Genomic DNA, 54248 nt, shown 5'->3' with positions numbered 1-54248 from the left:
GAAGATGGCCGGTCACATGGGTGCTGCCCGTGTCACCACCCAGAACCTGGAGGTTGTCAAAACCGACGCCGACCGTGGTCTGGTCTTCATCAAAGGCGCCGTTCCCGGACCGAAATCGGGTTGGGTCACCGTCAAGGACGCCGTAAAGAAGAAAGCACCGGAAGGCCTGCCTTTCCCGGCTGCTGTGAAATCGGCTGCAACCGAAGCACCTGCGGAAGAAGCGCCCGCGGAAGGTGGTGAAGCATGAAACTTGATGTAATCAAACTGGACGGCGGCAAAGCCGGCGACATCGAGCTGAACGCCGATCTGTTCGGTCTCGAGCCGCGCGCGGACATCCTGCACCGTGTGGTCCGTTGGCAGCGCAACAACGCGCAGGCCGGCACCCACAAGGTAAAGACCCGCTCGGAAACCAGCTACTCGACCAAGAAGATCTATCGCCAGAAGGGCACCGGTGGCGCACGCCATGGTGACCGCAACGCGCCGATCTTCCGCAAGGGTGGTATCTACAAGGGCCCGACCCCGCGTTCGCACGGCCACGACCTGCCGAAGAAGTTCCGCAAGCTTGGCCTGCGCCACGCTCTGTCGGCCAAAGCCAAGGCAGGTGAACTGGTTGTGATCGAGAACGCCGAAGCCGAAGGCAAGACCGCCGCTCTGGCCAAACAGGTTGCAAACCTGGGCTGGAAACGCGCTCTGGTCATCGACGGCGCGACCGTGAACGAAGGGTTCCTGAAGGCGTCGCGCAACATCGAAGGTCTGGATATCCTGCCGTCGATGGGTGCAAACGTTTATGACATCCTCAAGCGTGACACTCTGGTGCTCACCAAAGCGGCTGTCGAAGCACTGGAGGCTCGTCTGAAATGAGCGCGAAGGCAGAACACTACGACGTGATCCGCAAGCCGATCATCACCGAAAAGTCGACCATGGCGTCCGAGAACGGCGCGGTTGTCTTTGAAGTGGCGATCGACAGCAACAAGCCGCAGATCAAAGAGGCCGTTGAGGCGCTGTTTGGTGTGAAGGTCAAGGCGGTGAATACCACCGTGACCAAAGGCAAGGTCAAGCGGTTCCGCGGCCAGCTGGGTCGTCGGAAAGACGTCAAAAAAGCATATGTGACCCTGGAAGAGGGTAACACCATCGACGTGTCCACCGGTCTCTGATCGGGACGTCTTTGGAGAGAGATAAAGGCCCCCGCGAAAGCGGGGGTTTTTTCGTATGGCGGTGACACTGGAAATTGATCTCGCGACGTCGGGGCATTTCCATAAACCGCTTGCGATGCCGGATTGTTCCTCTATCCGGTTGCAAACGAAAAAAATGGCAGGCGTATGACTCGACCCATAGATTCGACCCCGGGAAAACCGGAAATGGCCGCAGCGCGGGATTGGGTGACGACGCTGGCCAAATACCGTGAGCCGAACCAGATGCGCAGCGCATTCGAGCTTGGCGTCAGCATAGTTCCATTTTTTGCGCTATGGGCTTTGTCTTGGGCGCTTCTGTCGGTCAGCTATTGGCTGGCTTTTGCAATCTCGGTCCTCAATGCGGCCTTTTTGCTGCGCCTGTTTGCGATCCAGCATGATTGCGGGCACGGGGCGTTCTTCAGCAACCGGACGGTCAGTGACTGGGTCGGGCGGATTATCGGAGTGCTGACCCTGACCCCTTATGACGTCTGGCGCCGCACGCATTCCACGCATCACAACAGCTCGGGCAATCTGGACAAGCGCGGGATGGGCGATATCCACACCCTGACCGTGGCCGAGTATCAGGCGCTGAGCCCCTTAAACCGGCTTTGGTATCGTGTGTATCGTCACCCGATCACCTTGTTTGGCTTTGGGCCGGGCTATCTGTTTCTGCTCCAGAATCGCCTGCCGCTTGGTTTGACGGGGCACATGAAATTCTGGATCAGCGCGATGGCCACCAATCTGGCCATCCTGCTGGCATTGCTGGCCATCTACCACTTTGGCGGGCTGATGCCGTTGTTGCTGATTTTCCTGCCCTCGACCTTGCTGGCCGCAACAGCGGGTGTCTGGCCGTTTTACGTTCAGCATCAGTTCGAAGAGACGCAGTGGGATCCCGATAAGGACTGGCGACTGCACGAGGCCGCCCTGCACGGCAGTTCGCATTATATCCTGCCATCCGTTCTGCAATGGTTTAGTGCCAATATTGGCATCCATCACGTCCATCATCTGTACAGCCGCATTCCGTTCTACCGCCTGACCGAAGTGCTGCGGGACCATGACGAATTGGCAAACAGCAACCGAATGACCATCCGCGAGAGCTTTGCCAACGCCCGGTTGCACCTGTGGGACGAAAAAAGCCGCCGTCTTTTGTCTTTCGCCGAAGCCTGTGCGCTTTATGGATAATGGGTGGAGCGCAAGCGGAACGGCGTAATAAAGCACATGTGGCCCTGGGAACGCCGCGGTGAAACGTCTGGGAGTGGACATGAAAGTCGACCCAAAGAATGTACCCTTTGCTGTTAACTTGTTGCGCAACTGGCCCGCAAAACTGTGGGCGGTCAGGCTGCTGGATGCCCTGTCGAAACACCCGATAGCACCGCTTCCGGAGACGTATCAATGCCGCGAGATTCAGATTCTGCGCAGCGACGGCTCGGGCTCGGTCCGGACCCTTGTGATCTCGCCTAAAGCGCAGAAGGAACCCCTGCCTGTTGTCGTGCATCTACATGGCGGCGGATACCTGATCGGGACGCCGGAAAGCTCGTCGTTCAAACCGATCGCCAATCTGCTGAAAGCGACGGACGCCGTATTTGTGGTTCCCGATTATCGGCTGGCAAAGGATATGCCCTACCCGGCGGCGCATGACGATTGTTATGACGCGCTGGTGTGGGCGGCCCGCAATGCCCACGATATCGGCGGGCGGTCTGACCAGATCATTCTCGGCGGCGAAAGCGCCGGAGGCGGGCTGGTCCTGTCCACCGCCCTGCGCGCGCGCGACCGCGGTGAGGTCAATGTCGCGTTCCAGTTCCCGATCTGCCCGATGATCGACGATACCGAGGCCAACTGGACACCGGTCGCTCCGGCCGATCAAAGCTGGCCGCCATCGTTGAACCGATTTGGATGGGACCGGCTTTTGGGGGCAGGGCGACGGGGCGGCGCCGATGTGACCCCTTACGAGGCCCCGATCCGCACGAAAGATTGGTCCGGCCTGCCGCCAACCTTCACCTTTGTTGGCGAATGCGATCTGTTCCATGCCCAGACCTCAGCAATGGTCGAGGCGCTGCGCAACGCGGGCGTGGACGTGGTTTTCGACACGAGGCCGGGCGTTTACCACAGTATGAAGTTTTTTTCCGAGAACCAGCCCGTTTCGCAGGATATTCTGCGGTTTTATCGTGAGACTTTTATAGAGTTCACAGAGAAGTACTTTGCGCCACAGCCTGAAAGACCCGAGTGACAACAATGAAAACAAAACGCGCAGAATGACCAGAGATTCTCAGACGGTAAAGCAGGCCGACAACGCAGCGCCTATCCCGGCCCAGAAGTATCGGGTCGTTGGTACGCGAAAGTCGAAAACAGCTGTGTCTTCGCGCCATGTTCTTCGGCTGGCAGACGAAGGACCCGTGACACTCAGCCCTGAGGCTTTCGCGAACCTGCATATCCACCATATCGACGCGGAGAACTCCGAGGTGTTTTGGTGTCGAATAAAGGATGAAACTTCGCTGTTCGGGTACAGTTTTTATTATCAGGGTATTCGGCAAAATGCGACTGACGGGTACGCGGTTAAGTTTGGCAATCTCGGATCGTGGCAGCGGCCCTTAACGGCACGACCGGTTTTCATATTTTCGATTGGTCGCTGCGGATCGACGCTGTTTGCAAAGATATGTGATGCGGCTGGTCTTTTGACCTGGTCTGAGCCGGACGCTCTAACCAATCTCGCGGGCAACCCGAAATTGCACCATCGGCCTGCGGATTTCAGAATGCTGACGCGGGTTGCCCTTGCTGACATTGCGGATAAAACCCGCTCGGCAGGGCAGAAAAGCATGGGCATAAAGCTACGGTCCAACGTGACGCCATTCTGTGAGGATCTGTGCAGTCACCATCCAGAATCGGTATGCTTTTTTCTTGTACGAGACCCTGTTACCTGGGCCAGATCCAGGCACAGGCTGTGGGGCGGGCGACCTGTTGGTTTGGCCCGGCGGTTAAGTGACATGGTTGAGTCCATGCGCCTGGCAAAAGCGCGTGGTCTGAAGGTCAACGTAATTAGCTATGAGGCTCTGGTCGCTGATCCGCTTCGACAAGCCGAGAGGATCGCGCAGGAAGTCGGGGAACTGGAAGTAGATCCTAGTCGGCTTGACGAGGTCATGAGCAGGGACTCGCAGCAAGGCACAACGATTGGGCGAGATGCCGGAAAAGAAATCGCCGACGATTTTAATGCGCGGTTTGTTCGGGCGCTCCGAAACACGGCGCCTTGGTTGCTTGAACGAAAACCTGAGCATTGGTTGGACTAGCGCCTTGTTTCCGGCAATCGGCACTGCTGCTTAGAAAAGTGCGTCTTTGCTGTGGACGGTGTGCAATTGATCTGTTACACGCTCCCAATCTTGCGGCCTCGGATTCGTTCCGGGGCCTCTGATATTTGTAACCGGGGACCTTCGGGGCCCTATACCCTTGGCACCTACGGGGGCCTATCACATAGCGGGGAAACCCCTCGCACTTGCTAAACGGAAGACAGAAAGCATGGCACTCAAGTCGTACAAGCCGACGACGCCGGGCCAGCGCGGGCTGGTGCTGATCGACCGTTCGGAGCTTTGGAAAGGACGTCCGGTCAAGTCTCTCACTGAGGGTTTGACCAAATCGGGCGGCCGGAACAACACCGGACGGATCACTTCACGCCGCCGCGGCGGTGGCGCAAAGCGTCTCTACCGGATCGTTGACTTCAAACGGAACAAATTTGATGTCGCGGCAACCGTCGAGCGGATCGAATATGACCCGAACCGGACCGCATTCATCGCACTGGTAAAATACGAAGACGGCGAGCAGGCATATATCCTGGCTCCGCAGCGTCTGGCTGTTGGTGACAAAGTCGTGGCATCCGCCAAGGCCGACATCAAGCCCGGCAACGCAATGCCGTTCTCGGGTATGCCCATCGGTACCATCGTCCACAACATCGAGATGAAGCCCGGCAAAGGCGGTCAGATCGCACGTGCGGCCGGTACTTACGCTCAGTTCGTTGGTCGCGATGGCGGCTACGCTCAGATCCGTCTGAGCTCGGGCGAGCTGCGCATGGTCCGTCAGGAATGCATGGCCACCGTTGGTGCCGTGTCCAACCCCGACAACTCCAACCAGAACCTCGGTAAAGCCGGTCGTATGCGCCACAAGGGCGTTCGTCCGTCGGTTCGTGGTGTTGCAATGAACCCGATCGATCACCCGCACGGTGGTGGTGAAGGTCGGACCTCGGGTGGCCGTACACCGGTTACACCGTGGGGTAAGGACACCAAGGGTAAGCGTACCCGCAACAAGAACAAAGCGTCCCAGAAGCTGATCATCCGCTCGCGGCACGCCAAGAAGAAGGGACGTTAATCCATGTCTCGCTCTGTTTGGAAGGGTCCTTTCGTCGATGCTTACGTGCTGAAAAAAGCCGAAGCAGCGCGCGAGTCGGGCCGCAACGAAGTCATCAAAATCTGGTCGCGTCGTTCCACCATTTTGCCCCAGTTCGTGGGTCTGACCTTTGGTGTGTACAACGGCCAGAAGCACATTCCCGTCAACGTCTCGGAAGACATGATCGGTCAGAAGTTCGGTGAATACTCGCCGACCCGGACCTATTATGGCCACGCCGCAGACAAAAAAGCGAAGCGGAAGTAAGTCATGGGCAAGGAAAAGAACCCCCGCCGCGTGGCTGAAAACGAAGCAATGGCGAAAACCCGCATGCTTCGCACCAGCCCGCAGAAACTGAACCTGGTTGCGCAAATGATCCGCGGCAAGAAAGTCGAAAAGGCTCTGACCGACCTGACTTTCTCGAACAAGCGTGTCGCGCAGGACGTCAAGAAGTGCCTGCAGTCCGCAATCGCGAATGCCGAAAACAACCACAACCTGGACGTTGACGAGCTGATCGTCGCCGAAGCATGGGTTGGCAAGAACCTGGTCATGAAGCGTGGTCGTCCGCGTGCCCGTGGCCGTTTCGGCAAGATCATGAAGCCGTTCTCGGAGATCACCATCAAGGTGCGTCAAGTTGAGGAGCAAGCCTAATGGGTCATAAAGTAAATCCGATCGGCATGCGCCTGCAGGTCAACCGCACCTGGGACAGCCGCTGGTACGCAGACACCAAGGACTACGGTGATCTTCTGCTGGAAGACCTCAAGATCCGTGAGTTCATCAACAAAGAGTGCAAGCAGGCCGGTGTTGCCCGTGTGATCATCGAACGTCCGCACAAGAAGTGCCGCGTCACGATCCACACAGCACGTCCCGGTGTCATCATCGGCAAGAAAGGTGCAGACATCGAAGTTCTGCGCAAAAAGCTTGCTCGTATGACCGACAGCGAACTGCACCTGAACATCGTCGAAGTGCGCAAGCCCGAGCTTGACGCGCAGCTGGTTGCCGAGTCCATCGCTCAGCAGCTGGAACGTCGTGTTTCGTTCCGTCGCGCAATGAAGCGGTCGGTTCAGAACGCCATGCGCATGGGCGCCCTGGGTATCCGGGTGAACGTCGCTGGCCGTCTGGGCGGCGCCGAAATCGCACGGACCGAGTGGTACCGCGAAGGCCGTGTGCCTCTGCACACCCTGCGTGCCGACATCGATTACGCACATGCCGAAGCGATGACCCCCTACGGGATCATCGGGATCAAGGTCTGGATCTTCAAAGGTGAGATCATGGAGCACGATCCGCAGGCACGTGACCGTAAAGCACAGGAACTCCAGGACGGCCCTGCACCTCGTGGTGCTGGTGGCGGTCGTCGCTAAGGAGGGAAAGATATGCTTCAACCAAAGCGTACTAAATTCCGCAAGATGCACAAAGGCCGGATCAAGGGTCTCGCCAAGGGCGGCTCTGATCTGAACTTTGGCACCTACGGCCTGAAAGCTCTTGAGCCTGAGCGTGTAACCGCACGCCAGATCGAAGCTGCACGTCGTGCCATGACGCGTCACATGAAGCGTCAGGGTCGTGTCTGGATCCGCATCTTCCCCGACACTCCGGTCACTGCAAAGCCGATCGAAGTTCGTATGGGTAAAGGTAAAGGTTCGGTCGACCGCTGGGCATGCAAAGTCAAGCCTGGCCGCGTGATGTTCGAGATCGACGGCGTCAATGACGACATCGCCCGCGAGGCCCTGCGCCTGGCCGCGATGAAGCTGCCGATCAAGACCCGCGTTGTGGTCCGCGAAGACTGGTAAGCGACCCGGGGGGTAGCCCCGTTCGTGACAAGATTGACCCCCGTCGGGATACCGGCGGGGGTTTTTCATTTCTGTGTCATGGCGTTGGATTTGGATTGCGTATTTGGCTGAGGCACCACAAGGTCGCCCCTGATTTGCTGTCGGAAAAACAGGAGGCCTCGATGGTTCAGCTGCGCAAGAAACTCCTTTTCAAAGAGGTGATTACGTCTGACCAGATGGGCCAGCCCTGCGCGCCGGTCACCCGTGTCGCGGCTGTGGCGGTGTTCAAAAACCCTTTGGCGGGCGTGTTTTCCGAGGATCTGAGTGCGTTGTTCGACATTGGCGGCACATTGGGCGCGGAATTGGTGGCTGACGCCGTTGCCGAGTTGAAGGCTGCGCCGATCTCATACGGAAAGGCCGCGATTGTGGGCCTGAACGGAGATGCCGAGCATGGCGGAGCACTCATCCACCCCAAGCTTGGCGCCCCGATGCGCGCGGCGATTGGCGGCGGTGAGGCTGTCATCCCGTCGAACGCCAAACTGGGTGCGCCGGGTTGCGCCCTGGACTTGCCGCTGGGGCACAAGGACGATCCATGGTCGATCAACCACTACGATACGATGACCCTGACCATATCTGACGCGCCATTGCCCGATGAGGTGGTGTTGTGTGTGGCCTATGCCGATGGCGGTCGCCCGACGCCACGCTGCGGCAAGGGGCGCATCATAGATTAAGGCCTGAACCAAAGCGGGTGTCGGCCAGAAGGGGGCGGTCTGAAAACCCGGCCTTGAAACAACCAACCCGGTCGGGCAGTCGGCGGGGCGTCCTGTTGCGCTATGGTCATGCGCACCCACAGTTGAATGGCATTGTGGCGTCAGACGTGGCAGGGTTCACGGTAGCTTTGCCGGGAAGGACCGCCATGACGACCATTGTCCGAACCATCCACGACGTCGTGGTGTCTGTGTTCCTGACTTTTGCGGTTTTGTTTGGCGCGACACCTCTCGGGGCGGCCTCACCCGAAGTGAACCTGGGCCATTTCAACGGTCTGGCCATGAACGGCTACGACGTCATGAGCTATTGGCGCGGCGGCAATCCGCAAAAAGGCGATCCCGAGATCACTGCAGATTACAAAGGGGCCACCTGGGTATTTCTGAACGACGAAAACCGGCAAGAATTTCTGTCTGACCCGGACAGGTTTGCCCCTCAGTTCGGCGGCTATTGTGCCTATGCCGCAAGTCAGAATGCCGTGGCGGACGTGGACCCGATTGCGTGGCGTATCTGGGACGACAAACTTTACCTGAATTACAGCATCGAGGTCCGGCGCATCTGGGCCAACAGGATCGATGAGAATATCGCTAAGGCGAACGGGTACTGGCCCGACCTGTTACAGCAATAGCGTTTGGGCGTTTCCGTCCGCCAAAACGTGTGTCGGGCGCGATATTCACCCGACGTCCTTAAAAAAAATCGATTTGAAGTCTGGCCAATCCCACCGGTTAGTGAAATGACGCCCGCATCAACGACATTCTCTCGCGGGCTCGGTGTTTGGCAAGTGTGCAAGTGTGCTTTCGCCAACCAGCAAAAACAGCTGAGCGCCGCGATACAGTTCGAAAGCCGAGGAAAACGATGGGCCTTACCTGCCGGGACGTGATGGTCTCGCCTGAAACGCAGAAAACGATACATCCGGATGACACTGTCGCAAAAGCGTTCGATATCATTCGGGACAGCCGGGTGCGCTTTCTTCCGGTTGTCGACGAGAACGGAAAGTTTCTGGGTGTGTTTACCGCACCGACCCTGATCAAGATGATCCTGCCCAAGGCCGCACTGATCGGCATGAGCTCGGAAACAAGCCGGGTGCCGATCAGCAACCTGAGCTTCATGGATCTGACCAAGGAAGATTTCCGCGAACAGGTCACGCGACTGAATGAGGAACGGGTCGGGGACCACACGTCCAACCCGGCCAATATCCCCGTGACCGCCCCGGATACGCCGGTGATGGAGGGCATCTTCCTGATCCACAAATTCAAGCGCCATGTGTTCCTGGTTGAGCCCGACACCAAACGGTTTGTCGGCACTGTCAGCCCGAACTCGCTGATAGATCACGCGCTGAGTTAACCCCTAAAATACCGGACCAAAATTGTGACCGATCATTCTGTTTCGCATGGAGAACACGCGTTCTCCGTTCCTCAACTGTTGGGGGTTGATCCTCTGTGGATTGCCACTGGCATTCTTGTCGCCGTTTATGCGGTGCTGATCACCGAAAAGGTGAACCGCGCCATACTTGCCATGCTGGGCGCATCGCTGATGGTGCTGTTTGGCATCCTCAATCAGGAACAGGCCGTCGCCGGGGTGGATGCAAACACGCTTGCTCTGCTGATCGGCATGATGGTGATTGTGGGGATCACCAGCAAATGCGGGCTGTTTCAATATGTGGCGATCAAAGCGTCGAAGCTTGTGAAGGCCAACCCGACCGGCATCCTGATCATGCTGACGCTGATCACTGCAGTATTTTCCGCACTTCTGGATAACGTAACCACGGTGCTGCTGATCGCGCCGATTACCCTGCTGATCACAGATGCGCTGGAAACACCGGTCTTTCCGTTCTTCTTTGCTGAAATTCTGGCCTCGAACGTTGGTGGTACGGCCACGCTGATCGGTGACCCGCCCAACATCATCATCGGCTCGGCCGCAGGGCTGAGCTTCAACGAATTTGTGGTCAATTTGGCCCCGATCTCGGCGATCTGTCTGGTTGTTCTGACCGGCATCATCTATCTGATGAACCGCCGCACGCTGGCTGCCATTCCGAAATCGGCCAGTGAAAAGATCATGCGCTTTAACGAAGACGAAGCGATCACCGATGTCCGGCTGATGATCAAATCCCTGTTCGTTCTGGCGTTGGTTTTGCTGGGCTTCACTCTGGGCCACAGCTATGGCGTCCAGCCCGGTACCTCGGCGCTGGCGGGTGCGGCGCTGCTGATGCTGCTGGCCTATGGTCACCAGCACGGCGAAGAGCAATCCGAATCCGTGCACCACATCTTTGGCGAGGTCGAGTGGATCACGATCTTCTTCTTCGGCGGCCTGTTTGTGATTGTCGCGGGTGTGGAGCACGTGGGGCTGCTGGACTTCTTCGGCCAGAAGGTTCTGGAACTGACCGAGGGTGACATGATGTGGACCGCGTTCTTCATCTTCTGGGCGTCGGGTATTCTGTCGGCCATTCTGGATAACATCCCCTTCGTGGCGACGATGATCCCGCTGATCGAATCCACCGCCGACACGTTTGGCGGCCCCGAGGCGATCGAGCCCTTGTGGTGGTCGCTGGCCCTTGGCGCCTGTCTGGGGGGCAACGGCACGCTGCTGGGCGCAAGCGCCAACCTGACCGTCGCGGCCTTTGCCGAGAAGGCCAAGCAGCCCATCGGCTTTGTCAAGTTTGCGATCATGGCTTTCCCGATCATGATCCTGACCCTGATGATCGCCAACGTTTATATCTGGCTGCGCTACTTCTATTAAAGCGTTTGGCTTTTAGACGAGTGCAAGCATCGGAAGGCGCGTTCGACCGAAGGTCGAGGCAGCGCATTTCGATACACAATAAACGTCAAACGATTGGTCGCACCCGACCAGCCGCTTTTCTAAGGCGGCTGGTCTCGCCCTTGCGCCCCGGCTGGGCTATAGCCGGGGCATGGCACAGATTGAATCACTCTTCGTAACCCGTCTCTACCGCGCCGCCTTGTCCGAGTTCGATCCCAAGATCGACGCGGATGAGCTGGAAAGCTCTTGCCTTGTCATCGCCGAGGATGATGAGGCCGGGCAGGAATGGTGCGAAGAGAACGGCTATCCCGGCTATACCAGCTATGCCTCGCTGACCGATCTGCCCTGGCGCTTCCCGATCTTCGCCGATCTGGTCAAGGCGCTGGACCAGCACGTCGCGGCCTTTGCCAAGGATCTGGAGTTCGATCTGGGCGAGGGCACGCTGAAGCTGGAGGATCTGTGGATCAACATCCTGCCCGAAGGTGGGATGCACTCCAGCCACCTGCATCCGCATAGCGTCATTTCAGGCACGACCTACGTGGCAATGCCCGAAGGGGCGAGCGCGCTGAAACTGGAAGACCCCCGCTCGGGCCGCATGATGGCCGCGCCGACACGTCTTAAAGGCGGGCGGCGGGACTTGCAGCCGTTCATCTATATGAAGCCGAAGGTGGGGGACGTTCTGCTATGGGAAAGCTGGCTGCGCCACGAGGTGCCGATGAACATGGCCGAGGACGAGCGGATTTCGGTGAGTTTCAATTATAAGTGGGAGTGAGCCCCGGTCCGCGCAGCGGCAATCGCTCCGGTGGAGCGATTGAGGGGCGAACGGGCGGAGCCCTGATTGTAGCTTGCTAGAATTATTAGTGTTCTTAACTGGAAGTAGAAGTTTACCGGATCATACGAGTCGCCTGCATATTGTTCCCTTAAAATCAAATGCCGACTTAGTTCCACAACCAAGAAGTAACGAGAGAAATGAAGAAGATCTGTTTTGCATTGATCGGCAGTCTTAGTGTTGTCACACCCTCTTTTGCACAGCTAGGGCAGGCCAGAGAGGTTTCATGCCTTATTATTGAATATGGGGAAACCAAGGTTGATGGGCCATGCGAATTTGACCCGACCGATGGTTTCGGCTCCTTTGATTTCAAAACCTACAACGGTAAGTATTGGGGCGGTTTCTATGTCGAGGATGATGGGACCGGCGTAGTTGCGTGGAACGGCGAACCCTATGCCGCTCACGCTCACGGAATCCAGCGTGACCTACAGCGTGAAGAAGCCTGTTGGGTGAACGACTACGCAACGTTTTGTTTTTGGGATGATCGCTAAACTCCCATACACGGAAAGCCTTAAACTTCCTCTTGCCACCCACCCCCCAAACCCTTATACGGCGGCATCCTGCGATCTCCCGGCGTTGTCGGGCGATTCGTATGTCTATCATTCATCCACCAGGTCAAAGGTGACCCGTGTACGGGGCCTTCTGGTGTTTTGAGCAAAGGAAAAAGGCGATGAACGCCCAAGAACTGCGTGACAAGACCCCGGACCAGCTCCGCGAGGAACTGGCCAACCTGAAGAAAGAAAGCTTTAACCTGCGCTTTCAACAGGCAACCGGTCAGCTGGAAAACACAGCCGGTATCAAAGCGGCCCGCCGCAATGCTGCCCGTGTCAAAACCATTCTGAACGAAAAGGCCGCTGCCGCGGCATCCGAGGAGTAATCAGATGCCCAAGCGTATCCTGCAAGGCACCGTGACCAGCGACGCCAACGAACAGACCGTAACCGTATCCGTCGAGCGCCGCTTTACGCATCCGGTTCTGAAGAAAACCATCCGTAAGTCCAAGAAATACCGGGCTCACGATGAAAAGAACGCCTTCAAGGTCGGTGACACAGTCCGCATCATCGAATGCGCGCCGAAATCGAAGACGAAACGTTGGGAAGTTCTGGAAGCGTAAGCCTCCGGTATTTTCCCATTTGTCGAAACCCTGGGGGATCTAACAAGACCAGCCCCCACAGGTCGGGAGAAACCACATGATCCAGATGCAGACCAATCTGGATGTCGCTGACAACTCCGGCGCACGCCGAGTTCAGTGCATCAAGGTCCTGGGTGGTTCCAAGCGTAAATACGCCTCCGTCGGCGACATCATTGTCGTCTCGGTGAAGGAAGCCATCCCGCGCGGCCGCGTAAAGAAAGGTGACGTCCGCAAGGCCGTCGTCGTACGCACCGCCAAGGAAGTCCGTCGCGAAGACGGCACCGCGATCCGCTTCGATCGCAACGCCGCCGTCATCCTGAACAACAACAATGAGCCCGTAGGTACCCGTATCTTTGGCCCCGTTGTTCGCGAACTGCGCGGCAAGAACTTCATGAAAATCATCTCGCTGGCTCCGGAGGTGCTGTAATCATGGCTGCTAAACTCCGCAAAGGCGACAAGGTCGTCGTGCTGGCTGGCAAGGACAAGGGCAAAGAGGGAACCATTTCCTCGGTTGACCCCAAAGCCGGTAAAGCTGTTGTCGATGGCATCAACATCGCCATCCGCCACACCCGTCAGTCGCAGAACTCGCAAGGTGGTCGCCTGCCTCAGGCAAACCCGATCGAGCTGTCGAACCTGGCGCTGCTGGACAAGAACGGCAAAGCAACCCGCGTTGGCTTCCGCATGGAAGGTGACAAGAAGGTCCGCTTCGCCAAGACCACAGGGGACGTGATCGATGCTTGATTCCGCAACCTATACCCCGCGTCTGAAAGCTCAGTACGTTGAAACCATCCGTGCCGCTCTGAAAGAAGAGTTCGGCTACAAGAACGACATGCAGCTGCCCAAGCTGGACAAAATCGTTCTGAACATCGGTTGTGGTGCTGAGGCGGTCAAAGACTCGAAGAAAGCGAAAGCTGCTGTCGAGGATCTGACTGCAATCGCTGGTCAACAGGCCGTTTCAACCAAGGCGAAGAAGTCGATCGCGGGTTTCCGCGTCCGGGAAGACATGCCGCTGGGCGCGAAAGTGACCCTGCGCGGTGACCGGATGTACGAATTCCTGGATCGTCTGATAACCATCGCGCTGCCGCGCGTTCGTGACTTCCGCGGTGTTAAGCCGTCTTTCGATGGTCAGGGCAACTTTGCCATGGGCATGAAAGAGCACATCGTGTTCCCGGAAATCGACTTCGACAAGGTCGACGAGGTCTGGGGCCTGGATATCGTAATTGCCACCACAGCGAAAACCGACGCTGAAGCTAAGGCACTGTTGAAAGCTTTCAACATGCCGTTCAACGCGTAAGCGCCGGGAGGATTGAGACATGGCTAAAAAAGCAATGATCGAACGCGAGAAGAAGCGCGAACGCCTGGTGGCCAAATATGCCGCAAAGCGTGCCGAGCTGAAAGAAATCGCGAATGACGAGAGCCGCCCGATGGAAGAGCGTTTCAAAGCGCGTCTGAAACTGGCGAAACTGCCGCGCAACAGCTCGGCTACCCGTCTGCACAACCGTTGTCAGCTGACCGGTCGTCCCCACGCTTACTACCGTAAGCTGAAGGTCAGCCGTATCGCGCTGCGCGAGCTGGGTTCTGCTGGTCAGATCCCCGGCATGGTGAAATCGAGCTGGTAAGGGAGACATAGATATGAATGATCCTATCGGCGATATGCTCACCCGTATCCGCAACGCGCAAATGCGCGGCAAGTCCACCGTTTCCACCCCGGCTTCCAAGCTGCGCGGTTGGGTTCTGGATGTGCTGGCGGACGAAGGCTACATCCGTGGCTATGAAAAGACGACCGGTGAAAACGGTCATCCGGCCATCGAAATCAGCCTGAAATACTACGAAGGCACCCCTGTCATTCGCGAACTCAAGCGGGTCTCGAAGCCCGGCCGTCGCGTCTATATGGGCGTCAATGACATCCCGCAGGTCCGTCAGGGTCTGGGCGTGTCGATTGTCAGCACTCCGAAAGGTGTGATGTCGGACGCAAACGCTCGCTCCAACAATGTTGGCGGCGAAGTGCTCTGCACCGTCTTCTAAGGAGGTCTGCAATGTCTCGTATTGGTAAAAAACCGGTCGAGCTGCCCAGCGGCGTAACCGCCTCTGTGTCTGGCCAGACCATTGAAGTGAAAGGTCCGAAAGGCACCCGCAGCTTCACCGCCACCGACGACGTTACGCTGTCGGTTGAAGACAACGTGGTCAAGATCGACCCCCGTGGCATGTCCAAGCGTGCCCGCCAGCAGTGGGGCATGAGCCGCACCATGGTTGCCAATCTGGTAACCGGTGTGACGACAGGCTTCAAAAAAGAGCTGGAGATCCAGGGTGTTGGTTACCGGGCGCAGATGCAGGGCAACACCCTGAAGCTGAACCTGGGCTACAGCCACGATGTTGATTTCACTGCTCCGGAAGGTGTCACCATCACCGCGCCGAAGCAGACCGAGATCGTTGTGGAAGGTATCGACCAGCAGCAGGTGGGCGAAGTCGCGGCCAAAATCCGCGAATGGCGCCGTCCCGAGCCGTATAAAGGTAAGGGCATCCGCTATAAGGGCGAGTTCATCTTCCGCAAGGAAGGCAAGAAGAAGTAAGGACGCAGACAATGGCAAACAGCAAAAGAACCCTGTTTCTGAAGCGCCGCCTGCGCGTTCGGAACAAACTTCGCAAAGTCAACGCCGGCCGTGTACGCCTGTCGGTTCACCGTTCGAACAAGAATATCAGCGTCCAGCTGATCGACGACGTTCGTGGCGTGACCCTGGCTTCGGCCTCGACCCTGGAAAAAGATCTGGGTGTAGTTGGCAAGAACAACGTCGAAGCGGCCACCAAAGTGGGCGCGGCCATCGCCGAGCGTGCCAAGAAGGCAGGCGTCGAAGAGGCCTATTTCGATCGTGGTGGCTTCCTGTTCCACGGCAAGGTGAAGGCAGTTGCCGACGCCGCGCGTGAAGGTGGTCTGAAGATCTGATGTGGCGATGGGTGCAAGCACCCATCCTACACGACAAAGAACCGTAGGATGGGTGCTTGCACCCATCTTGCTTTGTAGGCGGGTCCGCCCGCCTCGATGATCGGGGGGCCTGGATTTCTTTCGTGGCTCACTTCGATTGAGAAAACTGGCGCGACAAGCGCCACATGAGAAAAGGGATGCCAAATGGCAGAACGTGAAAACCGTCGGGGCCGTGGCCGCGACCGTGAAGAAGCACCGGAATTTGCCGATCGTCTGGTCGCAATCAACCGCGTGTCGAAAACCGTAAAAGGTGGTAAGCGCTTTGGCTTCGCCGCTCTGGTGGTTGTTGGCGATCAGAAAGGCCGCGTCGGCTTTGGCAAGGGTAAAGCGAAAGAAGTACCTGAAGCCATCCGCAAGGCGACCGAACAAGCCAAGCGTCAGATGATCCGCGTGCAACTGCGCGAAGGTCGGACTCTGCACCACGACATCGAAGGCCGTCACGGCGCCGGTAAAGTGGTTATGCGCACCGCGCCTGAAGGTACCGGTATCATCGCCGGTGGTCCGATGCGTGCCGTGTTCGAAATGCTGGGCGTCAAGGACGTTGTGTCCAAGTCGCTGGGCTCGCAGAACCCGTACAACATGATCCGCGCCACCATCAACGGCCTGCAGAAAGAGCAGAGCCCGCGTTCGGTTGCCGCACGTCGTGGTAAAAAAGTTGCCGACATCCTGCCCAAGCGGGACGAAGCACCGGCTGAAGCCGAAGCGTAAGGAGTAGCGAGCAATGGCAAAAACCATCGTCGTCAAGCAGATCGGTTCCCCGATCCGCCGCCCCGCCGAACAGCGCGCAACCCTGATCGGTCTGGGCCTGAACAAGATGCACCGCACACGCGAGCTAGAGGATACGCCTTCGGTCCGCGGCATGGTCAACAAGATCCCGCATCTGGTTGAGATCATCGAAGAGCGCGACTAAGCGCGATTGAACTTCAAGTGAAAACACCCCCGGAACTTTCGGGGGTGTTTTTCGTTTGAGGGTTTCGATTTGACGAGCCTAAAGTCTCGTTTCCTTCCTCGAAATCACGTCAGCGTTCACTTCCGAACCCATACGACGCAGGTGTCGCATATCTGTCCCACAGCACCCGCCGAATACATGCACAGACGGGTTTTCTTTCACGATTTGGGCAATTTCCCGTCCCAGTCGCCACGGGTTGCCTTCGTCAAGATACTCGGCCTCGTCGAGTTCGGCGTGCGAGCAGCTTGAGGCATTGGCAACGACCCCTTTCAACCGGGGGTGATTGTCCATGGCACTCGCGAGATGGGACGGATGAGCGCAGTTGACCATATGGAACAGCGCTGACGCATCTGTCGCTTCATCTATTTGGTCTATCGCTTCGGCAAGACTCAGGCCGCTGGCCAGCCGACCGTCGGTTTCCACAACCAATGACATCACGATAGGCAGATTCAGACGCCGCGCTGCAAGAATGCACCCAATCGCCTCGGAGGGACGGTTGAACGTGTAGGCGGTGACGAGGTCAACGCTGGTTTCTTTCAGTGTGGCCAGCTGAGCAGTGTGATACGCGCAGGCTTCATCTTCTGGCATGGCGGGAATATCAGCATATGGATCGTAACGAGGTCCGATGCAGGCGGATACCAGAATGTCGTCACGACCGGCTGACCGACGGATTTCATCCATCAAGGACACTGCATCCCGATTGACCGCATCCAGTCGATCTTTGTCATATCCCAAGGGGGCTGCGCGATCGGCGTTTGCCATCCAGGTGGGCGCGTCCAGAATGCATCCCAGGCCCAGTTCCCCCGCAAGTTGCGCCAGTTCGACCATCTGGTCAGCCAGAATTGCGCGTGTGTCCGGATGCTCGAGCAGGGGAAATGACGCAAAGCCCGGCAGCTCGACGCCTCGGTTGAATATCAGATCGGTGCCGGTTCCCGTGTATAGAAGAAAGTACTTTTCCCCCTTGGTTAGAAGATCCAATGACATGATTTCGCACCCTGCATCCTGCGCTGACATCTGCGCAAGACTACCAATTTTTTCGAAACGTGAGAAGCAATCGGGCCAATTCTGGTTTGCCGGGCCAGAAGGTTTCGATCAATTGGCGCTTGGTCGTGCCATTCCCGAAACGCATACCGGCTAGACCGAAACTTCCGTTGTTAGCGTTACCAGCCACGCCTATCTGAGCCTTGTCCAAGTAAGGAACAAACAAGCGAACATTGGGGAATACGCCCCAATACAGAAAGGAAATGAGATATGGCAAACACAGCTACTTTTTCGAACACCGGATTCAACTTCAGCGCCCGCGTTGCAACCTTGGTTGAGCGCTTCAAGGCAGCCCGTGCCCGTGCGGCGGAATACCAGCGCACCTATTCCGAGCTGCAGCGTCTGAGCAACCGCGAACTGGACGACATCGGCGTCCGTCGCTGCGATATCGCGGATATCGCGCGTGAGCATGCATATTGCTCGTAAAAATACCCCACCACTCACAGTGAAAGAGGCGCCGTTCGGGCGCCACTTTTGCTTTTTGGCGGCAATCGACAACAAACCTTGCAACTGAAGGCACAACGCTGTAGAGCGCTCCGGTGGATTTCCGTCCACGAGAATCAAAACCAAGAAACGCCGTGGTTGGCCCATCACGCTTCGGGGGTCACATCCGGCTAAGGAGAAGCGAAATGAAACTGAACGAATTGCGCGACAATCCTGGCGCCGCACCGAAACGCACCCGCGTTGGCCGCGGTCCGGGTTCCGGCAAAGGTAAAATGGGTGGCCGTGGTATCAAAGGCCAGAAATCCCGTTCGGGTGTGGCCATCAACGGCTACGAAGGCGGCCAGATGCCGCTGTACCAGCGCCTGCCCAAGCGTGGCTTCAACAAGCCGAACCGCAAGGAGTTCGCCGTTATCAACCTGGGCCTGATCCAGAAATTCGTCGATGCCGGCAAGCTGGACGCCAAAGCTGCGATCACCGAAGACGCGCTGGTTGCTTCCGGTCTGGTTCGTCGCAAGCTGGACGGCATCCGCGTTCTGGCCAAGGGCGAAATCAGCGCCAAGGTGAACCTGGAAGTCACCGGTGCCTCGAAAGCCGCTGTCGAAGCGGTCGAGAAAGCGGGCGGCTCACTTAAGGTCACAAAAGCTGCTGCGGCAGAGTAAGCGCTTGTGAGCGGGCCCAGACCCGCTTACATAGACCTCACAGTTTTCCTAGACGCCGTCCGAGCCGGAAAACGGTTCCGGGCGGCGTTTGCATAAGAGAGACCGATTTATGGTATCAGCAGCAGAACAAATGGCAGCCAATACAAGCTGGGCTGCCCTTGGCAAAGCCACCGATCTGCGCAACCGCATCCTGTTCACGCTGGGTTTGCTGATCGTCTATCGTCTGGGCACCTTCATTCCGGTGCCGGGGATTGACGGACAGGCGCTGCGCGAGTTCATGGAACAGGCGGGGCAGGGCATCGGCGGCATGGTTTCGATGTTCACCGGCGGGGCGCTGGGTCGGATGGGTATCTTTGCCCTCGGCATCATGCCTTATATCTCGGCCTCGATCATCGTGCAGCTGCTGACATCTATGGTTCCCGCGCTCGAACAGCTCAAGAAAGAGGGCGAGCAGGGGCGCAAAAAGATCAACCAGTACACCCGTTTCGGTACCGTGGCGCTGGCCACCGTTCAGGCCTATGGTCTGGCCGTGTCGCTGGAATCGGGCGATCTGGCGACCGATCCGGGGCTGTATTTCCGCTTTTCGACCATGATCACTCTGGTTGGCGGCACCATGTTCCTGATGTGGCTGGGTGAGCAGATCACCGCGCGCGGCATCGGCAACGGGATTTCCCTGATCATCTTCGTCGGCATCATTGCCGAGGTTCCGGCCGCGCTGGCGCAGTTCTTTGCCTCGGGCCGCAGCGGCGCGATCAGCCCTGCAGTGATCGTTGGTGTGATCGTCATGGTCATCGCCGTGATCACCTTTGTGGTCTTCATGGAACGCGCGTTGCGCAAGATCCACATTCAGTACCCGCGCCGTCAGGCCGGTATGAAAGTGTACGAAGGTGGATCCAGCCACCTGCCAGTCAAGGTCAACCCAGCGGGCGTGATCCCTGCGATCTTTGCCAGCTCGCTGCTGCTGCTGCCGGTGACGATCTCGACCTTCTCGTCGGGGGCGGCCAACGGTCCGATCATGTCGTGGATGCTGGCCAACTTTGGCCCCGGACAGCCGCTGTATCTGCTGTTCTTTGCTTCGATGATCGTGTTCTTCGCCTATTTCTACACATTCAACGTATCGTTCAAACCGGATGATGTGGCGGACAATCTGAAAAAGCAGAACGGCTTTGTTCCCGGTATCCGTCCGGGCAAGAAAACCGCCGAATATCTGGAATACGTGGTCAACCGCGTGCTGGTTCTGGGCTCGGCCTATCTGGCGGCGGTCTGTCTGTTGCCTGAAATCCTTCGGGGCCAGTTTGCCATCCCGTTCTACTTCGGCGGCACCTCGGTTCTGATTATCGTCTCTGTAACCATGGACACGATCCAGCAGGTTCAGAGCCATTTGCTGGCGCATCAATACGAAGGGCTGATCGAAAAGTCCCAACTGCGCGGCAAAAGCAAGAAACGCGGCAGGAAGGGACCCGCTCGTCGATGAACATCATTCTTCTTGGCCCCCCGGGGGCAGGTAAAGGGACGCAGGCGCGTCACCTGGTCGAAACACGCGGCATGGTCCAGCTGAGCACCGGTGACATGCTGCGCGAGGCCAAGGACAGCGGCACCGAGATGGGCAACCGCGTGGCCGAGGTCATGGCCAAGGGCGAACTGGTCACCGATGAGATCGTCATCGGCCTGATCCGCGAAAAGCTGGAGCAGGGCGCCGAGGGTGGTTTCATCTTTGACGGTTTCCCGCGCACGCTGGCGCAGGCGGACGCGCTGGGTGAATTGCTGGACAGCACCGGCAACAGCCTGGACGCGGTGATCGAGATGGAGGTCGACGATACCGCGCTGGTCCAGCGCATCACGGCCCGGTCGACCTGTGGCGGTTGCGGTGAAGTCTATAACGACATCACCAAGCCGATTCCTGCAGATGGCAAATGCACCAACTGCGGCAAGGAAAACGACTTCAAGCGCCGCGCCGACGACAATGAGGAAAGCCTCAAGACCCGTCTGATGGAATACTACAAAAAGACCTCGCCGCTGATCGGCTATTACTACGCCAAAGGTGCGTTGACCAAGGTCAACGGGCTGGGCGAGATCGCCGAGGTTCAGGGCTCGATCGCGCAGGTTCTGGACGCCTGAAAAGCTTGAACCGTTTATGGGCTTGACCTGAACCGGAAAAGCCCATATCGACCCCCATCCCCATTGGGAATCAAGACCGCAAGCGGGATTCGTTCCGTTTGCCCCTACTACCTCGAAATAATGCTGGATCCTCTGGCGTCACTGCCAAGATCAAGTGTTGTGAAAAAAGGTTCCGGAGTTACGGAACCGCAACAAAAAGGAAAGTGACACGTGGCACGTATTGCCGGCGTAAACATCCCGACTGCCAAGCGGGTACCTATCGCCCTCACATATATCACCGGTATCGGCAACACCTCGGCCAAAGCGATCTGCGAAGCCGTGGGCATTGAAGCGACCCGTCGCGTCAACGAACTGTCCGACGCCGAAGTTCTGAAAATCCGCGAATACATCGACGAAAACTACACCGTTGAAGGTGATCTGCGTCGTGAAGTTCAGATGAACGTCAAGCGCCTGATGGACCTGGGCTGCTATCGCGGTCTGCGTCACCGCCGCAACCTGCCGGTTCGCGGTCAGCGCACCCACACCAACGCTCGTACCCGCAAAGGCCCCGCAAAGGCCATCGCTGGTAAGAAGAAATAAGGGAGGGTCTGACTGATGGCACGTGATAAGACTCGCGTTAAGCGCAAAGAGCGCAAGAACATCGCATCGGGCGTCGCCCATGTGAACTCGACCTTCAACAACACCAAGATCCTGATCTCGGACGTACAGGGCAACGCCATTTCGTGGTCGTCTGCCGGTACCATGGGCTTCAAGGGATCGCGGAAATCGACCCCCTACGCCGCTCAGATGGCTGCTGAAGATGCAGGCAAGAAGGCGCAGGAACATGGCGTCAAGACGCTGGAAGTCGAAGTTCAGGGCCCCGGTTCGGGTCGTGAATCGGCTCTGCGCGCGCTGGCTGCCGTGGGCTTCAACATCACGTCGATCCGCGACGTGACACCGATTGCTCACAACGGCTGCCGCCCGCCGAAGCGTCGCCGCGTCTAAGCGATTTTGAATTGAGCTGGGGCCAGTGTTTTTGCACGGCCCCAGCACGTCATTTTGAACCTCGGGCGTCTGCACCTTGTTGGTCATGGGGCGCGGACAGGAATGGAGGGATTACATGATCCACAAGAATTGGGCAGAATTGATCAAGCCGACCCAGCTGGACGGCAAGCCGGGCAACGACCCTGCACGTCAGGCAACCCTGGTTGCTGAACCGCTGGAGCGTGGCTTTGGTCTGACCTTGGGCAACGCCCTGCGCCGCGTTCTGATGAGCTCGCTGCAAGGCGCGGCCATCACCAGCGTTCAGATCGACAACGTCCTGCACGAGTTCTCGAGCGTGGCGGGCGTGCGTGAAGACGTCACCGACATTATCCTGAACCTCAAAGGCGTGTCGCTGCGCATGGAAGTCGAAGGCCCCAAGCGCCTGTCGATCAATGCCAAAGGCCCCGCCGTTGTCACCGCTGGCGACATCAGCGAAAGCGCCGGTATCGAGGTTCTGAACCGCGACCACGTCATCTGCCACCTGGACGATGGCGCCGATCTGTTCATGGAACTGACCGTCAACACCGGCAAGGGTTACGTTTCGGCTGAGAAGAACAAGCCCGAAGATGCACCCATCGGCCTGATCCCGATCGACGCGATCTATTCGCCGGTCAAGAAGGTCGCCTATGACGTTCAGCCGACCCGTGAAGGTCAGGTTCTGGACTATGACAAGCTGACCCTGAAGATCGAAACCGACGGGTCGATCACGCCCGAGGACGCGCTGGCCTATGCTGCGCGCATCCTGCAGGACCAGCTGTCGATCTTCGTCAACTTCGACGAGCCGGAATCGGCCGGCCGCCAGGACGAGGATGACGGTCTGGAGTTCAACCCGCTGCTGCTGAAGAAAGTCGACGAGCTGGAACTGTCGGTCCGTTCGGCAAACTGCCTGAAGAACGACAACATCGTTTACATTGGCGATCTGATCCAGAAGACCGAAGCCGAGATGCTGCGCACCCCGAACTTCGGCCGCAAGTCGCTGAACGAGATCAAGGAAGTGCTGTCCGGCATGGGGCTGCACCTTGGCATGGATGTCGAGGACTGGCCGCCCGACAACATCGAAGACCTGGCGAAGAAATTCGAAGACGCGTTCTGAGGTGAGATGGGTGCAAGCACCCATCCTACATGACGAACCCCAGTAGGATGGGTGATTTCACCCATCCACGAAAATGCCCGGACTGCCGGGGACAACTAGGGCAATGATGCCCCAAGGAGAGCGCCTGACACGCATCGGGTGCCAGACAAAGCAAAACGCGAAAGAAGGAACTGAAAAATGCGTCACGCACGTGGTTACCGCCGCCTGAACCGTACTCATGAGCACCGCAAGGCGCTGTTTGCGAACATGGCTGGCTCGCTCATCGAGCATGAGCAAATCAAAACAACTCTGCCCAAGGCAAAAGAACTGCGCCCGATCATCGAAAAGCTGGTCACTCTGGGCAAGCGCGGCGACCTGCACGCCCGCCGTCAGGCCGCAGCACAGCTGAAAGAAGACAAAGACGTCGCAAAGCTGTTCGAAGTTCTGGGCCCCCGCTACGCCGAGCGTCAGGGCGGTTATGTCCGCATCCTGAAAGCTGGCTTCCGCTATGGTGACATGGCGCCGATGGCGATCATCGAATTCGTTGATCGTGACGTCGATGCCAAAGGCGCGGCCGACAAGGCCCGCGTTGCTGCCGAAGAGGCCGCAGAAGAATAAGTCGATCCGACGATCTGACTGTCAGACCCCTGCGTCCCGGACGTGGGGGTTTTCTTTTTCCCGAACGCGGTCACGGATGCCGCGCTTGCATTACCGGCCCGGTGGCCGCATATCCTACGGGTCTCTGAAGATTGAGGTCGGAATGCTGCGCGCGACAGTTTTAGCTTTCTCCATTTTGTCGGCATCACTTGCCACGGCGGAAACACGGGTTCCGCAGTCCCAGGCTGACATCAGTCTGGGTTTTGCCCCGGTCGTCAAACAAGCCGCCCCGGCGGTTGTGAACATCTATGCCAAGATCGTCCGGCAGGGGCGCACCAACCCGTTGTTCTCGGACCCGTTCTTTCAGGATTTCTTTGGTGGCGGCTTTGGCACCCCGCAGCCGCGAGTGCAAAACTCGCTGGGTTCGGGCGTGATCCTGTCCGATAACGGCTATGTGGTGTCGAATTACCATGTTGTGGGCTCGGCGACCGAAATCCGCGTGGTGACAACCGACCGGCGTGAGTTTTCGGCGACGGTTGTTCTGGGGCATGAGGAAAGCGACATCGCCATTCTGCGGCTAGAGGATGCGTCTGACCTGCCTTACCTGAACCTGCGGGACTCGGATCAGGTTGAGGTGGGAGAGCTTGCGCTGGCCATCGGTAACCCGTTCGGGGTCGGGCAGACGGTGTCGTCGGGCATCATCTCGGGTCTGGCGCGGACCGGGACCGCCACGGGCAATGCGCGGGGGTATTTCATTCAGACCGACGCGGCGATCAATCCGGGCAATTCGGGCGGTGCGCTGATTGATGTGAATGGCGATCTGATCGGGATCAATACCTCGATCCTGACCCGCTCGGGCGGGTCAAACGGGATCGGCTTTGCCATTCCGGCCAATCTGGTGGCCGAGTTTCTGCGGCAAGCGCAGGCCGGCAATGACAGTTTCGTCAGCCCCTGGGCGGGGATCACTGGCCAGCATATGAGCGCTGATATCGCCGAGTCGCTGGGTCTGGCCATCCCATTGGGCGTGGTGATTTCAGATCTGCATGACCTTAGCCCACTGGCCGAGGCCGGTCTGAGGGTCGGCGATGTGGTGACGCACGTGGACGGGGATGAGGTGAACTCTCCCGCCGAGATGAAATTCCGCATGTCCGTTACCGGGGTTGGTGGAACCTCGGTTCTGACCCGGTTGCGCGGCGAGGATCGCGATGACGTGGAAGTGGCCCTGATCAAAGCGCCTGAAACACCTGCCGCTGAAGAAACCACTCTGGACGACCGTACGGTGCTGCCCGAATTGAAGGTATCAGGGGTCAACCCGGCGGTTATCACAAGGCTGGGGCTGCGCCTGACGCAGACCGGGGTCGTGGTCATTGATCCCGGGCCATATGGTGCCCGCGCCGGACTGCGCACCGGGGACGTTCTGGACGCGATCAACGGTGCCGCCATTGAACGACCGCGCGACGTTGTGCAAGCACTGACCGATCCCAGCCGTCGGGTGCAGATGACGATCCAGCGCGGCGGTCGCACCCTGTCACTGCGGTTCCGGCTGTAACGTCATGAGCGACCTGTTCGACACTGGCGCGACCGAGCCTGCACCGGCCCCTCATCGCCCTTTGGCGGATCGGCTGCGCCCGCAAACGCTGGCCGAGGTGATCGGGCAGCAGCAGGTGTTGGGACCGGATGCGCCCTTGGGCGTCATGCTGGCCTCGGGCAGCCTGTCCAGCCTGATTTTCTGGGGGCCGCCGGGTGTTGGCAAGACAACGATCGCTCGACTTCTGGCGCAGGAAACCGATCTGCATTTCGTTCAGATCAGCGCGATTTTCACCGGCGTTCCGGACCTGAAGAAGGTGTTCGAGGCGGCAAAGATCCGACGTCAGAACGGGCAGGGTACTTTGCTTTTCGTGGATGAGATCCATCGCTTCAACAAAGCCCAGCAGGACGGGTTCCTGCCGCATATGGAGGATGGCACCATCCTGTTGGTCGGGGCAACGACCGAGAACCCGTCCTTCGAGTTGAACGCCGCTGTGCTCAGCCGGTCGCAGGTGTTGGTGCTGGAGCGTCTGGGCCTTTTCGATCTGGAGCGTCTTGCCCAACGGGCCGAGAAGGAACTGGGCAAAACCTTACCTCTGACACCGGCGGCACGCGATGCGTTGCAGGAAATGGCCGACGGCGACGGACGTGCCTTGTTGAACCTGATTGAACAGGTGGCTGCCTGGAAGGTCGATGCACCGCTGGACCCGGATGCGCTGTCGACGCGTTTGATGCGCCGCGCGGCCAAGTACGACAAGTCGGGGGACGAACATTACAACCTGATTTCGGCCCTGCATAAATCGGTGCGCGGCTCAGACCCTGATGCTGCCTTATATTGGTTTGCCCGGATGCTGACCGGCGGCGAGGACCCGCGCTATCTGGCGCGGCGCATCACCCGTATGGCGGTCGAGGATATCGGGCTGGCCGACCCGCAAGCGCAGGCGATTTGTTTGCAGTCGTGGGAAACCTACGAACGGCTCGGCTCGCCCGAGGGAGAGTTGGCGCTGGCGCAGGCGCTGGTCTATCTGGCGCTGGCCCCGAAATCGAACGGGGCCTATGTGGGCTACAAGGCGGCGATGCGGCTGGCCAAGCAATCGGGCAGCGAGCCGCCGCCCAAACACATCCTGAATGCGCCGACGTCGTTGATGAAGGATCAGGGTTACGGCGCAGGTTACGCTTATGATCATGATGCCGAAGATGGTTTTTCAGGCCAGAACTACTTTCCCGAGACGATGAAACGGCCCGTTCTGTATCAACCGGTCGAGCGCGGGTTCGAGCGTGAGTTGAAGAAACGACTGGATTACTTTGCCAAGCTGCGGTCGCAGCGAAACAGCGGGTAACGCAGGGTCAGGTCCGCTGCTGCCGTGGCGTCACAGGAGACAGGTGGCGCAACTCGGGTTTCCCTTGGGTCAGTGACTGCAAGGGAGGACGCGTCATGCCCGTATCAATCGAAAAATCCGAGGATGTCTGGACCGTCATTCATGACCGGCCCGAGGCCCGCAATGCAGTGGATGCCGATCACGCGAAGGCCTTGGCCGATGCCTTTCTGGAGTTTGAGCATAGCGACGCCAAGGTGGCGGTGTTCTGGGGCAAAGGCGGCAATTTCTGCGCAGGGTGGGACCTGAAGATGGCCGCAACCCTGGCCGATCCGGAACTGGGTGAAGCGTATTACGAGAGACACGGCTTTCCCATAGGATCAGCCCCGTCGACATTGGGGCCAATGGGGCCATCGCGTCTGGAATTGTCGAAACCGGTGATCGGTGCGATAGAGGGGGCCGCCGTGGCGGGCGGGATGGAGCTTGCCTTGTGGTGCGATATCAGGGTGATGGCCGAAACCGCTTATCAAGGTGTCTTTTGCCGCCGCTGGGGCGTGACCCTGATGGATGGCGGGACAGTCCGCCTGCCGCGTCTGGTCGGGCAGGGCAAGGCGCTGGAAATCGCGCTGACCGGGCGCAAGGTCGAGGCCGAGGAATGCTATCGCATCGGGCTGGCCGAGAAGGTTGTGCCCCATGGCGAGGCGCGGGCCGCTGCCGAGGCCATGGCCCATGACATCGCGCGTTTCCCGCAAGAGGCGGTGCGGGCTGACCGACGCTCGATCATCGAAACGCGCGGGATGTCTGTGCGCGATGGGCTGAAGCTCGAATGGGCCAACGGGTTGGAAGCGATCCGCCGCGAAGGCACCGCAGGCGCGGGGCGGTTCCGGGACGGGGCCGGGCGGCACGGAGATTTCCGGAACATCTGACGGGCCGCTGATTGCTTGACTCTTGCGCCGTTGCGGGCGACAGACGCGCATGTTTTCTAGGACACTGGCAATAGCGCAATCCGGGCGGGTCAGCCGCGCGGCGCAAGGGGCAATGGCATGAGTGGCGTACAGATGATTACGGTCGCAGACGGCGACGGAGATCAACGGGTAGACCGCTGGCTGCGCCGCCTGTTCCCGCATGTCAGCCAGGGGCGCATCGAAAAGATGTGCCGCAAGGGCGAGTTGCGCGTGGATGGCAGCCGGGCCAAAGCCTCGACCCGGTTAGAGGTGGGGCAGGTCGTGCGCGTGCCACCCTTACCCGACGCGGATCACAAACCAGCCGAGGTCAAGCGGAGCGTGTCCGACGCGGATGCGAAGATGATCCAGTCCTGCGTGATTTACCGCGACGATCATGTTCTGGCACTGAACAAGCCGCATGGCCTGCCGGTGCAGGGCGGCAGCGGCCAGACACGTCATGTGGACAGCCTGTCCGAAGCGTTGCGCTTTGGCTATGACGAAAACCCGCGTCTGGTGCATCGTCTGGACAAGGACACATCCGGTGTTCTGCTGCTGGCGCGGACGCGCGAGGCCGCCAAAGGGCTGACCGCCGCCTTCCGGCACCGCGACACGCGCAAGATCTATTGGGCCTTGGTCGCAGGTGTGCCCACGCCTTATCTGGGAGAGATCAAGACCGGTCTGGTCAAGGCCGCAGGCCATGGCAAGCAGGGCGAGGGCGAGAAGATGATCCCGGTGCATATGGGCGACATCGACAGCACGCCGGGTGCAAAACGCGCCCATACGCATTACGCAACGCTCTACCGTGTGGCGGGGCGCGCCGCCTGGGTGGCAATGGAGCCGATCACTGGCCGGACCCACCAACTGCGCGCCCATATGGCCGCGATTGGGCATCCGATCATCGGGGATGGGAAATACGGCGGATCGGGTCAGGAAAACCTCGGCGATGGCTGGGGCGCGCAATTGGGTGGGATCATCAGCAAGAAGCTGCACCTGCACGCGCGGCGTGCGTCTTTTCAGCACCCGATGACGCGCAAACCGATCACCATCGAAGCGCCCCTGCCTGAGCATATGAAGCACAGTTGGGACACGTTCGGCTGGACCGAAGACCTTGCCGCCGACGACCCGTTTGAGGAGCTGCAATGAGCGCACCCCTGCGGCTGGTTCTGTTCGATGTCGATGGCACTCTGGTCGACAGTCAGGGCAGCATCGTCCATTGCATGACCGCCAGTTTTCAGGCGGCTTCGGTTGTTGTCCCGCCCCGAGAGGCGATTCTGTCGATCGTCGGCCTGTCCCTGCCACAGGCCATTGCGCGGCTGGCGCCGGATCAGTCCGACGCGGTGCAGGCGCAATTGGTCGAGGGCTACAAGCAAGCCTTCCACGCCCACCGGCTGGACCTGGGTGCCGCCAGTTCGCCGCTGTATCCTGGTGCGCGCGCGGCGATTGAAGCCCTGTATGCGGTGCCCGAAATCCTTTTGGGTGTCGCAACCGGCAAATCTCAGCGCGGTCTGGACGCGTTGATCGAGGCGCATGGGCTGGAGCGTTACTTTGTGACCCGGCAGGTGGCCGATCATCACCCGTCAAAACCGCATCCTTCGATGGTGCAGACCGCGTTGGCGGAAACCGGGGTCGAGGCGGCGAACGCGGTGATGATCGGGGATACCAGCTATGACATGGACATGGCCGCCGCTGCCGGAGTTGCCGGGATCGGTGTGTCCTGGGGTTATCACGATTCATCAGCGCTGACCTCTGCCACCTGTATGATCGAAACCTTCGACCAGTTGCCCCGCGCGCTGGACACGATTTGGACCTGAGACATGAGCGATTGGAAACCGAAACGCTTCTGGACAAACAGCACCGTGGTCGAGGCCGAGGGTGGCCACACGGTCGAATTGGATGGTCGCCGGGTCAAGACCCCGGCCAAAGCGGCGTTGATCCTGCCGACACATGCGATGGCTCAGGCCGTGGCTGCCGAATGGGAGGCACAGGAAAAAGAGGTGGACCCTGCCACCATGCCCTTCACCCGCTCGGCCAATGCCGCCATCGACAAGGTGCGCATTCAGCACGGCGAAGTGGCGGATATGCTGGCGGATTACGGCGACTCTGATCTGCTGTGCTACCGCGCCACGCACCCGCAAGAGCTGCAGATGCGTCAGGCCACGGAATGGGACCCGGCGCTGGACTGGGCCGCTGAACATTTGTCAGCCCGGTTGATCCCCGTCGCGGGTGTCCTGCACAAGCCGCAATCGCCAGAGGCGTTGCAGCATCTGCGCGCCCGCGTGCATGACATGGATGCGTTCCAGCTGGCGGCGTTCCACGATCTGGTCAGCCTGTCCGGGTCCTTGGTCCTGGGCTTTGCTGCGGCCATGAACTGGCGCAATCCGGACGAGATATGGCGCATTTCGCGTCTGGATGAGGACTGGCAAATCGAGCAATGGGGCCACGACGACGAGGCCCATGCAGCCAGTGAGGTAAAGAAAGCCGCCTTTCTGCACGCCAAGAGGTTCTTCGACCTGTCAGTTTGATCCGTCACAACCTGATTTTTGGGCGTAAGTGCATGAACCAGCGGGCCAGATCCATCGTTTTCACTGATCCGGCCCTTGACGTTTGTTTATGATTGCGCCCAAACTCATGCCCACTAAAGGGGAGACACCTTTGGGGTAACCTTACCGGCATCCACTTGCCGGACAGAGCCGCCTTTCAAAGGGCGGAAAATCAGGAAGAGGTAAAAATGAAAAAATCCGTAATCTTGGGCGCGGCAACAGTTGCCGGTCTGGCCGCAAGCGCAGCAGTGGCGGGTACCATTGACGACGTCAAGGCGCGTGGGACTCTGAACTGTGGTGTGACCACCGGTCTGGTTGGCTTTGCGGCACCCGACGCGAATGGTGAATGGCAGGGCTTTGACGTTTCGCTATGCCGTGCTGTAGCTGCTGCTGTTCTAGGCGATGCGAACGCTGTTGAATTCGTTCCGACCACCGGCAAGACTCGCTTTACCGCGCTGGCGTCTGGCGAAATCGACATGCTGGCCCGGAACACCACCTGGACCTTCAGCCGTGACGTTGACCTGAAGTTCGAATTCACCGGTGTGAACTACTATGACGGTCAGGGCTTTATGGTTCCAAAGGCACTGGGCGTCAGCTCGGCCAAGGAACTGGACGGCGCAACCGTCTGCATCCAAACTGGCACCACCACCGAGCTGAACCTGGCCGATTTCTTCCGTGCCAACAACATCAGCTACGAGCCGGTTCCGATCGAAACCAACGCAGAAGCGCAGCAGCAGTATCTCGCTGGCGCATGTGACGTTTACACCACCGACGCTTCGGGCCTGGCCGCGACACGTGCTACGTTCGAAAATCCCGGTGATCACGTCCTGCTGCCCGAAATCATCTCGAAAGAGCCGCTGGGCCCGTTGGTCCGTCACGGCGATCACGAGTGGGGCGATGTTGTCCGCTGGACCCTGAACGCGCTAATCTCGGCTGAAGAACTGGGCGTGACCTCGGCCAATATCGACGAACTGTCGAGCGGCACTGACAACCCGGAAGTGAACCGACTGCTGGGCACCGAAGGTACCCTGGGCGAAATGCTGGGTCTGGACGCTGACTGGGCTGCTAAGGCGATCAAAGCCGGTGGTAACTACGGCGAAGTGTTTGCCAAAAACATCGGTGAAGAAACTCCGATCGGTCTGGCACGCGGCCTTAACGCTCAGTGGACCGAAGGCGGCCTGCTGTACTCGCCGCCGTTCCGCTAAGTCATCAACGGGAGAGGGCGCAGGGCAACCTGCGCCCTCTTCTACTATAACTGCTGTGGACAGAAACGGAGCGGGGACAACCTCGCCGGGGTAAAAACAGTCCACAAGCTACGGGGATCCCAAAACATGTCGACTATGACTGACCCACCGAAAGCTGATTTTCGGTTGTCTATGCTCATAAACGATACCCGCTACAGATCGCTGACCTTTCAGGTGATTGCGGCCATCGTTATTGCGCTATCCATCTGGTATCTTGGCAATAACCTGATCCAGAATCTTCGAGCCGCAGGGCTCAATATTTCTTATACCTTTCTTGGCGACTCAGCCGGGTATGACATCAACCAGCGACTGATAGAATATGACAGCCAATCCTCGCACGGACGCGCGGCGATTGTTGGTATTCTCAATACGCTTCTGGTTGCTGTTCTGGCCTGTATCACGGCCACCATATTTGGAGTGATCGCGGGGGTTCTGCGACTGTCCAACAACTGGCTCGTGTCGAAACTGATGGCGGTTTATGTCGAGATCTTCCGGAACATCCCGGTTCTGATCTGGATCATCATCATCTTTACGATCATGACGGCCGTGCTGCCGGGGCCAAGGGCGTTCCGGGGCGAAGACCCGTCTTCGACCATGCTGTTCGATGCGTTCGCATTCACCAACCGGGGTGTCTATATCCCGCGGCCCGAATTCACCAACGGGCTGTTTGGCGCGACAATTTTGAACTGGCTACTCGTGATTGCCGGTCTGGTGGGATCGTGGTTCGCTGCGCACGAAGTCGAAAAACGCGCCACGCTGAAACAAGAACAGACTGGCGAGCGCCCCCAGACGTTCATGATCAAACTGGCCATCTGGCTGGGTCCGCTTGTCGTTCTGATGGTTCTGATGGGCCTGACCTGGGACATCCCCGAATTGAAGGGTTTCAACTTCAGCGGTGGTATCAAGGTCGGTGGCCCGCTGATCGCCCTGTGGTTCGCGCTGTCGATCTACACTGGTGCCTTTATCGCTGAAAACGTGCGGGCGGGTATTCAGGCGATCTCGAAAGGTCAGACCGAGGCTGCTGCGGCCCTTGGCCTGCGTCCGGGTCGGATCATGAACCTGGTGGTTCTGCCTCAGGCGTTGCGGGTGATCATCCCACCGCTGATTTCGCAGTACCTCAACATCACCAAGAACTCGTCGCTGGCCATTGCCGTGGGATATGCAGATATCACCGCGACCTTGGGTGGTATCACGCTGAACCAGACCGGTCGCGCGATTGAGTGTGTTCTGCTGCTGATGCTGTTCTACCTGACGGCGTCGCTGACGATCTCGATGGTGATGAACATCTACAACGCATCCGTCAAGTTGAAGGAGCGCTGAGCCATGGCCGATCAATCAACAAATCCGATCGCCTTTGTGGCTGACGGGACAATCCCGCCCTCGCCACCGCCTGCAAACCAGACGGGTGCCATCAAATGGCTGCGCGAGAACCTGTTTTCGGGCGTCACCAACACCATCCTGACACTGCTGTCGCTGGTCCTGATCTATCTGTTGCTGAAGAACATCCTGCCATGGATGCTCAACGGGGTCTGGAATGCAAACTCGCTGGCGGAATGCCGCGAGATCCTGGCGGGCAAGACCGGGGCCTGTTTCGCGGTTCTGACGGAACGCTGGCCGCAGCTGATCTATGGGTTCAAATACCCGGCTGAAGCTTACTGGCGCCCGAATCTGGCCTTTGTGCTGATGCTGGTGGCGTTTGCTCCGGTGCTGTTCTTCGATCTGCCGCGTAAGTTGCTGATCTTTACCGGCCTGTACCCGTTCATCGCTTTCTGGCTGATCTGGGGGGGCACGATCCTTGCGCCACTGGTTGCGCTGGTGGGCTGTGTGGCAGCAGGTGCCGTTTTCCAGAAACTGGGCAAGAACAGCTTTGCCGCCGGGTTCTTCGGCGCGATTGTCGTAGCGCTGATCATATGGAATGTCGGCGGGGCGCTGATCCCGGAAGGTGCGTCAGAAAACGCCTGGCTTTCGGCTGTTCCCAGCCGTGACCTGGGTGGCTTCATGCTGAACATGATGCTGGGCGTGACCTGTGTGTCGCTGTCGGTGCCGCTGGGCATTGCCCTGGCGCTGGGCCGTCAGTCCAACATGCCGCTGATCAAGTGGGTCTGCGTTATCTTCATCGAATTCATCCGTGGCGTGCCTTTGATCACGCTGCTGTTCGTGGCTTCGGTGATGCTGGCCTATTTCTTCCCGCCTGACAGCACGGTCGACCTGTTCCTGCGCGTTGTGATCATGATCACCATGTTCTCGGCCGCCTATATCGCCGAGGTGATCCGCGGCGGTCTGGCAGCGCTTCCACGTGGGCAGTACGAGGCAGCAGACAGTCTGGGCCTTGATTACCCGCAGGCGATGCGGCTGATCATCCTGCCGCAGGCTCTGAAGATCTCGATCCCCGGTATCGTGAACGTGGCCGTGGGCCTGTTCAAGGACACCACACTGGTTTCGGTCATTTCGATGTTCGATCTGGTGGGCATGATCCGGGGTCCCATCCTGGCGTCAACCGAATGGAACGGCGTCTATTGGGAGCTTCTGGGCTTTGCCGCGCTTCTGTTCTTCGTCGTCTGTTACGGCATCTCTCAATATTCCCAGTGGCTCGAGCGTCGCCTTGCCACGGATCATCGTTAAGGAGTTCAACACATGTCTGAACTTGCAGTAGAACGCGAAATCGACCGCTCGAAAATGCAGGTGAGCGACGAGGTCGCCATCGAAATCAACAACATGAACAAGTGGTACGGGTCCTTCCACGTGCTGCGTGACATCAATCTGACCGTCAATCAGGGCGAGCGGATCGTGATCGCGGGGCCGTCGGGGTCGGGTAAGTCCACCCTGATCCGCTGCCTGAACGCGCTGGAAGAACACCAGCAAGGCAAGATCGTGGTGGACGGGATCGAGCTGTCGAATGACCTGAAAAACATCGACAAGATCCGGTCCGAGGTTGGCATGGTGTTCCAGCACTTCAACCTGTTCCCACACCTGACCATTCTGGAAAACTGCACGTTGGCCCCGATCTGGGTGCGCAAGACGCCCAAGAAAGAGGCCGAAGAGCGTGCGATGCATTTCCTGGAAAAGGTGAAAATCCCGGAACAGGCCGACAAGTATCCCGGTATGCTGTCCGGTGGTCAGCAGCAGCGTGTGGCGATTGCGCGAAGCCTGTGCATGATGCCGCGGATCATGTTGTTCGATGAGCCGACCTCGGCGCTGGACCCGGAGATGATCAAAGAGGTGCTCGACACCATGATCGAACTGGCCGAGGAAGGCATGACCATGCTGTGTGTGACGCATGAGATGGGCTTTGCCCGGCAGGTCGCCAACCGCGTGATCTTTATGGATGCCGGTCAGATCGTGGAACAGAACGAACCGGAAGAGTTCTTCAACAATCCGCAGAGCGAGCGGACCAAGCTGTTCCTCAGCCAGATTCTGGGGCACTGAACCGGATCAGATTTTGGAAAGGCGGGGTTTTGCCCCGCCTTTTTCTATTCCAGCAACTCACGCGGAATGGTGAATCCCAATACCGCCCCGCTGCGCCATGTTACATCTGCCCAGTTTGTGATGTCGAACCGGATAACCGCTGTCGCACAGGTGGGGTAATCGTAGAATCTGGCGTGATCTGGGCCTTGCCGCACGATGTGCTGTGCGAAACCCGCGATGCCCGGATTGTGCCCCAGCATCAGCACCGTTTCCCCTGTTGCGCCTGACAGGACGGTCAGCATCTCGTCCGGCCCGGCATGATAGAGGGTGCGGGTAAAGCCGACCGTTTCAGCCGACAGGCCCATCCTGCCCCATGTCTCGCGGGTCCGGGCTGAGGTGGAACTGATGACCTCATCCGGCAGCCACCGGTTTTCGCGCAGCCATCCGGCAATCGCCGGGGCCGACTTGCGCCCGCGTTTGTTCAGCGGGCGCTCATGGTCGCTGGCAACCGGCGCGTCCCAACTGGATTTTGCGTGGCGGGTCAGGATCAGAGTGCGGGTCATGACGGGTGGAACGCTTTCATATGGTGGGCGGACTGTTCCGGGTCGCGGCCCGCGCCGCTGCTAAGTGGGCAGGCCAGCCGGGCAAGGCATCCGCCGGTCATGCAGCTTTGCCCCTCGGGCGTATTCAGATGGCCATGGCAGGCATCGACGCTGTAAAAGGCTTCGGCATTCAGCGCCCCGACCGGGCAGGCCGTCGTGCAGGGGGCTGGGCAGGCAAGGCAGGGCGAGGCGGCGTTGACCTCGGGGATGTCGAACTCCTGCGCAAAATGCAGCGCGCCACGGTACGAGATCATCATGCCGACCGTGTCATGAACCAACGCGCCAACCGGGCTGCTGAAGGTGCGTCCGGATTTCAGCGCCCAGTCGATGAACGGGGCGTAAGGCGGTCCGCCGAATGGGAAATGGGCCTCTGCGCCCAGTGACTGTGCCATCCCGCCGATGACACGCCTGGACCAACGGTCCACCGGATCAGGACCCTGCCATTCGGGAGACGCTTTTAAAACCGGCCAAAAAGCCGAACCCGCCCCGAGTAAGACCAGAGTCCCCCCGTCCAGCCCTTTGGCACCGCTGATCCGTGGATGGGTCGCACCCATGACGATCAGACCCGCTTGATGCGCAACGCGCCCCACCCAGCCAAAGCTGATTGCCGCCATGTAAGAGGAGGGTGGGGGATATCCGGTCATCTCTCCTCCGCAGATTGGATCAGTCGGGCCGGATCAGCGAACCCGCGCCGTGCTCGGTGAACAGCTCCAGCAGGACCGCATTGGGAGCGCGCCCGTCCAGAATGACCACGGCCCGCACGCCGCTGTGCAGCGCGTCCAGCGCCGTTTCGGTCTTGGGGATCATGCCGCCCGCAATGGTGCCGTCCATCGTCATCTCGCGGATTTGACCGGCTTTCAACTCGGTCACAACCTCTCCACCCGCGTTTTTAACACCGGATACATCGGTGAGCAGCAGCAGGCGATCCGCTTTCAACGCCGATGCAATCGCCCCGGCTGCGGTGTCGCCGTTGATGTTAAAGGTTTCGCCATTCTTGCCCGAACCCAGAGGTGCAATCACCGGAATCACATCATGTGAGAACAGATCGTGCAGAATTTTCGGGTTCATCTCGGACGGCGATCCGACAAACCCAAGCGACGGATCGGCCTGATCGCATACAATCAGGTTGGCATCCTTTCCGGACAGCCCCACGGCACTGCCACCCTGACCGTTGATCGCCTGCACGATGCGTTTGTTCACAAGGCCGGACAGCACCATCTCGACCACCTCAACGGTGGGTTTGTCAGTGACGCGCTTGCCGTTCACGAATTCGGATTTGATGTCCAACTGACCCAGCATCGCGTTGATCATCGGTCCGCCACCATGCACGATCACCGGGTTCACACCCACCTGCCGCATCAAAACCACGTCGCGGGCAAAGCTTTCCATTGCTTCGTCACTGCCCATGGCGTGACCGCCCAGCTTGATGACGACGATGGCCCCGTCATAGCGCTGCAGATAGGGCAGGGCACTGTTCAAGGTGGCGGCGGTGGCGATCCAATCCCGGTTCATGTCACGTGTCTTCATGGCTAAGTCCCTCTGGCGTTCCGTGTTAGGAGGTTTGCACGGCGCTGCCAAGGGCCAAGCTATTCCAGATGTGCAATGATCGAGCGCAGGGTGGGAATTCCGTCGCCTTTCTCGGACGAGGTCAGCACGATTTCAGGGAAGGCCGCAGGGTGTTTGGACAGCGCAGCGCGCACTTGATCCAGAACCTTCTGGCGATCATTCGCTTTGACCTTGTCGGCCTTGGTCATGACGCATTGAAAGGTCACGGCGCTGGTGTCCAGCAGCTTCATGATCTCGGCGTCGACGGGCTTCACCCCATGGCGCGAATCGATCAGCACAAAGGCGCGGCGCAGGGTCTGTCGGCCGCTTAGATATTGCTTGAGCAGCCGTTGCCATTTCTCCACTACCTTGACCGGCGCGTTGGCGTAGCCATAGCCGGGCAGGTCCACCAGATACAGTTCCGGGCCTTGGGTGAAAAAGTTGATTTCCTGCGTGCGGCCCGGCGTGTTCGACGCGCGCGCCAGGCCCTTGGTGCCGGTCAGCGCGTTGATCAGGCTGGACTTGCCCACGTTGGAACGCCCGGCAAAGCAGACCTCAAGCCGGTCGGGGGCGGGCAGACCGTTCATGGCCACAACCCCTTTGACGAATTCCGAAGGCCCGGCAAACAGCTTGCGCCCACGCTCTTGCGCGAACTCGTCCGGGTCTTCGGCAAGCGGGAAGGGCAGCGATGTCATAGCAGGTTAACCTTATCTTCAAGGCGGATCTCACCGCCCTGAATAACCTCGGCATAGACGCCGAAATCCTGATGATCCCAACTGTTGAGCGCGCCTAGGGTATCTGCGTCCCGCTCACCCGTTTCGGGATTGGCGGTTGTCGCCAGACAGCGGGTGATGCGTTCGCGAATGCGGAATACGGCCTGACCGATCTGCACGTCGCGACCCAGCCAGTCGAATTCTACCCACAGGGGCAGGCCCTCGAACCAGATATTGCCGCGCCAGCGCTTCGGTGACAAATCCCGGCCCAGTTTCTGTTCGACCACGCGATGCGAGGCCATGTTGCACAGGCTGATCGAGGGGTAGTCGCTGTCGGTCATGCCGCGCCCCGGCACCCGGACAATGCGGGCCGAAGCTGCGCGATCCGCGGGCATCAGCGGCTTGACCCAGTCCAGAAACACATCCTGCTGCGTGTCGGGCTGAAAGCTCAGATCCGGGCGTTCTGGATGGTGCAGGGTGACGCGGTCCCCTTCCATCCGGGCCGAGATCGCCATCAGCTTGGGTGCCTTTGAACCACGGCTGAAATTGGCGCAAGGCGCCCATTCGGTGCCATCGGTCTTCGCCGCCTCGTGCGCGACGGCCCAAACGCGATCCCCGGGCATGGTCTGCCCGGGGATTACTGTGACCTGATTCAGGGCTTCACGCCCATGGCTTTTGATCGGGTGCCGCCAAAGGGCTGAGACTGTCCCGCTCATTTTCCGTCCGTCTTAGGCGTCCGCTTGAAGCCGGACTTGATGTTGCCGAACACGTCAGGCTTGTAGCCCTGACTGCGCATGATCAGGTATTGCTGGGTGAAGGTGATTGTGTTGTTCGCAATCCAGTAGACCACCAGCCCGCTGGCAAACCCGCCCAGCATGAACATGAAGACCCATGGCATCCACGCGAAGATCATCGCCTGCGTCGGATCGGTTGGGGCCGGGTTCAGCTTTTGCTGCAGCCACATCGAGATACCCAACAGCAGTGGCAGGATACCGATGAAGATCAGCGCCATGAGGCTTTCGGGTGCAGGTCCCGCCCAGGGCAGCAAGCCGAAGAAGTTGAAGATCGAGGTCGGGTCCGGTGCGCTCAGGTCCTGGAACGGGCCGAACCATGGGGCCTGACGCAGTTCGATGGTGACAAAGATCACTTTATACAGCGAGAAGAAGATCGGGATCTGCATCAGGATCGGCAGACAGCCCGCAGCCGGGTTCACCTTTTCCTTCTTGTACAGCTCCATCATGCCCTGCTGCATTTTCTGACGGTCGTCACCAGCGGCCTCTTTCAGGGCTTCCATCTGCGGCTGCAATTCCTTCATCTTCGCCATCGAGACGTAGGATTTGAACGCAAGCGGGAACAGGATGGCCTTGATGATCAGCGTCAGGCCGATGATCGACCAGCCCATATTGCCGATCAGCACGTTGATGTTGTGCAGCAGCCAGAAGATCGGCTTGGTCAGGAAGTAGAACCAGCCCCAATCGATGCTGTCGATGAACTTCTGCACGCCTTCCGCCTGATATTCGCGAATGGTGTCCCATTCCTTGGCACCGGCAAACAGCTGCGTCGTCACCTGCTCGGTCGCGCCGGGCGCGACGGTCAGGGTGGGTAGCACGGTTTCGGTTTGGTAGATCTTGCGGCGGGCGTCGTATTTGGCGGCTGCCTTGAACGTTGCGCCTTCCGCAGGGATCAGCGTCGTCATCCAATAGTGATCGGTAAACCCGACCCAACCGCCTTCCTTGACCTGAAACACCTCGGCCTGCGCGCGCTCGTTGGGGTCGATGTCAAAGTCCCGTACATCGCCATAGTCGATTTCATCCAAAACGCCGTCGGCCATGACCATGACGCCTTCGTGCAGGATGAAGAAGTTCTTGAGGCCGGGAAGGTCGCCATCTTCGCCAATGCCGTGCCGCGCCAGAATGCCATAGGGGGCCATGCTGACCTCGGCTGCGGTGGTGTTTTCAACCGATTGGGTCACCGAGAACATGTAATTTTCATCGACCGAGACGGTGCGGCGGAAGGTCAGGCCGTTGCCATTGTCCCAAGCCAGCGTGATCGGAGTGTCCACGCCCAATGTTGCGCCCTGCTCAAGCGTCCAGAGGGTGTTGGGGCCGGGGACATCCGTGCCGGTCACGCCCGAGCCCGGAGCCCAGCCATACAGCGCGTAATAAGCCGAGTCTGATCCCACCGGGGCCAGCAACTCGACAATGGGCGCGCCGTCTTCGATGGAAACCTTGTAGTCTTTCAGGAACAGCTCATCGATGCGTCCGCCCGACAGCGAAAGGCTGCCTTTCAGGCGCGGGGTGTCAATCGCGACCCGCGGGGCCTGTTCTTCGGGCAGTGTCTCTTCGGTGGCGGCGGTCGCTTCGCCCACAGCACCGGTCGCTGTTGCGCTGGGTGTCTGAATCTCGGACTCTTGGGTGGAGGCGATCTCGGTCTGATCGGTGGCAGGTGTGGGTTCCGGCGGGGGGAACAGCACGAACCAGACCAGGATCACGAGAAAGCTGAGCGCGGTTGCGAGGATGAGATTCTTGTTCTGATCGTCCATCTGGGACAGCCACCTTGAGCAGTGAAAGACACCCGCAGGGTTCAACAGAGTGCAGGCCCAAAGGTCAAGCGGAATCGGTTGTTATTTCGTCACGGCAGGGGTCTGATCGGCCTAAAGTCCGCCTTATGACCCTGTTTGACGCCCAATCTTCGGAACACCGTTGACCTTGTTGCCATGTGCGGCAATCCAGTCCAGCGTTTTTTCAAACGGCATGGGCTTTCCGATCCCGAACCCTTGAACGTGATCGCAGCCCAGTTGTGCCATCAGGGCATGTTCACCCGGTGTTTCGACGCCCTCGGCCAGAGTTTCCACTTTCAGCCGTTCGGCCATGGTCAGGATCGCGCTGGCCAGTTGCTGCTGGCTTGGGTCCTGATCAGATTTCGCGACAAAGGATCGATCGATCTTGATCCGGGACACGTGGAACCGCTTGATCGACGCGATCGAGGCGTGGCCGGTGCCGAAATCATCCAGATCAATGCAACATCCCAGCGCCGCAAGGCCTGTGACATTGCGGGTGATCACATCGTCCGGTCGGCGGGAAAACACGGTTTCCAGAACCTCGACAGCAAGACGGTCCGGTGTCAGGTCAAATTGGTCCAGTTCCCATTTGAGGCGGTCAATCAAACCGGCGTCGCGCAACTCGTCAGATGAGAAGTTGATGCCGATCCGGGGCACGATGACCCCGGCCTGATCCCAATCGCGCATGGCCTGAAAGGCGTGGTGGCGGATGGCCTGACCAAAGCGTTCCATCAATTCGGCCTGTTCGGCAAAGGGCAGGAACACATGCGGCCCCAGCACGCCTTTTTGGGGATGTTCCCACCGGGCCAAAGCCTCAAACCCCGTGACGCGGCCTGTATCGGTCGAAACCTGCGGCTGGAACCACGGTCGGATTTCGCCGCCATTCAGGGCTGCGTCGAACTCTTTCCGCAGGTTGGTGCGAATGCGCGACCGGCGGCGGGTATCCGAGGAAAAGGCGCGAATCGTTGAGGGGCCGTTTTGCTGTGCCTCGATCAAGGCACTGATCGCGGCCTCTTTCCAGTTTTCGGCTGCACCGTCCGCCTCTCGCGAACTCAGGCAGAAGCCGATAGAACAGGACGCATAGATACCTGTGCCATTCGGCATGACAGGGTCTTCGACGGCGGATTGAATGCGCCCTGACATCTGGATACAGGCCTCAAGGTCCAAATGTTGCGACGGGCGCAGGGCGATCAGGATCTTGTTTTCGCCCAGACGTGTTGCAATATCCTGGCCACGGATCATCGACAGGACGCGCGCGCAGACCTGTTCCATGATATGGTTGGCCGCTGCCTGCCCGTGCAGATCAAGGATCTGCGTGTGGTCATCCAGCGCGATGGCAAGGCAGGCCGACACATCGCCGCTTTGTTTTGAACGATCAAATATCCCGCTCAGTTCAATGTCGAACCGATCATTGGCCAGCAGACCGCCCGAGTGTTGCCCGCGCCCGGCTTTCGCCTCAAGCGTGCTGGCCCCAGCGATCAGCAGCGGAAGGCCAAGTGCTGTTGCAACCAAAGCACGCTCACCCCCGATCCAGAACGCACCAAGGCTGAGAGCGGGGACAAATGCCAAAGCGGAAGAGCTGTTCAGAAGGGACGTCAGGCTACGCGCCAGACGGTCAAGTGAAGGTCGGTTCCGCATCGGTCTTTTGGCCCCTGGCAGTGATCGCACGGGCCAACCGTAGGAAATCAGTCTGAGTCAGTCGTTAACGCAACCGAGGAATTTCATCCGAATTTTCGGCTTTTTCGTCCGGTTTCAGCGCAAGATTGGCGAAATCGAACAGTTTCGGGTCCAAAAGATGCGAGGGACGGGCATTGGTCAGGGCGCGAAACATCACCTGACGACGACCGGGGCTATTCTTTTCCCATTGGTCGAGAATCTGTTTGACCTGCTGGCGTTGCAACCCGTCCTGACTGCCGCACAGATCGCAGGGGATGATCGGGTAACGCATGGCATTGGCGAATTTCTCGCAATCCGCCTCGGCCACATGGGCGAGGGGACGATAGACGAACAGGTCACCTTCTTCATTCACCAGTTTCGGCGGCATGGTGGCCAAACGCCCACCGTGGAACAGGTTCATGAAGAAGGTCTCAAGAATATCGTCGCGATGATGGCCCAGCACCACGGCCGAGCATCCCTCTTCGCGGGCAATGCGGTACAGGTTGCCGCGGCGCAGGCGCGAGCATAGCGCGCAATAGGTGCGGCCCTGCGGGACCTTGTCCATGACGACGGAATAGGTGTCCTGATACTCGATCCGATGGGGCACGCCCATACGCTCCAAAAACTCGGGCAGGACGGTGGCGGGAAAGCCGGGCTGGCCCTGATCCAGATTGCAGGCCAGCAGATCCACGGGCAGCAGGCCGCGCCATTTCAGCTCATACAGAACCGCCAGCAGGGTATAGCTGTCCTTGCCGCCAGACAGGCAGACCAGCCAGCGGGGCGGCTTGCCGTTCTTGTCATGGGCGGTCGGGTCCACCATGCCATACTGCTCGATCGCTTCGCGCGTCTGGCGCACGATGCGCTTGCGCAGCTTCTTGAACTCGGTGGTCGAGGGCGCGCCGGCGAAGAGCGGGTGGATATCGTCTGCATCATCAAACATGGGCCGTGGTTACAGCGGACCGTTGGTCCGGGCAAGGTGTTGCGCGTTCGCCGGTTTGGGAAACCACCCCGATTATGCTATCTTCGCGGGATTTGGAGTTGGAGCTAGTAATGGACTATTTTTTCTCGGTCCGCGGGCGCAGCGGAGATCACTATTCGAACAAACTGGGCACGGCGCGGTATTTGGCGATTCCGTCGAACGTAAAGACACCGGCCCGAAAACACGAAGTTCCGGTGTCGCAATGGGTCGGAAAAGTTCAGGACGAGGCCGGTGCCACGGATGATGAAAAGGGCAACATCGTCATCTTTGTGCACGGCTTCAACACCGAGCAGTTCGAGATGCTGGAGCGGCACCGGAAAATCCGCAAGGGGCTGGAGGCGCATGGCTTCAAAGGCGCGCTTGTCAGCTTTGACTGGCCCAGCGACGGGTCGGTGCTGGGTTACAGTTCAGACCGGGCCGACGCGCGGCGCTCGGCAGACAAGCTGTTTACCCATGGGATCAGACGTCTGTCGCGCATGCAGACGGCGGATTGCCGATACAACATTCATGTGTTGGCCCATTCCATGGGCACGTTTCTGGTGCGCGAGGCGATGGATTTTGCCGATGATGACCACGAAATCGCGCAACACAGCTGGATGACCAGCCAGATTGCCTTTGTCGCGGCGGATGTGTCGGCAAAGTCGTTCCGGGATGGCAGTTCCAAAACCTCGTCCCTGATGCGCCACTGCACACGGCTGACATGCTATTACAGCCCCTTTGATGAGGTGCTGTCGGTGTCCGAGGTCAAACGGGTCGGCGTGTCGCGCAGGCTGGGGCGTGTCGGCATGCCGGACGATCATCCGGAAAAGGCCGTGAACCTGTATTGCGGCGCGTATTTCAAAGACAATCGCGATGACTATCCGGACGGCCCATCGGCCACCCATAGCTGGTACTTCGATTCGTCGCGGTTCTATGAAGACCTGCACCACACATTGACGGGCAAACTGGACCGCGAAGTCATTCCGACCCGAAAGTTCACTGACCGGGGCAATCTGGCGCTGTTCTAGTCGGGCGGTTTGGTGGTCTTTTCGGGCACCGGGTCATAGCCATCGCCGCCCCAGGGGTGGCACCGGCCAATGCGACGCGCGGCGAGCAATGCGCCTTTGATCGGGCCATGCTTTTCAAGCGCTTCCAGCGCATAGGCCGAGCAGGTCGGTTGATAGCGGCAGTTGAATCCGACCCATGGGCTGAAGATCAGCCGGTATGCCCGGATTGGCAGCGCGATGATATGGGAGAGAAAGGTCACTTGCGCGGCGCATGTATTTTGCGCAGCGCGTATCGCAGATCATCCAGCAACGCCGCGAATGGGCGATCTGCCGTGACATTGGCGCGGCCGATCAGAACGTAATCCCACCCGTCCTGTCCATGTTGTGGCAAAACGGCCCTTGCAGCCTCGCGCAAGCGCCGTTTGGCGCGGTTGCGTGCAACAGCGTTGCCCACTTTCTTGGAACAGGTGAACCCAACGCGCAGCCCCGGGGCTTCGTCAGGTGCGCGCTTGCGGGCCTGCACCATCATCGACGACGTGCCCTGTCGGCGCGCGCGTGCCGCTTTCAGGAAATCCGATCGGGTTTTGAGAACCGTCAGGGATACAGGCGCGCAAACGGACGCCGCCGGGGGCGTTTCCCGGGGGTGGTTTCTACCATCCTCAGGGGCCTCCGGCGGCGTCATGTTCATAACCTGATCGGTGAGCGGCTTATGCGCTCAGCGATTTGCGACCGCGTGCGCGGCGTGCGTTCAGGATCTTGCGGCCGGCCTTGGTGGCCATGCGCGCGCGGAAACCGTGGCGGCGTTTGCGAACCAGGTTCGAAGGCTGATAGGTGCGTTTCATCGCTCCGTCTCCAATCTATAGCGGTCGGGTGCGGCGCGGATTCGCCTGGCCCTAGTGTTCGAAGCCCGTCCTCTACTGCTAAGCGGGGGGTAAGTCAAACCCCAAGACCGGGGTTTTGACGCCTTTTGCAACAATTCTGTATCCCGGCCCCGGAAAAGGTTTCAAATTCCGGGTTTTGCGCCCGAAACCCTCACATTCCCTGCCACATAGTTCAAGGCCGCGTGAGGGCCCTGTTGCTTGGCCGTCGGGCAGCGCATGTTGGGTCAGGAATGAAACAGACAAAGCCGGATGGCCAGATGAGCGAAACGACCCAGGCGCCGCGCAGCGGAATTGCGCGTCATATCCCCTTGCTTGTTATCCTTGCCGCTGCTGCGGTCGGGTTTTTTACGCTTGGCGATTACCTGAGCTTCGAGACCCTGCGCGACAATCGCGAGGCGTTGCTGGCCTGGCGCGATGCAAATTACTGGGCAATGGCGGCCGCTTTTGTGGCGATCTACATCGTGATCGTTGCATTCTCGCTGCCCGGCGCTGCTGTGGCATCCATGACCGGCGGGTTCCTGTTCGGTCTGTTCGCGGGCACGTTATTCAACGTTTTTGCCGCGACCGTTGGCGCATCTGCCATCTTCCTGGCTGCGCGGTGGGGATTGGGCGAGTCGCTGACGGCGCGGCTGGAATCCTCGGAAGGTACGGTCAAAAAGCTGAAAGACGGGCTACGTGAGAATGAGATCTCGGTCCTGTTCCTGTTGCGGCTGGTTCCGGTCGTTCCCTTCTTTGTCGCCAATCTGGTGCCCGCGCTGGTCGGCGTGAAGTTCCGCAACTTCCTGATCACAACCGCGCTGGGCATCATTCCGGGCGGCATTGTCTACACTTGGATCGGCGTCGGGCTGGGCGGGGTGTTCGACCGGGGTGAAACCCCAGACGTGTCCCTGTTGTGGGAGCCATTTGTGATCGGGCCTATCATTGGTCTGTGTGTGCTGGCTGCTCTGCCGATTGTAATCAAAGCCCTGCGTGGCAAAAAGGACGCCTGACTCATGACAGAACTGAAGACCGATATCCTGGTGATCGGTGCCGGGTCAGGTGGCCTGTCCGTGGCTGCGGGGGCTGCCCAGATGGGGGCCGATGTGATTCTGCTGGAAGGTCACAAGATGGGTGGCGATTGCCTGAATTTCGGCTGCGTCCCGTCCAAAGCGCTGATTGCCAGTGGCAAGGCCGCCTATGCGCAAGCCCACGCATCACCCTTTGGGGTGTCGGATGTCGTCCCACAGGTGGACTATGGTGCCGCCAAGGACCACGTGCACGACGTAATCGCACAGATCGAACCGATGGACAGTCAGGACCGGTTCGAAGGTTTCGGCGTGAAGGTCTTTCGCGAGTTTGGGACCTTCCTGTCGCCAACGCAGGTGCAGGCGGGGGACAATGTGATCACCGCCCGCCGCGTGGTGATCGCGACGGGCTCATCGCCGCTTGTGCCTCCGATACCGGGTCTGGAGACGGTACCGTTCTACACCAACGAGACCATCTTTGATCTGCGTGAAAAGCCCGATCACCTGCTTATCATCGGCGGCGGCCCCATCGGTATGGAAATGGCGCAGGCGCATATCCGGCTGGGCTGCAAAGTTACGGTGATCGAGGGCCTGAAGGCGCTGGGCAAGGATGATCCCGAAGCCGCCGCAATCGTGCTGGATACCCTGAAGGCGGAAGGCGTCGATATCCGCGAACAGGCGATGGTCGCCGAGATCAGGGGCGCAGACGGCGCGGTCGAGGTTGTCACAGAAACCGGAGAGGTCTTTGCCGGTACCCACCTTCTTATGGCCGCCGGACGCAAGGCCAACGTTGAACGCCTGAACCTCGAGGCGGCGGGGATCGACCGCACCCGGACGGGTATCAGGGTCGATGACGCTCTGCGCACCAGCAACCGCAAGGTCTATGCCATCGGCGACGTCGCTGGCGGGCTGCAATTCACCCATGTCGCCGGGTATCATGCCGGTATCATCATCCGATCCGCTCTGTTTGGCCTGCCATCCAAGGCCAAGACCGCGCATATCCCATGGGCAACCTATACCGACCCGGAACTGGCCCAGGTTGGCCTGACCGAAGCGCAGGCGCGCGAACAGCATGGGGACAAGGTGGAAATCGCCCGGTTCGATTATCACCACAACGACCGCGCCATTTCCGAGCGCAAGACGAAAGGGTTTATCAAGGTTATGGTCGTAAAAGGCCGACCTGTCGGTGCAACGATCGTGGGGCATCAAGCCGGGGAACTGATCAACTTGTGGTCTCTTGCGCTTGCCAATAACCTTAAGATGGGTCAGATCGCCGCGATGGTTTCCCCCTATCCGACGATAGGAGAGCTTAACAAACGTGTGGCGGGTGCTTATTTCTCGCCGAGGCTGTTTGAGAATCAGACAGTTAAACGAGTGGTCAGGTTCGTCCAGCGCTGGATCCCCTGACCTAAAGAAGGAGCGCCAATTGAACTCGCTTTCGGGCCGTTTCCTGATCCTGACGACGGTCTTCGTGATGTTGGCCGAAATCCTGATCTTTGTCCCCTCGATTGCGCGCTTTCGCGAAGACTTTCTGCTGAACAGGCTTGAGCGTGCGCAGATCGCCTCGCTTGCGTTGCTGGCCGACGACATGCTGGCCGATGAGCTTGAGGCCGAACTGCTGGCCAATGCCGGTGTCTATAACGTGGTTTTGCGGCGTGACGAGGTGCGGCAGTTGATGCTGTCCTCGCCCATCCCCGAGCAGATCACCAATACCTATGATCTGCGCGATGCGGGCCCCTGGATTCTGATCCGCGACGCGGTGAACCGTATCTTCACGGTCGAAAACGAAGTCGTTCGCGTGATCGGAGAGCCGGTCAAAGGGGCCGGGCTGTTGATCGAGGTGACCATCGACAGCGCGCCTTTGCGCATGGCGATGGTGGATTACGGCCTTCGGATTCTCGGCCTGTCCTTTGTAATCTCGATCATCACGGCGTCGCTTTTGTTTCTGGCGGTTCGCGTCGTCCTTGTGCGTCCGATCAAAAGCGTTGTCGGCTACATGCAGCGCTACGCCAGCGCGCCTGAGGACGCGCGGGGTATCATTGCACCTGCCTCCAAAGTCACGGAACTGCGCGAGGCGGAAGAGGCACTGAAAACCTTGCAGACCGATCTGACCCAGGCCCTGAAGCAGCGCGAGCGTCTGGCGCAACTTGGCGGAGCCGTCGCCAAGGTCAGCCATGATCTGCGCAACATCCTGACCTCGGCGCAGCTGTTCACCGACAGGATCGAATCCAGCGATGACCCGCTGGTTGGTCGTCTGGCGCCGAAACTGGTCAACTCGATCACCCGGGCCGTCTCACTGTGCGAAAGCACCCTGGCCTTCGGCCGCGCTGAAGAGCCCGCGCCGACCCTGACAATGGTCCGGGTTCGAGACGTGGCGGCGGATGTGGCGGCCAGCGAACAACTGGCCGTTGCGGATGCCCACGTCGAAATCGTCAACGAAGTCCCCGAGGACCTGGTCGTACGCGCCGACCCCGAGCAGTTGTTCCGCGTCATCATGAACCTTGTGCGCAATGCCAGACAGGCCCTGGTCGCATCAGGCCAACCCGGCCGCGTGACCATCGCCGGATGCGAGTTCGAGACCAGCTGGTGCATCGAAGTCAGCGACACGGGCCCCGGTCTGCCGCCAAAGGCGCGCGAGAATCTGTTCACACCCTTTCAGGGCGGCGTCCGCAAAGGAGGCTCGGGTCTGGGCCTTGCGATTTCACAGGAACTGGTGCGCGGCCATGGCGGAGATCTGCTTCTGAAAGACTCCAGCGCAAGCGGAACAACCTTTGAAATAAGGCTTCCCCGCGGCGACGTGACTTTTTGAAAGTTTTTTGAAGAATCGACTTGCACGTCCACCGCCCCGGGTCTAAATACCGCCTCACCAACGCGGACCGATAGCTCAGCTGGATAGAGTACTTGACTACGAATCAAGGGGTCGGGGGTTCGAATCCTCCTCGGTCCGCCACTTTCCATTGATTTCATTGGAAAAATTGGCGGTTTTTACCAGCTACCCGCCAACATACCCGCCAAGTCTATATTAGCCCATTGGCTTGGAATGCCTGGTGACCAAAGCCGCGATGTCGATAGCTTAGGTCGCAAGGTTTCAGGAGCGTTCTTGGATTCGTCTGCTCTCAAACGGCTTGATCTACTGTAACAAATTGTTTGCTTTGGGCTGTGTGAAGCCAACTTGCGGTTCCGTGCGGTGTTCGTCGTAAAGCGCAATGAACCGAAGGCTGCAATCTGTGTAGACGAGCGGTCGATGTCTGAAAGAGATTAATGGTAGAGTTTCACGAGTGATCTAAGGAACTGGTAATTCTTGATTTATGTTGACGCAGTAATTTGAGATCCCTCTGCTGCTTTAGATTGCTTAGGCCGTGTCAAATTGCCTATCGCCTTCTCTCGTGGTATCGTCATCGCTTTAAGAGAAGATTCATGCGGCGGCGAGTTTTAGTTAACCGGTTCAAGCCCAAACGCGCTTCAGCGATCGATCGGATCAACGAGCTTTCTAGTTTTGCTCGTGCCAATTGGTTTGGTCTACTTGCTTACATGGCCTTTGCAGGCGTGACACTCTTGAGCGTTCATGATGCAGACTTTTTTGTATCAAGCCGCCAGACGACATTGCCTTTGATTGGAGTTGAAATTCCCACCAAAGATTTCTTTATTTTCGGCCCAATTCTTGGAACGGCGCTTTATGTTTATCTGCATCTCTATCTAATTAAGCTTTGGGAAGCTCTGGCGGATGCTCCACCCAGACCTAATGGGGCAGCACTATCTCTTCAGGTTACCCCTTGGTTGGTTAATGAATTCGGGCTTGCCCTTCGAGGAAACGGTGCTTTCCATCACAGACCTTTGGATTGGCTGTCACATCTCGTAACATTCCTTTTGGCATTTGCGGTGGGGCCTATTGTTACAGCTTACTTTTGGATACGTTTTTGGCCTGCTCATGAACTTGGTCACTCAATATTCAATGCAATTCTCTTCACGCTGACGACCATGACCATGCTAACAAGCCTTTTCGCGGCTGTTACTCGGTTGCGATTTAGTTCGACTTTCGGAAGCAGCCTGAAGTTGCTACTAGCTACTGTAACAGCCTTAGCAATTTTAGTGCCGTCAATTGCCATAACCGTAGCGAAATCTGACGGACCCGAAAGTTTGGGACCGTTTCGCGCATTGACAGAGAAAGTCTATTCGGCGTCGTACCGTTTTTTTGTTGGGATCGGCTTATGGGCTGAGCCAGTTGATACTGACGATGCCACGACCCGCTATGCGCTGAGAATTGCTTCTGCGGACCTGAGAGAAGTCGAATTCGTATCCTATCCAGCCAACTGGCAAGAATACTGGGCTCATCAACGGCAATTTCGCGTCGATTGGTGTGCTCAACAAGGGATTGACCCAACAACATGTGGTCCCTTCGAGAGGAGAGATGATCTCAGAACTCACACCATAGCCGCACGTAAAAAGTGGTGTGAAAACAACGGGTACTCCCAAGCATCAAGATGTGCCAGGTACTTCTCTGATTTATATGAACAATTCGATCACGATTGGACTACCGAAAGACTGACAAGATTAAATTCCTTAGAACCTTGGTCTCCGCAAAACAAGGACCTCAGAAACGCAGACTTAACAAACGCCGTGCTTCCCGGGGCAGATTTGAGAGGGGCAGATATGGACGCGGCAACTCTTAAAGGCGCGCAGATGGAAGGGGTGAATCTCCGTAACGCACACTTGGAAAATTCCAACTTTCAAGAAGCTTTCATGGTGATGTCAGATCTACGCGGAGCGCAACTAAGGCGCGCAGACCTGAGTGATGCGTGGTTGGTAAAAGCGGACCTTCGCGGCTCACAACTGGAATTGGCAGATCTAAATCATGCTTGGATTCTTAGTGCGAAATTGCACAAAGCAAATTTGGTAGGAGCAGATCTTAGTCATGCAGAATTGTCCGGTGCTGATTTGAGAGAGGCACAAATCGTCGGAGCAGATCTAAGAAGCGCTAATTTAGTTATGGCATTGCTATACAAAGCACAATTAAATGGCGCAGATTTGAGTGATGCTTGGTTGAGTATGGCGCGCCTACAACGGGCACAGCTGGAGGGTGCAAATTTAAGTCGGTCGAGTTTGGATGACGCAAATTTAGAAAGTGCCAATTTGAAAGGAGCGGACCTAAGGTCGGCTTTTTTGTCAGGGGCGGACTTTTACGATTCAGACCTCACTAACGCCGACATGCGCGATGCTTCTATTTTAGGGGCCACTTTTATCGATGCGCAGATGAAAGGGGCGGACTTGGCTGGCGCGAGCATAGAATGGTTGATACTAGACTATGCGAAAATGAATTCGGTAAACTGGACCGAGACTTCGTTCACGGCGATGGCTAGGTTCGCCGACCTAAGGGGAATCCGCGATTTGAGGCAAGAGCAGCTATTGCATCTGATAGGAAATTCGAAAACTCTATTGCCAGATCAAGTTGACCCGGAAACCGGCCAGCAGCTCTACATACCATCATGCTGGGCAAAGCTGCCAGATGCTTGGCCAGGTCATTCTGCGGAAGCAAAAAATCAATTCTCAAACGACGAACTTATTGAAGACCAAATTCTGTGTGCGCCCGGCACTTTGCCTCAAAGGTCAGGAACACCTTGGTCAATGAATCAGTTGCCACCTTGGGAAGTCAATGACTTATGGGAACCTGATATTCGAGGACCAGTGACGGCGTCGGAATTCAACGTTGAAAAAGGATCTAAGTAGAAATTTAGTTCCACTTGTTATTGCGGCGAGAGTTCCGGAAATCCCAGTCGTTAGAGTTTTAGTGCTCATCGAATGCCAATGATGCACCAACAATCAACTTGGATCAGTCCTATGAGGCTGCTCATGGTCATTCGTTCAAATTTGACAGGGTGGCCTGAATAGTGACTTGAGGGTGCTTTAGAAGGGGGCGCTTAGCGCTACTTCAACTTCCGGTTCAGGTCTGGTTTTGTGGGACATATCTTGCATTTTCGTAAAATCCGCAGGCCTGAAGAAATCGGTGTTTGTCTGCTTCCGCCTCGAGAGCAATATCGATGGCCTTTAGGCGCGTTGACGCGTCGGTGCTGGTTGCGGCGATCTCCATGCAATCGTTTCTGACAGTATGATAGAAGGCGAGCGTATCACCGACCAAAGCGATTAAGTCTGCGTGTTTGGCTTCCGCAGATAGGCGTTCTGTCAGCTTGTCAAAGAGGCGCTGGGCGTGCTTGGAGGAAATTCCCAGTACCGCTCCGATTTGTCCAAGGGGCGCGCCCCTCAATGACATGCGGTGGACAACAACCAATCTAAACTCGTTGATGTATTCGGTGCCGTCCCAGCCGCCAATCTCCGGTTGGTCTGTGGTCTCAGGTGCCACGTGGTTTGCACCCGGGTTCAATTCCGAGCACGGTGAGCATAGCGTCTTCCGTCTAGGGTGAATAGCAGCGTGGGGAAATGCGTGGTCCAAACGAATTGGTCGATCTTCCCGAATGGCGGCTTCGATTTCTCTGTCTATTCCGTCTAACGCTTCCGTTGGCCGTTCGGGATACTGCCTGACGGAGCATTGTATTTGTTTGCGTATATGCTGCATACGCCGACCTTCAGTGAAACCGCCTTTCGGTGTTCTCCTGTGAGGAATTTGACCTGAAGTTGGGTCTCGTTCTTGGTTTGTGTTGCCCATGTCGCGCTCTCCGTGGTCAGTGCGTGTTGTCAGGTGGGATTTCGCCTTTGAGCCGCGCTCAAAATTGCACCCGGGTTCAAATATCGATGTCCAAACGGGCGATGATCCAGCCCAATGCGAAGAACGCCGGATAGAACAACAACCAACCCCCATAAGTCAGGTAATGGACCAGCGATTTTTCATTCCGGTGGATAAGCGACAACATCGCGTTTTCATCGCCGTCGAGCGCTTCGCGGTATGTGCGCGGAATGATGATCTTGCTGTATGCGGCATGGCCGACCAGCAAATACGAAACTGTGGCAATCGCTATCAAGGCATTCATGGTTTTCTCCGAATTTGCGGGTGCTTGGACGGAACTTTGAACCCGGGTGCAAATCGGGCGCTTTTTCTGACAGGTTTTCCTAGTTGGATGGCAACTCGTTGAAGGCGGTTCAGGCGTAAACGGCGCATGGGAGATGGTGATTAGATGTGCGGCAAACTCAGCAGCAGGGAGTGAGTAAAATTGGGCGGTTCTTGATGCAGACAGTGCAGCAGGTTGGCTCGGCCCGTGGAATTTCTGCTGCAAACTTTGCGGCAAAGTTGCAGCAGACTTTGAAGCGGGTTTCTGAATTACTCACCTCGAAACTGAAGCACATTGGGCGCTTCAGTATTCGCGTTCCGGAACCGAGTAGCATCCCCGCGCGCGTGACCCGGTCTTTTGCTATTTTTGTATTCAATGACATCGTAGTCATTGTCCTTCTCCCAAAATCGTGGTTCGTAAGTTGGTGCTTTCGGTTTGCCTAGGTGCTCAGTCGGCAGCATCGTCAATCGCCATTCCGGCGACAGAGCAGTACCTTCGACGCCTTTCCTGTGCCGTCGTGTGCAAACGATCCACCCCTTTGCCTGCAAATCTGCTAATGCCGTAGCCGCAGTTTTTGGGGTAACGCCCATTTCGGTTGCTAGTGTCCGCGTGGATAGCGCAACAATCCCGTTGTTGTTGAATTTCAGCTTCTTGCCTTCATAGCGACATCGGACTTTGAGATGCATGTAAGCTGCTTGTGCCGTGGAGCTTAGGGCCTTCCATGCTGGCAGTCGGGTATCTTCTTTTATCCATTTGGCGAATTGGTCGGTTCGGTTCTCATTTCTTTTGTCACGCCCCATAGTGATGATCCTGACCGAGGTATGTTGAACGCGAGATAGACGGGAGCGCAGAATTTCCAGATCGCAGGTTTGCGTTCTTGGAATTTGAAATGGAGTGGTCAAAAACGGCCAACGCAGCGCCTGTTTTAGCGTGCCACAGGCGTGCAAGTGCTTCGCGGGTCATGAAGTACCCTATTGCCTTCCATCGTGTTCCAGCACGCTCGTTTTGGGGCGTTATGCGTCTTTGAATGATCCACTGAACTTCGTCGGAGCACTCAATGATCCGAAACTTGCCAAGTCGCTCTATTTCGAAGGCATAGTGTTCACTGCTTTCAGCGAAATCATAACTTGAGGACGCAAGAGTTCTTCCGGTGAACCCGGGTGCAATTTCTGTAGTCATTTTTGGGGCCTTTGGGCTTTGCCCATTAGCCGGGAAGATGGTACGGTCGGTCAGCTACAACAAAACGGCCTCTTCCCGGATAACTGGGTGAGGTCGTTTTTATTTCGGATCGTTGAGTTCTTCACCCGTGGCAGAGAATTCAAACGAGCAGATTTTTGTGTGTTCCACTCTGCCATCGGAATATCGGGCTTCTTGGTTGAAGGTTGCGTGTTGTTCCAAGTGTTTCCGAATTTTTTGCGTCACTGGAACTGGTTCACCGTTCTTGAATAGGATGGGGTTCGCCATATCGGGGCCAATTGGCATAAGGGTGTAGGTTCTGCCGTAGCGGAGGGTTGCATTCTCGGTCATTGTCTTACTCATCGTTGAAGGAAGTGATGCACCCGCCAAGTGCGGATGCTAGTTGATTGCAGCGCTGGGCGCGGGTTGCTTCAGGCGTCGAAAATGTTTCGCCCTTAGGAAGACCCCAGCGTTCGGACAGAGATACGGATCGTGTTTCGTCCTTGGC

Annotated in this window: 68 protein-coding genes and 1 tRNA gene (2 of these 69 cut by a window edge); 52 read left to right on the top strand and 17 right to left on the bottom strand. The window is 58.2% G+C overall.

Annotation, left to right across the window (positions count from 1 at the left end; all coding sequences use genetic code 11):
• From rplC to rpmD, 28 genes are all read left to right on the top strand, one after another.
• On the top strand, nucleotides 1-247 hold the 3' portion of the coding sequence (gene rplC / locus ACR0AC_RS19510) for a 50S ribosomal protein L3 (RefSeq protein WP_170351686.1). The gene continues 479 nt to the left of window position 1, outside the view; 247 of the gene's 726 nt are visible here — the last part of the coding sequence; its start codon lies off the left edge, out of view; its stop codon occupies nucleotides 245-247.
• Complete coding sequence (gene rplD, locus ACR0AC_RS19505) at nucleotides 244-861, top strand: 50S ribosomal protein L4 (protein WP_155148664.1); 618 nt, start codon at nucleotides 244-246, stop codon at nucleotides 859-861. The genes rplC and rplD overlap by 4 nt, the downstream gene beginning before the upstream one ends.
• Nucleotides 858-1154: a 50S ribosomal protein L23 gene (locus ACR0AC_RS19500; protein ID WP_008757532.1), complete on the top strand. Its 297-nt coding sequence runs from the start codon at nucleotides 858-860 to the stop codon at nucleotides 1152-1154. The genes rplD and ACR0AC_RS19500 overlap by 4 nt, the downstream gene beginning before the upstream one ends.
• Before the next feature lie 165 nt (nucleotides 1155-1319).
• Nucleotides 1320-2354 (top strand): fatty acid desaturase, encoded by a 1035-nt coding sequence (locus ACR0AC_RS19495; protein ID WP_480875506.1) that lies wholly within the window; start codon nucleotides 1320-1322, stop codon nucleotides 2352-2354.
• 79 nt (nucleotides 2355-2433) lie between these two features.
• The gene (locus ACR0AC_RS19490; protein WP_480875505.1) at nucleotides 2434-3399 is read left to right on the top strand and encodes an alpha/beta hydrolase; all 966 of its coding nucleotides are present in this window, start codon (nucleotides 2434-2436) and stop codon (nucleotides 3397-3399) included.
• The gene (locus ACR0AC_RS19485) at nucleotides 3371-4453 is read left to right on the top strand and encodes a hypothetical protein (RefSeq protein WP_480875502.1); all 1083 of its coding nucleotides are present in this window, start codon (nucleotides 3371-3373) and stop codon (nucleotides 4451-4453) included. The genes ACR0AC_RS19490 and ACR0AC_RS19485 overlap by 29 nt, the downstream gene beginning before the upstream one ends.
• 226 nt (nucleotides 4454-4679) lie before the next feature.
• The gene (rplB, locus tag ACR0AC_RS19480) at nucleotides 4680-5522 is read left to right on the top strand and encodes a 50S ribosomal protein L2 (protein ID WP_008757664.1); all 843 of its coding nucleotides are present in this window, start codon (nucleotides 4680-4682) and stop codon (nucleotides 5520-5522) included.
• Between the two features lie 3 nt (nucleotides 5523-5525).
• Nucleotides 5526-5804 carry a 30S ribosomal protein S19 gene (gene rpsS, locus ACR0AC_RS19475; protein WP_005980699.1) on the top strand — a complete coding sequence of 93 codons (279 nt, stop codon included), beginning with the start codon at nucleotides 5526-5528 and terminating at the stop codon, nucleotides 5802-5804.
• Nucleotides 5805-5807: 3 nt separating this feature from the next.
• Entirely contained in the window at nucleotides 5808-6188 is a 381-nt protein-coding gene (gene rplV / locus ACR0AC_RS19470) for a 50S ribosomal protein L22 (protein ID WP_039538267.1), read from the top strand.
• Nucleotides 6188-6898 carry a 30S ribosomal protein S3 gene (gene rpsC / locus ACR0AC_RS19465; protein WP_008758042.1) on the top strand — a complete coding sequence of 237 codons (711 nt, stop codon included), beginning with the start codon at nucleotides 6188-6190 and terminating at the stop codon, nucleotides 6896-6898. The genes rplV and rpsC overlap by 1 nt, the downstream gene beginning before the upstream one ends.
• Before the next feature lie 12 nt (nucleotides 6899-6910).
• Nucleotides 6911-7324, top strand: a complete 414-nt coding sequence (gene rplP / locus ACR0AC_RS19460) for a 50S ribosomal protein L16 (protein ID WP_058283513.1) — start codon at nucleotides 6911-6913, stop codon at nucleotides 7322-7324.
• Between the two features lie 161 nt (nucleotides 7325-7485).
• On the top strand, nucleotides 7486-8034 hold the full coding sequence (locus ACR0AC_RS19455) for an amino acid synthesis family protein (protein ID WP_480875499.1): 549 nt from the start codon (nucleotides 7486-7488) through the stop codon (nucleotides 8032-8034).
• A 185-nt stretch (nucleotides 8035-8219) separates the two neighbouring features.
• Complete coding sequence (locus tag ACR0AC_RS19450) at nucleotides 8220-8696, top strand: YHS domain-containing (seleno)protein (protein WP_480708730.1); 477 nt, start codon at nucleotides 8220-8222, stop codon at nucleotides 8694-8696.
• 227 nt (nucleotides 8697-8923) lie between these two features.
• Nucleotides 8924-9412 carry a CBS domain-containing protein gene (locus tag ACR0AC_RS19445; RefSeq protein ID WP_170456146.1) on the top strand — a complete coding sequence of 163 codons (489 nt, stop codon included), beginning with the start codon at nucleotides 8924-8926 and terminating at the stop codon, nucleotides 9410-9412.
• 24 nt (nucleotides 9413-9436) lie between these two features.
• Entirely contained in the window at nucleotides 9437-10804 is a 1368-nt protein-coding gene (locus ACR0AC_RS19440; protein WP_170456144.1) for an ArsB/NhaD family transporter, read from the top strand.
• A gap of 169 nt (nucleotides 10805-10973) precedes the next feature.
• Entirely contained in the window at nucleotides 10974-11594 is a 621-nt protein-coding gene (locus ACR0AC_RS19435) for a 2OG-Fe(II) oxygenase family protein (RefSeq protein WP_170456142.1), read from the top strand.
• Between the two features lie 197 nt (nucleotides 11595-11791).
• The gene (locus ACR0AC_RS19430) at nucleotides 11792-12142 is read left to right on the top strand and encodes a hypothetical protein (RefSeq protein ID WP_170456140.1); all 351 of its coding nucleotides are present in this window, start codon (nucleotides 11792-11794) and stop codon (nucleotides 12140-12142) included.
• A gap of 179 nt (nucleotides 12143-12321) precedes the next feature.
• Nucleotides 12322-12528: a 50S ribosomal protein L29 gene (gene rpmC, locus ACR0AC_RS19425; RefSeq protein ID WP_010437082.1), complete on the top strand. Its 207-nt coding sequence runs from the start codon at nucleotides 12322-12324 to the stop codon at nucleotides 12526-12528.
• 4 nt (nucleotides 12529-12532) lie between these two features.
• Nucleotides 12533-12763, top strand: a complete 231-nt coding sequence (rpsQ, locus tag ACR0AC_RS19420) for a 30S ribosomal protein S17 (protein WP_068340771.1) — start codon at nucleotides 12533-12535, stop codon at nucleotides 12761-12763.
• A gap of 76 nt (nucleotides 12764-12839) precedes the next feature.
• A complete protein-coding gene (rplN, locus tag ACR0AC_RS19415) occupies nucleotides 12840-13208 on the top strand; it encodes a 50S ribosomal protein L14 (protein ID WP_008757934.1) in 369 nt (122 codons plus the stop codon).
• 2 nt (nucleotides 13209-13210) lie between these two features.
• Nucleotides 13211-13522 carry a 50S ribosomal protein L24 gene (gene rplX, locus ACR0AC_RS19410; protein ID WP_170456139.1) on the top strand — a complete coding sequence of 104 codons (312 nt, stop codon included), beginning with the start codon at nucleotides 13211-13213 and terminating at the stop codon, nucleotides 13520-13522.
• Nucleotides 13515-14075, top strand: coding sequence for a 50S ribosomal protein L5 (gene rplE, locus ACR0AC_RS19405; RefSeq protein ID WP_170524974.1), 561 nt, complete (start codon nucleotides 13515-13517; stop codon nucleotides 14073-14075). Before rplX ends, rplE begins: the two co-directional genes overlap by 8 nt.
• A 19-nt stretch (nucleotides 14076-14094) precedes the next feature.
• The gene (rpsN, locus tag ACR0AC_RS19400) at nucleotides 14095-14400 is read left to right on the top strand and encodes a 30S ribosomal protein S14 (protein ID WP_068340744.1); all 306 of its coding nucleotides are present in this window, start codon (nucleotides 14095-14097) and stop codon (nucleotides 14398-14400) included.
• A 13-nt stretch (nucleotides 14401-14413) separates the two neighbouring features.
• Nucleotides 14414-14806, top strand: coding sequence for a 30S ribosomal protein S8 (gene rpsH / locus ACR0AC_RS19395; protein WP_068340741.1), 393 nt, complete (start codon nucleotides 14414-14416; stop codon nucleotides 14804-14806).
• A gap of 11 nt (nucleotides 14807-14817) precedes the next feature.
• On the top strand, nucleotides 14818-15351 hold the full coding sequence (rplF, locus tag ACR0AC_RS19390; protein ID WP_170456135.1) for a 50S ribosomal protein L6: 534 nt from the start codon (nucleotides 14818-14820) through the stop codon (nucleotides 15349-15351).
• 11 nt (nucleotides 15352-15362) lie between these two features.
• Nucleotides 15363-15722 carry a 50S ribosomal protein L18 gene (gene rplR, locus ACR0AC_RS19385; protein WP_039523386.1) on the top strand — a complete coding sequence of 120 codons (360 nt, stop codon included), beginning with the start codon at nucleotides 15363-15365 and terminating at the stop codon, nucleotides 15720-15722.
• A gap of 183 nt (nucleotides 15723-15905) precedes the next feature.
• Nucleotides 15906-16469 (top strand): 30S ribosomal protein S5, encoded by a 564-nt coding sequence (gene rpsE / locus ACR0AC_RS19380; RefSeq protein WP_170356677.1) that lies wholly within the window; start codon nucleotides 15906-15908, stop codon nucleotides 16467-16469.
• Nucleotides 16470-16482: 13 nt separating this feature from the next.
• Nucleotides 16483-16671, top strand: coding sequence for a 50S ribosomal protein L30 (gene rpmD, locus ACR0AC_RS19375; RefSeq protein ID WP_170456133.1), 189 nt, complete (start codon nucleotides 16483-16485; stop codon nucleotides 16669-16671).
• Between the two features lie 78 nt (nucleotides 16672-16749).
• On the opposite strand, the gene ACR0AC_RS19370 is transcribed toward rpmD, so the two are convergent.
• The gene (locus tag ACR0AC_RS19370) at nucleotides 16750-17694 is read right to left on the bottom strand and encodes a homocysteine S-methyltransferase family protein (protein ID WP_480875491.1); all 945 of its coding nucleotides are present in this window, start codon (nucleotides 17692-17694) and stop codon (nucleotides 16750-16752) included.
• A gap of 267 nt (nucleotides 17695-17961) precedes the next feature.
• Here ACR0AC_RS19370 and ACR0AC_RS19365 point away from each other — a divergent pair, with 267 nt between their 5' ends.
• The 18 genes from ACR0AC_RS19365 (at nucleotide 17962) to ACR0AC_RS19280 (ending at nucleotide 34661) form a co-directional block, all read left to right on the top strand.
• The gene (locus ACR0AC_RS19365; RefSeq protein ID WP_170456129.1) at nucleotides 17962-18177 is read left to right on the top strand and encodes a DUF1127 domain-containing protein; all 216 of its coding nucleotides are present in this window, start codon (nucleotides 17962-17964) and stop codon (nucleotides 18175-18177) included.
• Nucleotides 18178-18380: 203 nt separating this feature from the next.
• A complete protein-coding gene (rplO, locus tag ACR0AC_RS19360; protein WP_170456127.1) occupies nucleotides 18381-18854 on the top strand; it encodes a 50S ribosomal protein L15 in 474 nt (157 codons plus the stop codon).
• A gap of 109 nt (nucleotides 18855-18963) precedes the next feature.
• Nucleotides 18964-20328: a preprotein translocase subunit SecY gene (secY, locus tag ACR0AC_RS19355; RefSeq protein WP_170456125.1), complete on the top strand. Its 1365-nt coding sequence runs from the start codon at nucleotides 18964-18966 to the stop codon at nucleotides 20326-20328.
• Nucleotides 20325-20972 (top strand): adenylate kinase, encoded by a 648-nt coding sequence (locus ACR0AC_RS19350; RefSeq protein WP_170634780.1) that lies wholly within the window; start codon nucleotides 20325-20327, stop codon nucleotides 20970-20972. The genes secY and ACR0AC_RS19350 overlap by 4 nt, the downstream gene beginning before the upstream one ends.
• 210 nt (nucleotides 20973-21182) lie before the next feature.
• Nucleotides 21183-21551: a 30S ribosomal protein S13 gene (gene rpsM, locus ACR0AC_RS19345; RefSeq protein WP_170456119.1), complete on the top strand. Its 369-nt coding sequence runs from the start codon at nucleotides 21183-21185 to the stop codon at nucleotides 21549-21551.
• A gap of 15 nt (nucleotides 21552-21566) precedes the next feature.
• On the top strand, nucleotides 21567-21956 hold the full coding sequence (gene rpsK / locus ACR0AC_RS19340) for a 30S ribosomal protein S11 (RefSeq protein ID WP_008757289.1): 390 nt from the start codon (nucleotides 21567-21569) through the stop codon (nucleotides 21954-21956).
• A 115-nt stretch (nucleotides 21957-22071) separates the two neighbouring features.
• A complete protein-coding gene (locus tag ACR0AC_RS19335; RefSeq protein ID WP_170377644.1) occupies nucleotides 22072-23088 on the top strand; it encodes a DNA-directed RNA polymerase subunit alpha in 1017 nt (338 codons plus the stop codon).
• 177 nt (nucleotides 23089-23265) lie between these two features.
• Nucleotides 23266-23685: a 50S ribosomal protein L17 gene (gene rplQ, locus ACR0AC_RS19330; protein ID WP_170334079.1), complete on the top strand. Its 420-nt coding sequence runs from the start codon at nucleotides 23266-23268 to the stop codon at nucleotides 23683-23685.
• 142 nt (nucleotides 23686-23827) lie between these two features.
• Nucleotides 23828-25213: a trypsin-like peptidase domain-containing protein gene (locus ACR0AC_RS19325; RefSeq protein WP_480875482.1), complete on the top strand. Its 1386-nt coding sequence runs from the start codon at nucleotides 23828-23830 to the stop codon at nucleotides 25211-25213.
• Between the two features lie 4 nt (nucleotides 25214-25217).
• Complete coding sequence (locus ACR0AC_RS19320; protein WP_480875479.1) at nucleotides 25218-26531, top strand: replication-associated recombination protein A; 1314 nt, start codon at nucleotides 25218-25220, stop codon at nucleotides 26529-26531.
• Between the two features lie 95 nt (nucleotides 26532-26626).
• The gene (locus ACR0AC_RS19315) at nucleotides 26627-27433 is read left to right on the top strand and encodes a crotonase/enoyl-CoA hydratase family protein (protein ID WP_480780904.1); all 807 of its coding nucleotides are present in this window, start codon (nucleotides 26627-26629) and stop codon (nucleotides 27431-27433) included.
• Nucleotides 27434-27550: 117 nt separating this feature from the next.
• Complete coding sequence (locus tag ACR0AC_RS19310; protein WP_170624830.1) at nucleotides 27551-28594, top strand: RluA family pseudouridine synthase; 1044 nt, start codon at nucleotides 27551-27553, stop codon at nucleotides 28592-28594.
• A complete protein-coding gene (locus ACR0AC_RS19305; protein WP_170456109.1) occupies nucleotides 28591-29262 on the top strand; it encodes an HAD-IA family hydrolase in 672 nt (223 codons plus the stop codon). Before ACR0AC_RS19310 ends, ACR0AC_RS19305 begins: the two co-directional genes overlap by 4 nt.
• A 3-nt stretch (nucleotides 29263-29265) precedes the next feature.
• Entirely contained in the window at nucleotides 29266-29973 is a 708-nt protein-coding gene (locus tag ACR0AC_RS19300; protein WP_170456107.1) for an ATP12 family protein, read from the top strand.
• 206 nt (nucleotides 29974-30179) lie between these two features.
• Nucleotides 30180-31196, top strand: coding sequence for an amino acid ABC transporter substrate-binding protein (locus ACR0AC_RS19295; RefSeq protein WP_170456105.1), 1017 nt, complete (start codon nucleotides 30180-30182; stop codon nucleotides 31194-31196).
• 126 nt (nucleotides 31197-31322) lie between these two features.
• Complete coding sequence (locus ACR0AC_RS19290; protein ID WP_170456103.1) at nucleotides 31323-32555, top strand: ABC transporter permease subunit; 1233 nt, start codon at nucleotides 31323-31325, stop codon at nucleotides 32553-32555.
• 3 nt (nucleotides 32556-32558) lie between these two features.
• Entirely contained in the window at nucleotides 32559-33857 is a 1299-nt protein-coding gene (locus tag ACR0AC_RS19285) for an amino acid ABC transporter permease (RefSeq protein WP_170456101.1), read from the top strand.
• A gap of 12 nt (nucleotides 33858-33869) precedes the next feature.
• Nucleotides 33870-34661: an amino acid ABC transporter ATP-binding protein gene (locus tag ACR0AC_RS19280; RefSeq protein ID WP_480583087.1), complete on the top strand. Its 792-nt coding sequence runs from the start codon at nucleotides 33870-33872 to the stop codon at nucleotides 34659-34661.
• A 44-nt stretch (nucleotides 34662-34705) separates the two neighbouring features.
• Here the strand turns inward: ACR0AC_RS19280 and ACR0AC_RS19275 are convergent, their stop codons facing one another.
• From ACR0AC_RS19275 to ttcA, 8 genes are all read right to left on the bottom strand, one after another.
• Nucleotides 34706-35203 (bottom strand): SixA phosphatase family protein, encoded by a 498-nt coding sequence (locus tag ACR0AC_RS19275; RefSeq protein WP_480875469.1) that lies wholly within the window; start codon nucleotides 35201-35203, stop codon nucleotides 34706-34708.
• Nucleotides 35200-35886: a ferredoxin gene (locus tag ACR0AC_RS19270; RefSeq protein ID WP_480875467.1), complete on the bottom strand. Its 687-nt coding sequence runs from the start codon at nucleotides 35884-35886 to the stop codon at nucleotides 35200-35202. The genes ACR0AC_RS19275 and ACR0AC_RS19270 overlap by 4 nt, the downstream gene beginning before the upstream one ends.
• A 19-nt stretch (nucleotides 35887-35905) precedes the next feature.
• On the bottom strand, nucleotides 35906-36769 hold the full coding sequence (argB, locus tag ACR0AC_RS19265) for an acetylglutamate kinase (protein WP_170524933.1): 864 nt from the start codon (nucleotides 36767-36769) through the stop codon (nucleotides 35906-35908).
• 59 nt (nucleotides 36770-36828) lie between these two features.
• Nucleotides 36829-37482 carry a ribosome biogenesis GTP-binding protein YihA/YsxC gene (gene yihA, locus ACR0AC_RS19260; RefSeq protein WP_170456095.1) on the bottom strand — a complete coding sequence of 218 codons (654 nt, stop codon included), beginning with the start codon at nucleotides 37480-37482 and terminating at the stop codon, nucleotides 36829-36831.
• Nucleotides 37479-38216, bottom strand: a complete 738-nt coding sequence (locus ACR0AC_RS19255) for an MOSC domain-containing protein (RefSeq protein ID WP_480875463.1) — start codon at nucleotides 38214-38216, stop codon at nucleotides 37479-37481. Before ACR0AC_RS19255 ends, yihA begins: the two co-directional genes overlap by 4 nt.
• Nucleotides 38213-40042, bottom strand: a complete 1830-nt coding sequence (gene yidC / locus ACR0AC_RS19250) for a membrane protein insertase YidC (RefSeq protein ID WP_480875462.1) — start codon at nucleotides 40040-40042, stop codon at nucleotides 38213-38215. Before yidC ends, ACR0AC_RS19255 begins: the two co-directional genes overlap by 4 nt.
• 123 nt (nucleotides 40043-40165) lie before the next feature.
• Nucleotides 40166-41698: a bifunctional diguanylate cyclase/phosphodiesterase gene (locus tag ACR0AC_RS19245; RefSeq protein ID WP_170624822.1), complete on the bottom strand. Its 1533-nt coding sequence runs from the start codon at nucleotides 41696-41698 to the stop codon at nucleotides 40166-40168.
• A gap of 64 nt (nucleotides 41699-41762) precedes the next feature.
• Nucleotides 41763-42656 carry a tRNA 2-thiocytidine(32) synthetase TtcA gene (gene ttcA, locus ACR0AC_RS19240; protein WP_170456088.1) on the bottom strand — a complete coding sequence of 298 codons (894 nt, stop codon included), beginning with the start codon at nucleotides 42654-42656 and terminating at the stop codon, nucleotides 41763-41765.
• A 110-nt stretch (nucleotides 42657-42766) separates the two neighbouring features.
• On the opposite strand from ttcA, the gene ACR0AC_RS19235 reads away from it, so the two are divergent.
• The gene (locus ACR0AC_RS19235; protein WP_170456086.1) at nucleotides 42767-43702 is read left to right on the top strand and encodes an alpha/beta hydrolase; all 936 of its coding nucleotides are present in this window, start codon (nucleotides 42767-42769) and stop codon (nucleotides 43700-43702) included.
• On the opposite strand, the gene yidD is transcribed toward ACR0AC_RS19235, so the two are convergent.
• Genes yidD through rpmH form a run of 3 tightly spaced genes read right to left on the bottom strand, consistent with a single transcriptional unit; the run spans nucleotide 43699 to nucleotide 44523 of the window.
• Nucleotides 43699-43941, bottom strand: a complete 243-nt coding sequence (gene yidD, locus ACR0AC_RS19230) for a membrane protein insertion efficiency factor YidD (protein WP_480708722.1) — start codon at nucleotides 43939-43941, stop codon at nucleotides 43699-43701. The genes ACR0AC_RS19235 and yidD overlap by 4 nt on opposite strands.
• Nucleotides 43938-44363, bottom strand: a complete 426-nt coding sequence (rnpA, locus tag ACR0AC_RS19225) for a ribonuclease P protein component (RefSeq protein WP_170624821.1) — start codon at nucleotides 44361-44363, stop codon at nucleotides 43938-43940. Before rnpA ends, yidD begins: the two co-directional genes overlap by 4 nt.
• Before the next feature lie 25 nt (nucleotides 44364-44388).
• On the bottom strand, nucleotides 44389-44523 hold the full coding sequence (gene rpmH / locus ACR0AC_RS19220) for a 50S ribosomal protein L34 (protein ID WP_005980833.1): 135 nt from the start codon (nucleotides 44521-44523) through the stop codon (nucleotides 44389-44391).
• A gap of 296 nt (nucleotides 44524-44819) precedes the next feature.
• Here rpmH and ACR0AC_RS19215 point away from each other — a divergent pair, with 296 nt between their 5' ends.
• The 5 genes from ACR0AC_RS19215 (at nucleotide 44820) to ACR0AC_RS19195 (ending at nucleotide 51290) form a co-directional block, all read left to right on the top strand.
• Entirely contained in the window at nucleotides 44820-45551 is a 732-nt protein-coding gene (locus tag ACR0AC_RS19215; protein ID WP_170456167.1) for a TVP38/TMEM64 family protein, read from the top strand.
• A 3-nt stretch (nucleotides 45552-45554) separates the two neighbouring features.
• The gene (locus ACR0AC_RS19210; protein WP_170456082.1) at nucleotides 45555-46973 is read left to right on the top strand and encodes an FAD-dependent oxidoreductase; all 1419 of its coding nucleotides are present in this window, start codon (nucleotides 45555-45557) and stop codon (nucleotides 46971-46973) included.
• A gap of 19 nt (nucleotides 46974-46992) precedes the next feature.
• Nucleotides 46993-48375 carry an ATP-binding protein gene (locus ACR0AC_RS19205; protein ID WP_480875452.1) on the top strand — a complete coding sequence of 461 codons (1383 nt, stop codon included), beginning with the start codon at nucleotides 46993-46995 and terminating at the stop codon, nucleotides 48373-48375.
• 64 nt (nucleotides 48376-48439) lie between these two features.
• A tRNA-Arg gene (locus ACR0AC_RS19200) sits at nucleotides 48440-48516 on the top strand.
• Nucleotides 48517-48983: 467 nt separating this feature from the next.
• Nucleotides 48984-51290 (top strand): pentapeptide repeat-containing protein, encoded by a 2307-nt coding sequence (locus ACR0AC_RS19195; RefSeq protein WP_480875448.1) that lies wholly within the window; start codon nucleotides 48984-48986, stop codon nucleotides 51288-51290.
• Between the two features lie 214 nt (nucleotides 51291-51504).
• Here ACR0AC_RS19195 and ACR0AC_RS19190 read toward each other — a convergent pair whose 3' ends face one another.
• The 5 genes from ACR0AC_RS19190 to ACR0AC_RS19170 all read right to left on the bottom strand — a co-directional run.
• Nucleotides 51505-51921: a hypothetical protein gene (locus ACR0AC_RS19190; RefSeq protein ID WP_480875445.1), complete on the bottom strand. Its 417-nt coding sequence runs from the start codon at nucleotides 51919-51921 to the stop codon at nucleotides 51505-51507.
• Between the two features lie 379 nt (nucleotides 51922-52300).
• On the bottom strand, nucleotides 52301-52546 hold the full coding sequence (locus ACR0AC_RS19185) for a hypothetical protein (protein ID WP_480875441.1): 246 nt from the start codon (nucleotides 52544-52546) through the stop codon (nucleotides 52301-52303).
• 287 nt (nucleotides 52547-52833) lie between these two features.
• Complete coding sequence (locus ACR0AC_RS19180) at nucleotides 52834-53364, bottom strand: hypothetical protein (RefSeq protein WP_480875439.1); 531 nt, start codon at nucleotides 53362-53364, stop codon at nucleotides 52834-52836.
• Nucleotides 53365-53842: 478 nt separating this feature from the next.
• Nucleotides 53843-54091: a hypothetical protein gene (locus ACR0AC_RS19175; RefSeq protein ID WP_480875436.1), complete on the bottom strand. Its 249-nt coding sequence runs from the start codon at nucleotides 54089-54091 to the stop codon at nucleotides 53843-53845.
• A 4-nt stretch (nucleotides 54092-54095) separates the two neighbouring features.
• A protein-coding gene (locus ACR0AC_RS19170; RefSeq protein ID WP_299984740.1) for a hypothetical protein crosses the window boundary here: on the bottom strand, nucleotides 54096-54248 show its 3' portion. 126 nt of this gene lie beyond the right edge of the window; only the last 153 of its 279 coding nucleotides appear in the window; its start codon lies beyond the right edge, outside the window; its stop codon occupies nucleotides 54096-54098.

Source organism: Ruegeria sp. H7, from assembly GCF_056532945.1.
Note: the sequence above shows the minus strand (reverse complement) of the source record. Positions and strands in the feature narration are given on the sequence as shown.

Coding starts and splice junctions, on each gene's coding strand:
- rplD (WP_155148664.1), top strand. CDS start 244: ATGAAACTTGATGTAATCAAACTGGACGGCGGCAAAGCCGGCGACATC.
- ACR0AC_RS19500 (WP_008757532.1), top strand. CDS start 858: ATGAGCGCGAAGGCAGAACACTACGACGTGATCCGCAAGCCGATCATC.
- ACR0AC_RS19495 (WP_480875506.1), top strand. CDS start 1,320: ATGACTCGACCCATAGATTCGACCCCGGGAAAACCGGAAATGGCCGCA.
- ACR0AC_RS19490 (WP_480875505.1), top strand. CDS start 2,434: ATGAAAGTCGACCCAAAGAATGTACCCTTTGCTGTTAACTTGTTGCGC.
- rplB (WP_008757664.1), top strand. CDS start 4,680: ATGGCACTCAAGTCGTACAAGCCGACGACGCCGGGCCAGCGCGGGCTG.
- rpsS (WP_005980699.1), top strand. CDS start 5,526: ATGTCTCGCTCTGTTTGGAAGGGTCCTTTCGTCGATGCTTACGTGCTG.
- rplV (WP_039538267.1), top strand. CDS start 5,808: ATGGGCAAGGAAAAGAACCCCCGCCGCGTGGCTGAAAACGAAGCAATG.
- rpsC (WP_008758042.1), top strand. CDS start 6,188: ATGGGTCATAAAGTAAATCCGATCGGCATGCGCCTGCAGGTCAACCGC.
- rplP (WP_058283513.1), top strand. CDS start 6,911: ATGCTTCAACCAAAGCGTACTAAATTCCGCAAGATGCACAAAGGCCGG.
- ACR0AC_RS19455 (WP_480875499.1), top strand. CDS start 7,486: ATGGTTCAGCTGCGCAAGAAACTCCTTTTCAAAGAGGTGATTACGTCT.
- ACR0AC_RS19450 (WP_480708730.1), top strand. CDS start 8,220: ATGACGACCATTGTCCGAACCATCCACGACGTCGTGGTGTCTGTGTTC.
- ACR0AC_RS19445 (WP_170456146.1), top strand. CDS start 8,924: ATGGGCCTTACCTGCCGGGACGTGATGGTCTCGCCTGAAACGCAGAAA.
- ACR0AC_RS19435 (WP_170456142.1), top strand. CDS start 10,974: ATGGCACAGATTGAATCACTCTTCGTAACCCGTCTCTACCGCGCCGCC.
- ACR0AC_RS19430 (WP_170456140.1), top strand. CDS start 11,792: ATGAAGAAGATCTGTTTTGCATTGATCGGCAGTCTTAGTGTTGTCACA.
- rpmC (WP_010437082.1), top strand. CDS start 12,322: ATGAACGCCCAAGAACTGCGTGACAAGACCCCGGACCAGCTCCGCGAG.
- rpsQ (WP_068340771.1), top strand. CDS start 12,533: ATGCCCAAGCGTATCCTGCAAGGCACCGTGACCAGCGACGCCAACGAA.
- rplN (WP_008757934.1), top strand. CDS start 12,840: ATGATCCAGATGCAGACCAATCTGGATGTCGCTGACAACTCCGGCGCA.
- rplX (WP_170456139.1), top strand. CDS start 13,211: ATGGCTGCTAAACTCCGCAAAGGCGACAAGGTCGTCGTGCTGGCTGGC.
- rplE (WP_170524974.1), top strand. CDS start 13,515: ATGCTTGATTCCGCAACCTATACCCCGCGTCTGAAAGCTCAGTACGTT.
- rpsN (WP_068340744.1), top strand. CDS start 14,095: ATGGCTAAAAAAGCAATGATCGAACGCGAGAAGAAGCGCGAACGCCTG.
- rpsH (WP_068340741.1), top strand. CDS start 14,414: ATGAATGATCCTATCGGCGATATGCTCACCCGTATCCGCAACGCGCAA.
- rplF (WP_170456135.1), top strand. CDS start 14,818: ATGTCTCGTATTGGTAAAAAACCGGTCGAGCTGCCCAGCGGCGTAACC.
- rplR (WP_039523386.1), top strand. CDS start 15,363: ATGGCAAACAGCAAAAGAACCCTGTTTCTGAAGCGCCGCCTGCGCGTT.
- rpsE (WP_170356677.1), top strand. CDS start 15,906: ATGGCAGAACGTGAAAACCGTCGGGGCCGTGGCCGCGACCGTGAAGAA.
- rpmD (WP_170456133.1), top strand. CDS start 16,483: ATGGCAAAAACCATCGTCGTCAAGCAGATCGGTTCCCCGATCCGCCGC.
- ACR0AC_RS19370 (WP_480875491.1), bottom strand. CDS start 17,694: ATGTCATTGGATCTTCTAACCAAGGGGGAAAAGTACTTTCTTCTATAC.
- ACR0AC_RS19365 (WP_170456129.1), top strand. CDS start 17,962: ATGGCAAACACAGCTACTTTTTCGAACACCGGATTCAACTTCAGCGCC.
- rplO (WP_170456127.1), top strand. CDS start 18,381: ATGAAACTGAACGAATTGCGCGACAATCCTGGCGCCGCACCGAAACGC.
- secY (WP_170456125.1), top strand. CDS start 18,964: ATGGTATCAGCAGCAGAACAAATGGCAGCCAATACAAGCTGGGCTGCC.
- ACR0AC_RS19350 (WP_170634780.1), top strand. CDS start 20,325: ATGAACATCATTCTTCTTGGCCCCCCGGGGGCAGGTAAAGGGACGCAG.
- rpsK (WP_008757289.1), top strand. CDS start 21,567: ATGGCACGTGATAAGACTCGCGTTAAGCGCAAAGAGCGCAAGAACATC.
- ACR0AC_RS19335 (WP_170377644.1), top strand. CDS start 22,072: ATGATCCACAAGAATTGGGCAGAATTGATCAAGCCGACCCAGCTGGAC.
- rplQ (WP_170334079.1), top strand. CDS start 23,266: ATGCGTCACGCACGTGGTTACCGCCGCCTGAACCGTACTCATGAGCAC.
- ACR0AC_RS19325 (WP_480875482.1), top strand. CDS start 23,828: ATGCTGCGCGCGACAGTTTTAGCTTTCTCCATTTTGTCGGCATCACTT.
- ACR0AC_RS19320 (WP_480875479.1), top strand. CDS start 25,218: ATGAGCGACCTGTTCGACACTGGCGCGACCGAGCCTGCACCGGCCCCT.
- ACR0AC_RS19315 (WP_480780904.1), top strand. CDS start 26,627: ATGCCCGTATCAATCGAAAAATCCGAGGATGTCTGGACCGTCATTCAT.
- ACR0AC_RS19310 (WP_170624830.1), top strand. CDS start 27,551: ATGAGTGGCGTACAGATGATTACGGTCGCAGACGGCGACGGAGATCAA.
- ACR0AC_RS19305 (WP_170456109.1), top strand. CDS start 28,591: ATGAGCGCACCCCTGCGGCTGGTTCTGTTCGATGTCGATGGCACTCTG.
- ACR0AC_RS19300 (WP_170456107.1), top strand. CDS start 29,266: ATGAGCGATTGGAAACCGAAACGCTTCTGGACAAACAGCACCGTGGTC.
- ACR0AC_RS19295 (WP_170456105.1), top strand. CDS start 30,180: ATGAAAAAATCCGTAATCTTGGGCGCGGCAACAGTTGCCGGTCTGGCC.
- ACR0AC_RS19290 (WP_170456103.1), top strand. CDS start 31,323: ATGTCGACTATGACTGACCCACCGAAAGCTGATTTTCGGTTGTCTATG.
- ACR0AC_RS19285 (WP_170456101.1), top strand. CDS start 32,559: ATGGCCGATCAATCAACAAATCCGATCGCCTTTGTGGCTGACGGGACA.
- ACR0AC_RS19280 (WP_480583087.1), top strand. CDS start 33,870: ATGTCTGAACTTGCAGTAGAACGCGAAATCGACCGCTCGAAAATGCAG.
- ACR0AC_RS19275 (WP_480875469.1), bottom strand. CDS start 35,203: ATGACCCGCACTCTGATCCTGACCCGCCACGCAAAATCCAGTTGGGAC.
- ACR0AC_RS19270 (WP_480875467.1), bottom strand. CDS start 35,886: ATGACCGGATATCCCCCACCCTCCTCTTACATGGCGGCAATCAGCTTT.
- argB (WP_170524933.1), bottom strand. CDS start 36,769: ATGAAGACACGTGACATGAACCGGGATTGGATCGCCACCGCCGCCACC.
- yihA (WP_170456095.1), bottom strand. CDS start 37,482: ATGACATCGCTGCCCTTCCCGCTTGCCGAAGACCCGGACGAGTTCGCG.
- ACR0AC_RS19255 (WP_480875463.1), bottom strand. CDS start 38,216: ATGAGCGGGACAGTCTCAGCCCTTTGGCGGCACCCGATCAAAAGCCAT.
- yidC (WP_480875462.1), bottom strand. CDS start 40,042: ATGGACGATCAGAACAAGAATCTCATCCTCGCAACCGCGCTCAGCTTT.
- ACR0AC_RS19245 (WP_170624822.1), bottom strand. CDS start 41,698: ATGCGGAACCGACCTTCACTTGACCGTCTGGCGCGTAGCCTGACGTCC.
- ttcA (WP_170456088.1), bottom strand. CDS start 42,656: ATGTTTGATGATGCAGACGATATCCACCCGCTCTTCGCCGGCGCGCCC.
- ACR0AC_RS19235 (WP_170456086.1), top strand. CDS start 42,767: ATGGACTATTTTTTCTCGGTCCGCGGGCGCAGCGGAGATCACTATTCG.
- rnpA (WP_170624821.1), bottom strand. CDS start 44,363: ATGACGCCGCCGGAGGCCCCTGAGGATGGTAGAAACCACCCCCGGGAA.
- rpmH (WP_005980833.1), bottom strand. CDS start 44,523: ATGAAACGCACCTATCAGCCTTCGAACCTGGTTCGCAAACGCCGCCAC.
- ACR0AC_RS19215 (WP_170456167.1), top strand. CDS start 44,820: ATGAGCGAAACGACCCAGGCGCCGCGCAGCGGAATTGCGCGTCATATC.
- ACR0AC_RS19210 (WP_170456082.1), top strand. CDS start 45,555: ATGACAGAACTGAAGACCGATATCCTGGTGATCGGTGCCGGGTCAGGT.
- ACR0AC_RS19195 (WP_480875448.1), top strand. CDS start 48,984: ATGCGGCGGCGAGTTTTAGTTAACCGGTTCAAGCCCAAACGCGCTTCA.
- ACR0AC_RS19185 (WP_480875441.1), bottom strand. CDS start 52,546: ATGAATGCCTTGATAGCGATTGCCACAGTTTCGTATTTGCTGGTCGGC.
- ACR0AC_RS19180 (WP_480875439.1), bottom strand. CDS start 53,364: ATGGGGCGTGACAAAAGAAATGAGAACCGAACCGACCAATTCGCCAAA.
- ACR0AC_RS19175 (WP_480875436.1), bottom strand. CDS start 54,091: ATGACCGAGAATGCAACCCTCCGCTACGGCAGAACCTACACCCTTATG.